Origin of the sequence: Pseudofrankia asymbiotica (assembly GCF_001983105.1) — a bacterium.
GTDB classification, from domain to species: Bacteria; Actinomycetota; Actinomycetes; order Frankiales; family Frankiaceae; genus Pseudofrankia; species Pseudofrankia asymbiotica.
In genome coordinates this window covers 228,058-285,728 of record NZ_MOMC01000008.1, presented here as the reverse complement: position 1 = coordinate 285,728, position 57,671 = coordinate 228,058, and the positions used below count along the sequence as shown (strand labels likewise).

The following is a 57,671-nucleotide window of genomic DNA, read 5'->3' as shown; positions in this document are numbered from 1 at the left end:
AGTCCAGCCTGCTCAACAGGCTGGCCGGCGAGGAGCGCTCGCTGGTGCACGACGTGGCCGGGACCACCCGGGACCCGGTCGACGAGGTCGTGACCGCCGGCGGACAGCCGTGGCTGTTCATCGACACGGCCGGCCTGCGCCGCCGCGTCGGCCAGGCCAGCGGGGCCGAGTACTACTCGTCGCTGCGCACCGCGGCGGCGATCGAGGCGGCCGAGGTCGCGATCGTGCTGCTCGCCGCCGACGAACCGCTCACCGAGCAGGACCAGCGGGTCATCCAGATGGTCGTCGACGCCGGCCGGGCCCTCGTGCTCGCCTTCAACAAGTGGGACCTGCTCGACGAGGACCGCCGGCTCACCCTCGAGAAGGAGATCACCCGCGACCTGGCCCGGATCGCGTGGGCGCCCCGGGTGAACATCTCCGCGCGCACCGGCCGGGCCACCGACAGGCTCGCTCCCGCGCTGCGCACCTCGCTGGAGAGCTGGGGCACCCGCATCCCGACCGGCCGGCTCAACGCCTGGCTCGGAGAGGTCGTCGCCGCGACCCCGCCGCCCCCCCGCGGGGGCAAGATCCCCAAGATCCTGTTCGCCACCCAGGCCGGTGTCCGCCCGCCGCGCTTCGTCGTCTTCTCCACCGCCTTCCTGGAGCCGGCCTACCGCCGCTTCCTGGAGCGCCGCCTGCGGGAGGACTTCGGCTTCGTCGGCACCCCGCTCGAGATCTCGATCCGCGTCCGCGAGCGCGGCGACCGCCACCGCTGAACCAGCCGAGGGCGCGCCGCTGATCGCCCGGTGAAACGACGAAGGGCCGCTGGTCGTCAGACCAGCGGCCCTACCCGTCACCGACTCTCTGGGCCTGGGCGCCACCCCGGCATCGGCGCTCCGGGGGGTCGGCCTCCGCCGATTCCCCCATACCCTTCCCATGAAACAGGAATGGCCCCCTCGCCATGATCGGCGAGAGAGCCGTTTTCCCCAGTCGGGACGACAGGATTTGAACCTGCGACCCCTAGACCCCCAGTCTAGTGCGCTACCAAACTGCGCCACGTCCCGAGTGCGATGTCACCGGTCTGGATGCTGTTCCAGCGACGAGGACACCTTACCTGATCTGCGGACCCTGTGGTTCGTGGGGGTCCGCGGACCCTGGTGGTTTCCCGCGGCGGTGGGCGCCCCGGCGAGAGCCGGGGCGCCCACCGCCGGGGTCACCGCGGGCTCGCGCGGTACCGGTCCGGCCAGGCGGAGTGGGCGTTCGACGGGCCGGGACCGGCGCGCGCGGCGGTCTGCCTCGGGGCGTCCGGTCGTGAAAGGCCGGATCGGCCGGGGCAGCCGACGTCTGCCGCTGAGGCGGCACCCTGCCGGGGCCGCTGAAGGACGGCTGGGTCGGACGGCTGGGTCAGATGGTGCCCTGGCCGCGGCGGCGGTTCGCGACGCCGACGGTCAGCAGGATGGCGCCGAGGCCGGCGCCGGCCAGCGGGAGGAGGGGAGTGGAGTTGGCGGCCATGCCGCCGCCACCCGCGGCGACACCGGGAGCACCGGCTCCGGCCCCGCCGGCCCCGACAACGCCGACCCCGACGCCGACGCCGACGAAGCAGCCGTTCCTGTCCCTGTCCCTGTTCTTGTCCTTGTCGTCGAGGATGCCGTCCTTGAACCAGTCACCGTCCTTGTCCTTGTCGCCAAGGATGTCGCCGTCCTTACCGTCCTTACCGTCCTTACCGTCCTTGCGGTCCTTGTCTCCGACGCAGTCCCTGTCCCGGTTCTTGTCGTCGAAGAGGCCGTTGTCCTTCCTGTCGCMCACACCATCGTCCGCGGCATGAGCGATCCCGAGGCCGGGCCCACCAATGGTGAGGATGAGGCTCGCGGCGCCGGACAATCCCAGCAGGGCTGCACTACGTCCTAGGCCCTTCATCAGGTCCCCTCTCTCGCAGATTGTGACTGTCACATGACTGCGAGCGTCACCATAGCTACTCCGTGGCCGAATCCTTAGCAGCCCGCATGGGCGTGGTGGGTCTCTCGTGACTGGCCCCGAGAATGAACGCGGGATTCGGGTCGCTGGCGGCTGTTGCCTGCGGCGGCAGGGTCCGCCCCGTTCCCGCCGGTTTCCTCCGGCGCATTTCTCGTGGTCCCGGACGGGTTTTTCGGAATTCGGGACCACGGCGTTGGCCTGGATTGTCGTCCGCGCGCGCGCTGTCCCTTTTGCCGGTCCCGTCCGGCGCGCCGTTGATTCACATCCGGATACCTCGCCGGTAGCGGGGAGAACGGGCTTCGGCGCCATAGCATCCTCGCCGTCGGGTTCCGGTGGTGTGGGAGGGAGCGAGCGTCGTGGGCGGTGCGTCAAAGCGCGGCGGTCGATCACCTGGCTCGCGGGCGGCCGCCGGGGCGAGCGGGCCCCGGCGGGCGGATCCGCGGCCGGCCGGCCCGAGCGCGAAGCGCCAGCCGGCGCCGGGCCGCGAACTGCCGCCGAACCGGCGCGGCTCGGGGACGGGCGAGGGGCGTCCCGGGGAGCGCGGCGCGGGCAGTGGTGGGCGCGGGCGCGCGGCTGCGCGGGAGGACGGCCTGGAATCCCTCGCCGGCGCCGCCGAGCCCGCGCCCCTGGGCCCGGCCATGCCCCGGCCCGCCGCGCGCGCCCGTCGCCGCGATGGCTCCCGGCCCGGCGCGCCGCCGGCCGGTCCACTGACTGGTCCGCTGGCCGCTGGCCCGCCGGACGGTGCGCTCCCGAGATCTCCGAGACGGTCCGGGCGCAGGGCCCGGCTGACCTGGCCGCTGGTGCTGGCCGGGCTCGGGCTGGTCGTTCTCAGCGGGTACCGGCTGGCCGTCCCCGAGCTGGCGGCGGTCGAGGCGCCGGCGGCTGGCCGCGTGCTGCCGCCGCCGGCCGTCGTGACCACCTCGGCCCCGCCGCCGACGGCGAGTCCGGCGCCGATGCTCCCGCCGCCGGTGGTGCCCGACCCGGTGCGGCTGCGGATTCCCGCGATCGCGGTGGACGCGCCGGTCATCGGGCTGGGGCTGGCGTCCGACGGGGCCATCGACGTACCGACCCAGTGGGGCGACGTCGGCTGGTACAAGCCGGGGGTCGCCCCGGGCGCGGTGGGCCCGGCGGTACTCGTCGGCCACTACGACTCGAAGAAGGGCCCGGCCGTCTTCTACCGGCTGCGCAGCCTGCTGCCAGGGGACCAGATGACCGTCGCGGGCGCGTCGGGGGCGAGCGTCACGTTCGTGGTCGACCGGTCGGAGACCGTGTCCAAGGCGGCGTTCCCGACGCAGCGGGTCTACGGCCCGGTGACCCGCCCGGAGATCCGGCTCATCACCTGCGACGGCGGGTTCGACGAGCGGACGCACCACTACCTCGACAACCTGGTCGTCTACGGCCATGCCATTCCCACACCGGTAGTCCCGCCGGCGCAGGGCCTCCCGGCGGCGCCCGGCGTCACGCCCGCGGCCGCGCCGACGCCCGCGGGTGTGACGCCACCCGTGTCGCCCGCCGGGGCCCAGCCCACGCCGCCGGCCGGCACCCCGGCGGCGGCCGCCACCGCCCCCGCCGCGGCCACGGCGCCCGCGTCCGCGACCGCGCCATCGGCGTCCGCCGGATCCGCGCCGGCCGGGCTCGCGCCGCCTCCGCCCGCCTCGGCCGCTCCCGCGGTGCCGTCCGCTCCCGCTCCGCGGCCAGCCGGGTGACGGCGCCGCCGCGCCCGCCGCGGTCGTCGCGCCCACGGCGGTCGTCGTGCCCACGGCGGTCGTCGCCCGGTGGCCGTGCCGTCCGCCGGCGGTCCGCGGTCAGGCCACGGCCGTCGGCCTGACCGCGTCTGCTGGTCCACCGCGTCTGCTGGTCTGACAGCGGCTCGGTGCCGTCGGCGGCTCGCGCCCATGTGCCCACAAGATAGTCAACGGTGTTGACGCGTCGGAGCGGCCGTGGCGATCTTGGCGTGCCAGCGGCCCATTGGTGTGGGATGGGGAGGTCGGGCCGCCGAGGCATGCCCCGTCGTGGCGGGTGTGGTGCGTTGCGGTCGCGTGCGCCGGTTTCGGCGCATTCGTGCGGTAGGGCCCTTCGGCCCTAGGGTGCACCGGGACTAAAGTCCCGACCGGATGGAGCCCGGTGGCCCCTGTGGGTGCGCTTTCCCTTGGCTGGCCCAACGCTGGATCAACCGGTTAGGCCGCGCTGGTGCGGGATGGTCGGTAATCCCTGACACCAGCGTCGATTCCCCCTGGTCGGGCGTGTGGGCGGAGCCGGCCGGAACGAGGTGGACATCTCATCGAAACCTACCGGCGGGTGGCCAATTGTTGTGTTTACGGTGGTTGGAGGCGCCGCTAGGGGATGGACTATGGTCGGCGATGCAACTTTCTTCACCTAAGGCACTAAATCGTCAGACCAAACGCCGAGTCCTGCCCCTGGTCTGAACACCCTCCGACAAGCCGGGGCAGGAGCGGGGGACCCAGGTCTCACCGGGCAACGCCGGGACACCGGCCGCGTCCTCGGGGTGAAGCTGCCGCAAGGCGGCCGGGTGGCGTGAACCCTGCCCGAACCCGACAGCTGACCTCGCAGGCGTCAGGGAAGGACGCGCGTTGTCCCGTCGTGGCATGGCCTGGCTCCCAGACGACTGGGACGAGCTCGTGCGCGGCCGGCATCGCACGGACGGCGCCCCGAGCGGGGCCCGCCGGCGGACCGGCAACCAGTCCCGCCGGGCCAGCACGATCGCCGCGTTCACGACCGGCACGCTCGCCGTCTCCACCGCCGCGTTCGCCGCCACAGTCCCCTCCTCGGACTCGCCCACGACGGTCGACACGAACCCCCAGAACAGCAGCACCACCTATGAGGCGAGCGCCCTGGGCGCCGCGTTCGGGGGCGGGGACGACGCGAGCGGCGGCGCCAGCGGCCTGGGCCGCGCCGTGTCCGACGGTTCCGGCTCGGGCGGCCTCGCGGGAGCGGTCGCCGACTCCGGCCCGATCTTCACCAACCTGACGCTCACCGCGGACCACACCACCGTCCAGCCCAACGCTCCGGTCGTGCTGACCGTGAAGGCGACCGAGGCGCTGGACGGCTCGGCGCTGGTCCGTCAGAAAGTGAAGATCGTCGTGGTGGACGGGCCGAAGTGGCGGGCCACCACCACCCTCACCACCGACGACCAGGGCCAGGCGAGCATCACCGCCCGGCTGCTGTCGACCACCACGCTCACCGCCGTCTTCGACGGCGGCAGCACGCTGCGGCCCTCGGTGGCCGGCGCTACCACGATCACGATCCAGCAGCGCAGGAGCAGCGACTACCTCGACACGGGTGTCCCGTCGGTCATCCCGGGCAGCTCCATCGGCGAGAAGGCCGTCTACCTCGCCTCGCTCCAGAAGGGCAAGCCGTACGTCTACGGCTCCGAGGGCCCCTACTCGTTCGACTGCTCCGGCCTCGTCCAGTACGTCTTCAAGCAGCTGGGCCGGAACCTGCCGCGCACCGCCGAGGCCCAGTACTGGGCCACGACGCACGTCGCCCAGTCGGGCAAGCAGCCCGGCGACCTGATCTTCTACGGCAGCCCGGGCAACATCTACCACGTCGGCATCTACGCCGGTAACGGCTACATGTGGGCCGCCCCGCAGACCGGCGGTGTGGTGTCCCTGCGCCCGATCTACAGCTCGACCTACCTGGTCGGCCGGGTCATGTGACGTAAGCGCGGCGGGCCCTGCGGGCCTGGCCKCGCCGCCGTCCGCCGGACGCCTCGACCCCGGTCCGCCTGGACCGGGGTTCTTCACGTTCCGCCCGCGGTCGGGCGCGCTGCCTCGCTCGCCCTCGCCGTGCCCGCGTGCATGGTCATCGACTAGCGTCATGCGTTCAGGAGACGCGCCGATCTGCCGGGCGCGCCATGGTACGCGTGTGCCCGACGCGGGCAGGACATTTCCGCGTCTCCTTTGGCCCGTAATCTTGCCGGCAGGTCGCCGCTGAGGGGAGGAAATGTCGCATGACGAGCGCCGCCGCCCCCAGCGACCGGATCTGGACCATCCCGAACCTGCTGTCCGCGCTGCGCCTGCTCGGTGTACCGGTCTTCCTGTGGCTCGTGCTCGGCCCGCACGCCGACTGGGTGGCGCTGGGCATCCTGGTCTTCGCCGGCATCAGCGACTATCTCGACGGCCGGCTCGCGCGGGCCCTGGGCCAGACCAGCCGCCTGGGAATCCTGCTCGACCCGCTCGCCGACCGGCTCTACATCCTCGCGACCATCGTGGCCCTCGCCATCCGGGGGATCATTCCCTGGTGGTTGTTGGTGGCGATCGTCGGCCGAGACGTGTTCATCACCCTGCTGCTCATCCCGATGCGCCGCCTGGGGCTCGGCACCGCGCTTCCGGTGCACTACCTGGGCAAGGCGGCCACCTTCAACCTGCTCTACGCGTTCCCGCTGCTGCTGCTCGCCGACGGCCACGGGACGGTCTCGACGGTGGTCCGCCCGCTCGGCTGGGCGTTCGCGGTCTGGGGGATCGCGCTGTACTGGTGGGCCGGGCTGCTGTACGCCTTCCAGGTCGCCGGCGTCGCCCGCGCCCGCCGGCAGGCCGCGCGAGGCCGGCCGTCCCCCGCGGGAGGCTCGCCGTGAGAGCGGTGGTGATGGCCGGCGGGGAGGGCACCCGGCTGCGGCCGCTGACCGCGAACGCGCCCAAGCCGCTGCTCCCGGTCGTCAACCGGCCGATCATGGAGCACGTCCTGCGACTGCTCAAGCGGCACGGCTTCGACGAGACGGTGGTGACCGTCCAGTTCCTCGCCGCCATGGTGCGCACCTACTTCGGCGACGGCGACGAGCTCGGCATGCACCTGTCGTACGCCACCGAGTCGACGCCGCTGGGTACCGCCGGCAGCGTGAAGAACGCCGAGGTGGCGTTGCGCGACGAGCAGTTCCTGGTGATCAGTGGCGACGCGCTCACCGACATCGACCTGACCGAGCTCGTCGCCGAGCACCGCAAGAACGGGGCCCTGGTCACCGTCGCCCTCAAGTCGGTGCCGGACCCGCTGGAGTTCGGCATCGTCATCGCCGGCGAGGACGGCCGGATCTCCCGCTTCCTGGAGAAGCCGACCTGGGGCCAGGTCTTCTCCGACACGGTCAACACCGGCATCTACGTCATGGAGCCGGAGGTGTTCGACCATGTCCCGTCCGGCGAGCCGGTCGACTGGTCCGCCGACGTGTTCCCCCGCCTGGTCGCCGCCGGCGCCCCCGTCTTCGGGCACGTCGTGTCCGGCTACTGGGAGGACGTCGGCACGATCGCCAGCTTCCAGCGGGTCCAGGCCGACGTCCTCAACCAGCAGGTCGACGTCGAGATCGGCGGCTTCGAGGTCTCGCCGGGGGTGTGGATCGGCGAGGACGCCGACGTCCACCCGGACGCGGTGCTCAAGGGCCCGCTCGTCGTCGGCGACTACTCCAAGGTCGAGGCCGGCGCGGAGCTGCGCGAGTTCACCGTCGTCGGCAGCAACGTGGTCATCAAGCAGGGTGCCTTCCTGCACCGGGCCGTGGTCGGCGACAACGCGCTCATCGGCGTGCGGACCAACCTGCGCGGCTGCGTCATCGGCAAGGGCACCGACGTGCGCCGCGCCGCCCGGGTCGAGGAGGGCGCCGTCGTCGCCGAGGCCTGCGTCGTCGAGGAGGAGGCGTTCGTCTCCCACGACGTGCGGGTCTACCCGTACAAGACGATCGAGGCCGGCGCGGTCGTCAACACGTCGGTCATCTGGGAGTCGCGCGGGCAGCGGTCGCTGTTCGGCCCGCGCGGCGTCTCCGGCCTGATCAACGCCGAGATCACCCCGGAGCTGGCCGTCCGGCTCGCCGCCGCCTACGCGACCACGCTGCGCAAGGGCGCGACCGTCACCACCGCCCGCGACGGCTCCCGCGCGGCCCGGGCGCTCAAGCGCGCGGTGATCAGCGCGCTCACCACGAGCGCGATCAACGTCCGTGACCTGGAGGTCGCGGCGATGCCGGTCGCCCGCTTCGACGTGCGCACGTCGGACGCCGCCGGCGGGGTGATTCTGCGCACCACCGAGGGCGACCCCGAGCGGATCGACATCGTCTTCCTCGACGCGGACGGGGACGACCTGTCGCCCGCGATGCAGCGCAAGGTGGACCGGGTGTTCTCCCGCCAGGAGTTCCGCCGCGCCTTCGCCGGCGAGATCGGCGACCTACGGCTGCCGGCGCGCACCGCCGGCCGCTACACCCAGGACCTGCTCGACCGGGTCGACACCTCCGGCGTCGCGGAGGCCGACCTGAAGGTCGTCCTCGACCCGTCCGGCGGCGCCGCCTCGCTGGTGCTGCCCACCCTGCTCGGCCGCCTCGGCGTCGACGTGCTCACCGTCAACAACCGCCTCGACGACACCGTCACCACCCACACCGAGGGGCAGCGCCGCCGCGCCGTGGAGCGGCTCGGCGAGCTGGTCGCGAGTTCCCGGGCGGCGTTCGGGGTCCGCTTCGACCAGGTGGGCGAGCGGATCACCATCGTCGACGAGCGGGGCGACCTGATCGACGACGACCGGGCGCTGCTGGTATTCCTCGACCTGGTCGCCGCCGAGAACCGGGGCGGCGAGGTGGCCGTGCCGGTCACGACCACGCTGGTCGCCGACCAGGTCACCCAGTTCCACGGCCTGACGGTGCGCCGCACGTCGCTGTCGGCCGCGGACCTGCCCCGGGTGGCCCGCGACGGGCGGGTGGTGTTCGCCGCCGACGGGCGCGGCGGGTTCGTCGTGCCCGAGTTCGGCGCGGCGCTCGACGGGCTCGCGGCGTTCGTCCGGCTGCTCTCGCTGGTGGCGCGGACCCGGCTGACCCTGTCCGCGATCGACGCGCGGATCCCGCCGGTCGCGGTCGTGCGCCGCGCGGTGCCGACGCCCTGGGCGGCCAAGGGGACGGTGATGCGCCGGGTCGTCGAGTCCGTCGACCTGGCCGCCGGGCACGTCATCGACACGACCGACGGGGTGCGGGTGGTACGCCCGGACGGGGCGTGGGTGCTGGTGCTGCCCGACCCGGCCGAGGCGGTCACCCACCTGTGGGCCGAGGCCGGAGACCGCGACGAGGCCCGCGCCCTGCTGCGCCACTGGGCCGCCGTCGTCGAGGCCGACCACCGCGACCGCGCGTCCGCGTCCCACGGCCAGTACGGCCCTCACAGCCGCCACTGACGCCCGCGCCGGTTCCGGTCTGGCTGGTTCCGAAGGTCTGGCCCATTCGGGACCGGAGCCGGGGGCCGAACCGGCGGGACTCCCACGGCCGGTCTGGCGTGGGGTGGGCGAGGTCTCCGGTTGGTGGTGGCCCCGGTTGTCGGGCTGGTGTGGTGTGGGCGGGGTTCGGGGGCTTGCGGGGCGGGCCGCTGACGGTGAGGGCGCCGACACGGCCGCGTACCCGCGCGGGTGGGCTGCGCGCCAGTGGCATCGGCGTCGGTGAGAATGCCCGGTGTGCACGCGCCCGGATCGGCCCTGACCCCTGGACCGGGCCTCCGGGCTCGCGGGACCACGCCGGCGTCCAGGTCGCGGGCCGCCGGCCCGCTCGCCGCGGTGGCCGCTGGCGCGCTGGATCCGGCCTACCGCGCGGCCCGCGCGCGCCGGGCCCGGCCCGCCGGCCCGGCCGAGGCCACCGGCGGGCCCGCGGCGGCGCGCGCCGCCGCGCCGGTCCGCCACCGACCGATGCGGCTGATCATGGTCGCTCTGGCCGCGGCCGTCGGGCTGCTGCTGGCCGACGCGGCCGGCACCTGGCGGGCCGGCGCGCCCGCCAGGGCACACGCGGACGCGGCGCTGGCCACCGAGCGTGACCGCCGTGCCGCCGACGTCGACACGCTGACCGGCCGGGCACGGACGCTGCGGGCCGACGTCGACGCGGCCAGGGCCGCGCTCGCGCTCGGCGAGGGGGAGCAGCGCTCCGTCACCTCGGCGCTGGGAGCGCTCGAGCCCGCGGCCGCCGCCCGCCCGGCGGGCGGTCCCGGACTGCGCGTCGAGCTCGTCGACGCCACACCGGGCCAACCCGCCAGCGCCTCGCCCGGCCAGTCAGGCCAGTCCGGTGGGGCGGCATCGGGTGAGCGTGGCGCCGGGCAGCTCGCCGATCACGATCTGGCGGATCTCGTCAACGCGCTGTGGAGCGGCGGTGCCCGCGCGATCACCGTGGGTGGTGTCCGGCTCTCGCCGACGAGCGCGATCCGCACCGCGGGAGAGGCGATCCTCGTCGGCTTCCAGCCCGTGGCCTCGCCCTACCGGATCGACGCCATCGGTGACCCGGCAAGGCTGCTCACCGCTCTGTTCGGATCGGGCGCCGGCCGCCGGCTCGCCGATGGCCACCTGGCCGGCGCCCGCCTGCGGGGGACCACCGCCATGGCCGACCTCACCATGCCCGCCGCGCGGGTGACACCGCCCAGACTCGCGAGGAGGCAGAGCCAGTGATGGCGCCGTGACCCGCCCCGACGCACCGGACAGGCCGGACCTGCCGGACAGGCCCGAGGACGCCATGACCGCGGCGCCGCGGCCGGGCACCGGGGATGCCGACGACGCCTACGACGACCCCGCCGCCGCCGCCGACGACGACGGGGTCGGGAGCTCCGCCGGCGGCGGTCGGCCGGAGCGCCGGCGGGCGGTGGTGGGCGCGGCGGCGCCGGCGCTGGCGCTCGCCGTGGGGCTGGTGGCCGGGTTCCTGCTGTTGCCGTCGGCGCCTGGCTGGCTCGCGCCCTACCTGCCGGTCGCGGTGGTGGCCGCGCTGGACGCGCTGGTGGGCGGGCTGCGCGCCGCCCTCGAACGGGTCTTCGACGACCTGGTGTTCGTCGCGTCGCTCCTGACGAACACGGTGGTCGCCGTGCTGCTCGTGCTGATCGGCGAGCGCCTCGGCGTCGGGGGAGCGCTCACGACCGCCGTCGTCATCGTGTTCGGCATTCGGATCTTCACCAACGCCACGGCCCTGCGCCGCCACCTGTTCGGGGTCTGACGGTGCCCGTCGAACCGCCCGCGCCCCGCGCTGAGACGTCCACAGCCGCCGAACCGCCCGCGCCCGCCGAGGCGCCGGAGGCCGGAAACCGGTCAACGCCGGCTGATCTGCGTGAGGCGGCTGATCGGGCTGAGGCGGGCGACGCCGGCGAACGCGCGGAGCCGGCGGCCAGGCCACGCTCGAGGCCGGCGGCCGCGAGGGTGGCCGTGGTGGTGCTGCTGGCCGCGGTCGGGTTCGCGGTCCCGGTGACGGTCGACGCCGCGCGGGAGACGGCGCCCGCCGGCACGGGCACGACGCGCCTCGTCGACCAGGTCGGCGCGCTCGGCGCTGACGGCCGCCGGCTCGCCACCGAGATCGACCGGCTCGAGCAGGAACGGGCCGCGTCCGCGTCCGCCACGCCGGACCGGGTGGCCCTCGCCGCCGCGAGCGCCCGCGCCGACGCCCTGGCGATCCTCGCCGGCACCGTGCCGGTCGCCGGGCCGGGCGTCGAGCTGGCCCTCGCCGACCCGCGCGGCAACGTCGGCGCCGACGTCCTCGTCGACCTTCTCCAGGAACTGCGCGACGCGGGCGCCGAGGCGGTCGAACTGTCCGGCGTCCGCCTGGTCGCCGAGAGCTACATCGTCAACCGCCCGGGCGGCGGGCTGACCGTCGACGGGAAGGCCGTGACGGCGCCCTACACGGTGCGTGCGATCGGCGATCCGCACACATTGGCCGAGGCGATGCGGTTCCCCGGCGGGGTGCTCGATACGGTGGCAACCCGCGAGGGCGCGACGACGCGGGTCACCGAGATCAGCCGGGTCGAGATCCGCGCGGTGAGGTGAGACGACGCGGCGCGGCCGGCCCGCGCCGCCGGACTGGCTGGAGGCGGTAGGGCCATGGGAGGCGAATCGGTGTACCCGGAGGACCTGAAGTACTCGCGTGAGCACGAGTGGGCCCGGGTGGCCGGCGCGACTATGCGCATCGGCATCACCTCGTACGCCCAGGAGGCGCTCGGCGACATCGTGTACGTGTCGCTGCCGGAGGTCGGGGAGCCGGTCCGGGCGGGCGAGCCGTTCGGCGAGGTGGAGTCGACCAAGAGCGTGTCGGACGTGTACGCGCCGGCGTCCGGCGAGGTGGTCGCCCGCAACGAGGCACTCGACGGCTCCCCCGAGCTGCTCAACTCCGATCCGTACGGCGACGGCTGGCTGATCGAGGTCGCGGTCTCCGACCCGTCGACCCTCGACGAGCTCCTCGACGCCGCCGCCTACAAGGAACACGTCAAGGGCAGCTGACCGCTACCCCCGCTACCCCGCCGATTCCGGTTCGGACTGGTTCCGGAGGTTGAGCCGGTTCCGGGGCGGGACGGAACGGGCGGGACTTCGGCGACCGGTCGGGCCGGGTGGGCGGCGCGCTCCGGCCCCTTACTCGCTTCGCTCCCCAGGCGGGATGGTTTGGCGGGTCGGGGTCGGCAGGGTTGGGCCGGAAGGTTGTTTCTGGTTCGCGCCGTGCGGGCACGGCGCTACGGTCCCTTACTCGCTTCGCTCCCAAGGGACCTCCGCGCCGTGTCCTCCTGCGCTCACGTGCCCTTCGGCGACCTCGCTGCGGCCCGGACCACGTCGCTTCGCTTGTGGGCCGGGCCTCCGCGAGGCGCGCCTTCGCGCCCAGCGGGGTCGCCTGCCGCTGTGCCGTCACCAAGGTCAGATCTACGTCCAGGTTGCCGCCGATGGGGCGCTTTGCCGCGCTCGTAGGCGTGTTTCGGGGGAGGTGTGCCTTCGCGCCTGCGCGGGTGGGTCTCACTGGACGACCGTGCGGGACCGGGGCTGGTCCTGGGGTGGGCGGGGCTTGGACGGTGGCCTTGTGCTGGAGCGGGTGTCGGTGGTCCGGGCCGGTGGTCGGGCTGTCGGATGGGCGACAGTCCGACCACACCGGGGCACGGAGAGGCGCCCGAAGGGCCCGCGGGGGGCGGTGGTGGTGGTCTGGCGGTTCGTTGTGGATGGTGCCGTGGTGGTCCGTAGAGGTGTCGGTACGATAGTCTCGCCGCCGAGGCCCTGATCGGGCCATTTTCGGGGCGCCACGCCGAGAGCTGTTGTCGCACCCTTTTCACGAGCCTGCCCCTGATGCACTAGCCTCGGTTGCATCAGTTGGCGGTGGTGGCGCCGTTCGCGGTTGGCGCGGGCGGTGGCCCGGCCCGGGTGACGTGTGTGGGGGTGGGCGGCTTGGTCCGGCGACCCTCCCGGATTCGGAAGATGACGTTCTCGCCACCAGCTCGGTGGCCCGAGCGGCCGGTGGCCCGTGCCCGCGGGCATCGGCAGGAGGCGGACGAGACGGTGTTCTGCACGAGGTGCGGACAGCACAACCCACCCGACGCGCTGTATTGCGCGCGGTGCGGGTCACCCCTGGTACGGCCGGGGGAGCCGGTGGCGCCCGAGCCGCCGGGGGACCAGACCTCCACGCTGAACCTGGCGACCGCCGCCCTGCACCGCGTCGACGGCGACCCGGCCGAGGAGACCAGCGAACGGGAGGCGGTAGCCGCGGTCGACGCGCTGCCGCCCGGCTCGGCGCTCCTCGTCGTCAAGCGAGGCCCGAACGCTGGCAGCCGTTTCCTTCTCGACGCGGACCTGACCACCGCCGGGCGGCACCCGGAGAGCGACATCTTCCTCGACGACGTGACCGTGTCCCGCCGGCACGCGGAGTTCCTGCGCTCCCCGTACACCAAGGGCTTCACGGTCCGCGACGTCGGCAGCCTCAACGGCACCTACCTGAACCGGGAGCGGATCGACTCCGCCGACCTCACCAGCGGGGACGAGGTGCAGATCGGCAAGTTCCGGCTGGTGTTCCTGACCGGGTCCCCCTACTCGGGGGGTGGTCCGTTGTGAGGGCGGGGGAACCGCGGTGAGCGCCCGGCTGTCGGCCGCGGCGGCGGCCGCGGCGCCAGCTCCGTCGAGCCTGGGCTCGGGCCAGTCCCGGGTCGGGCGCCCAGCGCGCCACACCGGCCGCCCGGTGCCCGACGCCCAGGCGGACGCCCGGCACAACGCCAAGGTTCTCAACATCGGCGAGGTGCTCGACCGGCTGCGGGTCGACTATCCGGACATCACCCTGTCCAAGATCCGCTACCTGGAGGCCGAGGGCCTGGTCGAGCCGGCGAGGACCAGCGCGAACTACCGCAAGTACTCGGCCGCGGACGTCGTCCGGCTCGCCTTCGTCCTGCACGCCCAGCGGGAGCGCTACCTGCCGCTGCGTGTGATCAAGGACGAGCTGGCGGCGATGGACCGCGGCGACGTGCCGACCGCGCCGCCCCAGGGCCCGCGCGCGGTGCCCGCGACGCCGCCCGCGACCGGCCTGGACGTGCTGCTCGGCGCCGAGCGGGTCCGGATGTCGCGCCGTGAGCTGCTCGCCGCCAGCGGGCTCGACGAGGAGGCGCTCGCCGAGCTCGAGCGGCACGGCCTGCTGCGGGCCGTCTCTGGCGGCGGCTACTACGACGCCGACGCGCTGGTCGTCGCCCGTACCGTCGGCCTGCTCGCCGCGCACGGCGTGCAGGCCCGTCACCTGCGGGCCGCCCGTGCCGCCGCCGACCGGGAGGCCGGCCTCATCGAGGCCGCCGTCGCCCCGCTGCGCGCCCCGCGTAGCGCCGGTGCCGCCCCCGACGCCGACGACCTGCCCCGCGACTCGGTCGACGAGCTCGCCCTGCTGCTGGTCCGCCTGCACGCCGCGCTCCTGCGCGCCCGCCTCGGCTCCCGGACCTAGTCGGACGCGATCGGCGGGAGCCTGTTCGCGAGCCCTGGCGGGTTCGCCCCCAGGCTCCCGCGCGATGTCGCCCCGGGGCCGAGCCCGGGCCTCCACGTCGGAGGCGCGGTCGGACTGGTCCGTTCGCGGATCTTCGGATTCAGTCCCGGACTTCTCGGGCGATATCGCCCGGAGGCCGAGCGCTGGAGCTCGCGCGGCTGACATCGGGCGCCGGGCCCCGACGTGTGGCGGGGCCCGAACCGGAACGACCCTCGTCCGGGTGGCGCGCGGTCTGCGTGCCGACGGTCCGTGGCCGGGTGGTGGTTTTACGACGTCGTGCGGTGGCCGGGACCTACGGAACTCACCGGCGCGCTGACGGGTGGGTCGCGGCGGAGATACTGTCTCCAGAGTGGGGTTTCCGGGCCCGGTCATTGTGGGTGATGGTCAAGGGCCCGGCGGTGGGGTGGCCGTCCGGGCGAGGCGGGGGTCGACCGGTGTTCTCGGGTCACCCGCACGAGGAGGTAGATCGGTGCATCGGCTGGACATCGTCGGCGTGCGAGTCGAGCTTCYTTCGAAGCAGCCGATCGTCCTGCTCAAGGAGGTCGGTGGCGAGCGGTATCTGCCCATCTGGATCGGTGCCGTCGAGGCCACGGCGATCGCCTTCGCGCAGGAGGGGATCACTACCGCGCGTCCGATGACCCATGACCTGATGCGGGACGTGCTGCGAGCGCTGCAGACGGAGCTCTCCCAGGTGACGATCACCGACCTGCAGGATGGTGTGTTCTTCGCGACGCTGCGGTTCGCCAACGGCGTCGAGGTCTCCGCCCGGCCGTCGGACGCGATCGCGCTGGCCATGCGGATGGGCGCGCCGGTCTACGGCGTGGAGGCGGTGCTCGCCGAGGCCGGGATCACCGTGCCCGAGGAGCAGGAACAGGAGCAGGAGAGCGAGCTCGAGAAGTTCCGCGAGTTCCTCGACACGATCTCCCCCGAGGACTTCAACAGCCCCGGCTCGTAGTCCGGGGGCCCGTCGTCCACCTCGGCCCCGCCCGCGTTCGACGCGGCCGGGGCCGAGTCATGCCCAGGCTCGGTCCGCGCCGCCGCGTGTCCGGCGGTATCCCGCGGCATGTGCGGGGTCGACGGCGTTTGGGCAGTGACGAGCGGATTGCTGGCGTAGTCTGAAAATCTGGTTGCGAGAAGCTTGGGTGACGCTGAAGACGTTGTGGGCTGGTTGTGGTGGTTTGCGCCGCGGATGGTGGGCGTTTGTGGCAGGTCCGTCCGGTAGGTGAGTTCTGTCGGCTGGACGGGAGACACGCCGAACTGGATCGTTGAAGGTACGGCGCGGCGCTCCTACGGTCGGGAGGTCCGCGTCGGGCTCGGGTGCCGCCGTGTCCGGTTGGGGGACCGACCTGGCGGTCGGGACGAGGTGGCCGCGCCGCGGGGGAGGCATGGCCACGCAGGCGGCGCGCCGGCCAGGCGCGCCCGGAGCGGCGGGCGCGCGCCGAGGGCTCGCGGTCAGAGGAGGCGCGGACATGAATCCGACCCGCCCCCTTGGTGACCTCAGGGACGACCGGGCCTCCCAGATCGCTTCGCGATCCGGCAGGAACCCCGGCCGGGCGCGCGAAGAAAGATCGCTTTCGAGCGCCCGCTGGCTCCCTGGACGCGACGGCGGTGACACCCGTCGGTGGCCGGGCTGGCCGGTCCCCGCTGCAGGCACGAGTGAGAGGTCGGGGGCGTGGCGACCGGGAACGGGACGGCAATGATCGAGCAGGGGGAGCTCTTCCCCGACGAGCTACCCGGCCCGCCCGGCGACGACGTCGGCTACCGGGGCCCGACCGCGTGCGCCGCCGCCGGCATCACCTACCGGCAGCTGGACTACTGGGCCAGGACCGGGCTGGTGGTGCCGAGCGTGCGCGGCGCGACCGGGTCCGGCAGCCAGCGCCTCTACTCCTTCCGCGACATCCTCGTGCTCCGGGTGGTGCGCAAACTGCTCGAGGCCGGCGTGTCGCTGCAGAACATCCGCTCCGCCGCCGAGCACGTCCGCAGCCGGGGTGTCGACGACCTCGCCGAGCTCACCCTCATCAGCGACGGCTCCACCGTCTACGAGTGCACCTCCGACGACCAGGTCGTCGACCTGGTCCGGGGCGGGCAGGGCGTGTTCGCGATCGCCGTCGGCCGGGCGGTGCAGGACATGCGCGGCCAGCTCGCCTCACTGCCCTGCGAGCGCCTCGGCCAGCCGGCGGCCGCCCACCCGGGCGACGAGCTCGCCGGCCGCCGCGCGCGCCGCAGCTCCGCGTAAGCGGCCCTACGCCGGCTGGCGACCGGCGCGGAGCGCCCGCTGCGCGCACCCGCCTGGTCCTACGTGCGGCCCTCGATCTCCTGGGCGTTCTTCAGGGTGTCCTCGTAGGGGAGCCAGTCAGCGTGCACGACGGGCCAGCCGTCGTCCTGCAGGAGGGTGACCACGGCGGGGTCGTCGTCGACGACCACGGCGACCTGGCGGGTCCGGCCGAGGCGGCGCAGCTCGGCGCGCTTGAAGACGCGGGCCGAGCGGTGGTCGTCGTCGGGCCGCATCCGCAGCATCCCGATGGGCAGCCCGTGGGCCGTGAGCCAGCGCTCGGTGTCGGCGCGCGACCGCTCCGGCCGGCCGGTCAGCCAGATCACGTCGTGGTCGGCGGCGAGGCCCAGGACCAGGTCGACACCCTGAGGCAGCGGCGGGTCGGCGGTCGCGGCGGCGAAGAACGCGTTCCAGTCGCCCGGGCGCTGGCGCAGGAACCCGAGCCGGTGCCGGACGTCCGCGACCACACCGTCCACGTCGATCACCGCGACCGGCCGCTGTGCGCCCGCCTCGCCGGCCCCGCCCGCCTCGTCCACGCTGGTCCTCCCTCGCAGGCCCGGCCTCTGGCCGGTGGCCCCGCCGGCACCCGGGTGCCACCCCCGCACGCCCGCCTTGTCCGTCCCATACTGGCCGGTTCCGCCGCCGTCCCTCGGCCCCGGGGGGTATGCCGCCGGCCGGCCGGCCGTGGCGAGGGCACCCGGCCCGACCCGGGCGCGGAGGTCCCGGGGTGGCGGGAAGGCCGTCGGGCGCGGCGGCCAGCGGCGGAAGACGGGTGGACACGGGCCGGGGGGCGGCCGGGCGGTCACATCACGGCGCTCTCCGGTACGGTCCAGACGGCGTGGGTCATGCTGCCCGACAACGGAGTCACGACCGGAGTCCGGCAAAGGGTCGCGGACGCCCGGCCTTTGTGGGCTAGCGTGAGTGTTGACGTTGGTAGCCACTATGGCGGCTGCCGTCCGAGTCGGCACCGGCGCCGCGTCATCGTCACGCCATCGGCGCGGAGCGGGGAGGTTTGCGGTGTCGGGCAGCCGGCGGGCACGCACGCTCGCGGCGGCCGTCCAGTCCTCGCTGGCCGGGGCGCTCGCCGTCGCCGACCGGCTGGACCGGCGGGCCGACGGGCTCACGGGCGCGGCCGCGGGTGCCGACGCGCCCGAGGGTCCCGGTAGCCGGGCCGCGCTCGGGACCGCGTTCGCGGAGGCGACCGAGCTGGTGTACGCGCAGGCCCGGGGCCTTGCGAGCGCGGGCTGGGGGGCGTCGGCATGGTCCGCGTTCAGCACCCCCGGCTCCGTCGGTACCCAGGGCGTGGCGGCCGGTGCCGCCGGGCGGTTCCGGCCGGGGCTGTGGCGGGTCGGCCGGGTGCTGGCGCCGGCGGGCGGCAGGGCCGTGCCGCTGGCGGTACCGCTGCTGGACGCCGGCAACCTGCGACTCACCGCCCCCCGCGCCCGGCGCGCCGAGGCGGTCGAGCTGGTGCGCGGGCTGCTCACCCGGGTGCTGGCGGCGGTGCCGCCGGGCCGGGTGGAGCTCACCGTCTACGACCCGTTCGAGCTGGGCGCCGGGATCGCCGGGTTCGCGCCGCTGCGGGCCGCGGGCGTCGTCGGCCCGACGCTGACCACCCGCGCCGCGCTGGAGACGGCGCTCGCGGAGCTGTCCGGCCACGTCGGGCGGGTGACCGTCGACCGGCTCGGCGGCTCGTTCGCGACGCTGCGCGAGCGGGAGGACGCCGGGCTGCCGCGGTCCGAGCCGTGGCGGGTGCTGGTTCTGCTCGCCTGGCCGTCGCTGCCCGACGAGGCGTCCCGGTCCCTGCTGGGCCTGGCCGCCCAGGGGCCGGCCTGCGGCGTCCACATCGTCGCGGTGACGGAGCCGGACGACCCCGACGCCGCCCCGACCGGCCGCCCGGCCTCCGGGCCGCTGCCGAACGAGGTGTCGCTGCTCGCGGCCGGCCCCGCGCGGTGGCGCTGCTCGCTCGCGCCCGGCCTGGACTGCGCGCTCGACGTCCCGCCGCCGGCCGACCTGGTCGCCGCCGTCGCGGGCTCGGTGGCCCGCGCGGCCACCGACGCGGCCTCCCGGGCGCCGGGGCTCGGCGCGCTGCTGCCCGACGGGCTGTGGGAGTTCGACAGCGCGGCGGGGATCTCGGTGCCGGTCGGCTTCGGCGCCGACGGCCCCTGCCTGCTCGGCTTCGACGACGACACCGTGCACGGCCTGGTCGGCGGGCAGGCCGGCGCGGGCAAGTCCACCCTGCTGCTCACGATCATCTACGGGCTGGCCGCCCGCTACGGCCCGGACCAGCTGCGCATGCACCTGCTGGACTTCAAGGAGGGCCTGGAGTTCGCCCAGTTCGGGCCGCGCGAGCGGGACCCGTTCTTCCTCCCGCACGCCGACACGGTCGGGATGGACAGCGACCGGGAGTTCGGCGTCGCGGTGCTGCGCCACGTCCGCGGCGAGATGTCCCGGCGGGCGGTGGCGATGCGCGCCGCCGGTGCCCGCGACCTGCGCGGACTGCGCGCGAACGACCGCACCAGCGCCTGGCCGCGGATCCTCGTCGTCGTCGACGAGTTCCAGGTGATGCTCACCCCGCTCGACCCGGTCGCCCGGGAGGCGGTCGCCCACCTGGAGACGCTCGCCCGCCAGGGCCGCGCCTACGGCATCCACCTGCTGCTGGCCAGCCAGACGCTCTCGGGCATCGACGCGCTCGACGCGACCGCCGGCAAGCGCGGGTCGATCTTCGGCCAGTTCGCGCTGCGGGTGGCGCTGCGCACGTCGATCAGCGAGTCGCGGGTGCTGCTCTCGACGAACAACGAGGCCGCGGGCGCGCTGTCGGGCGTCGGGCAGGCGGTCGTCAACCGGCGCAACGGCCACCCGGCGGGCAACGAGCTGGTCCGGGTCGCCCGGGCCGACACCGACACGCTCGCCGTGCTGCGCCCCAGCCTGGCGAAGGCGCTCGCCGCCACCGTCGACGCCCCGCGCCCGCCGCGGGTGTTCGTCGGCCACGCCCCCGCCGTCCTGGACACGAACCCGGCGTTCGCCGCGCTGCGCGCACCCGCGGCGGCGCTGGGCCCGGCGGCGCCGGTCGACCCGGTGGCGCTCGTCGGCGCGCCGCTGGACCTCACGCCGCCGGCCGTCGGGGTGCGGCTGTCGGCCCAGCCGGGCCGGAACCTCGCCGTTCTCGGCCCACTGCGCCGGGAGGCGGTCGGAGTGCTGCAGGCCGCGGTGCGCAGCGTCGCCGCCCAGGCGGGCCCAGGGGGGCTGCGCGTCGACCTGGTCGCGGCGAGCCTGGAGGCCCTCGGCGCGGTCGACGACCTGGCCGCGACGCTGCGCGCGGCCGGGACGGCGGTGACCGTCACCGGGATCACGGGGCTCGCCGGCGTCGTCACCGAGACCGCCGCGGAGGTGGCCCGGCGCGAGGACGTGGGGCACACCGGCGAGGGCCGCGGCGGCTTCCCGCTGCGGCTGCTGGTGCTGTTCGCCGCGGACGCCGGCCGGGCGGCGCTGGAGGCTCCCAGCGGCTCCGGGCGGCGTACCGGGCTCGACGACCTTCGGCTCGTGACCCGGCGCGGCCCGGCGGTGCGGGTCCACGTGCTCGGCTGGTGGCGCGGGCCGTCGCGGCTGCTCGACGACCTGGGCCCCGGCCACCGCGACGACGTCGCCGCCTGGGTGTCGGTCGGTGTGCCCGGCGGCGACCTGTTCGCCCTGGCCGGGCACCGGTCGGTCGCCGCGGGCACGGCACCCAACCGGGGGGTGCTGTTCGACCGACATGTCCGGCCGGAGCCGCACACCGTCGTCCCGTTTGCGCCGCTGGATGCGGGGGATGGCGACGACGCCGCCCGCGCGTTCGGCGCGGCGAAGGACCCGGCGGGCGCGTTCGGCGCGGCGGGCGAGCTAGGAGGGAGCGGGGCCAGTGGCTGACCATGACCGGATCGTCCCGTGGTTCCCCGACGTCGACCAGGACGTCCCGGCGGCTCCCACGGCTGCCGCGGCCCGCGCGCCCCGCCCGGCGGCCCGGCCGCTGGGCGCCCGCCGCCGGCCCGCCTCGACCGGCCACGAGCCGCCCGCGCGGACCATGCCCGGCCGCGCCCAGGAGCGGCCCGCCGCTAGCCTGGGTGAGGCCGGCGGTCATCGCCCGGCCGGTCCGGCCTCCGGCGCCGGCCCCGACGACCATTCCCACGCTGGCGGCCACGACCCGGCGGTCGGCCACGCGTACGCGCTGGACGCCGGCCCTGGCGACGCCGACGAGGCCGGCCTCGACTACAGCCTCGCGGGCCACGGCCTGGCCGATGCCGCCGGCCCCGACTACGCCGGGCCTGGCCCTGGCGGCGGTCCCGAGGGCCTCGGCACGGGGGCCGTGCCCGCCGGCGCGGGTGGCCAGCCGGCCGGCGGGTCGGGGGCGCTGCTGCCGGCGCTGCCCGCGCTCCCGCGGCCGGTGCCGGCCGCCACCGGCCCGGCGCCGTCTCACCCGGGCCAGCCCACCGGTCCCGCGGGCGTGCCCGGCTGGGCCGGTGACCCCGCCGAGCTGGAGCTGCTCGACCCGCGGGTCGCGGCCCGCCGGTTCGCGGACCTGCTCGCCGACGAGGACCGGGCCCGCGGGGAGCGGGAGGCGCGGCTGCGGGCGGGTCACGAGGAGGCACTCGCGCTCGCCGAGAGCTACCGCGACGCCGCGGCCGAGATCCGCGGCCAGGTGCGCAGGGTGTGGGGGCAGGTCTCCGAGCCCCTCGGCTCGTTCGGCGTCGACGACCTGGAGCAGGTGCGCGGCAGCGTGCCGGCCATCGAGGCGCTCCCCGGCATCGGTCTCGAGGACGAGGGGACCGGCCGGCGGTCGTTGCCCTCGCGGCGCGGCGGCGGCGACCGCCGTGCCCGCCCGCCCGCGGCCCGGGCGGGCCGGCATACCACGCCCACCGAGCCGCGGCCGGCCGGGGCGCCGGCCGCCGCGGGCGGTCCGGCCGAGGACGGGCGGCTGAACGTCGCCGCGGAGATCGAGCAGGCCCGCCGGCTGTGGATGCGGGCGCTGGCCACGGCCGCGGAGCTGCGCGGTGTGCAGCGCGCCTCCTCCAGCCTGTCGATCGGCCTGGTGACCGCCGGGACGTGCGTCCTGGCGGGCCTGCTCAGCGCCGCGGCACGGCTGTTCCTCGACACGGACGGGCTGCCGTGCCTGGCGGCGGGGCTCATCGCCGGCGCCGCGCTGGTGAGTGTCGCCACCGACGGCGGGCCGAAGGCGGCGGTGCGCTCGGCGCTGCTGTCCGCCGGGACCGCCGGCGCGGTGGTGCTGGCGACGGCCCGGGTCGCGCCGACGGCGCCCGCGGCGATCATCCTGTCGCTCGCGTCGCTGGCCGGCGCGGTCCGGTTCGGTCTGGGTTTCGGAGCGTCGAAGCCAGAGCAGCCCGCCGCCGGCGGGGGCGCGGGGCGGCGCCGCTAGCCGCGTCGGGGTCGGCTGACGGCGCTGCGGGGGAGCGCCGGCGGCCGGCACGCCCGACGGCTGGATGGGGTAGGCAGGCGGGGGCCGGAAGGAACGGGGCATGGGGTGTCAGGCTCGATCGCTGAGGTCAAGGCGCAGCTGGACGAGGCGTTCCGGCGGGCCGAGGAGGTCGCCGGCCAGCTCGAGGGCGCGCTGACCCTGCTGGAGGAGGCGCAGGCGATGGTGATCGCCGCGACGGACGGCAGCGAGCACCACGCGGTCGAGCTGCTCACCAGCGCCCTCGTCGACACCCGGGACACGCTGGCGAACTCACTCGCGTCGCTCGGCTCCGCGGTCCAGGAAGTGCGCGACTACCGCGACAGCCTCTAGGCTGCCCGCCGGTCCGACCTGGCCGGGCCCCGGCCCGCACGACACGCCCGTCCGCCTGGTGCACCCCAATGTCGCCTGTGCCACAGGGGATCGTGGTGTGGGCGTGCGGCGGTGGTAGTAACCGCGTGAAGGGTTGGGTAACAACCGGCTGGTGGGGTCGCAACCCGGTGCGCCCGACCTCGGCGGCTGGCTACAGTCCGAATTGACACCCGTGCGGTCGAGTGTTCGTCGCACGGACATGCCCGGGCCGTCCGCCGGTCCCGGGTGGTGTGGACCTGACATCCCGAGGCGCCGCGCCGAGGAGCCGCTCGCGCGGCGCCGGGCGAGGCAAGACGCCAGGGGCGTGAGCGGAGACGAGGCCGCTCACCGGAAGGAGGCAGTGCGGGCATCTGACAAGACACGGCCTTTCCCGGCCGGGGCTCCCGGGGAGGCGTCCGGGGCGCGACCACCTAGATCGCGCCTCTTTCGGCATACCCGGGACCTCTCGAGGCTCAGGGCGGGCGGGACCGCCGCCCGAGGGCCGCCGGAGCATGGTCAGGAACCACCGTGCTCCCTCATGCCGAAGAAGCGGAACTGAACAGAGACCACCAGGAGGGCCTCCCCACGTGGCGCACACTGATGTGCTTGACCTGCCGCTGGTGCTGTTGTCGAACCGAGGCCCGGTCAGCTTCGACCGGGACGCCTCGGGCCGTACCGTCAACCGGGGCGCTGGCGGCCTTGTCTCCGCGCTGTCCGGCCTCGCCGAGCATCTCGACGACGCTGTCTGGGTCTGCGGGGCGGCGACCGAGGAGGACGCCGCCGTCGCCCGCGAGGCCACCGGCCAGGCGTTGCTCGTGCAGACCCATCCCACCCCGCACCTGGTCGACCCCCGCTTCGGGGACGCCGTGCCCGACGGGCCGGCGATCAAGGTCCGGATGGTCGTCACCGACCCGGCCGCCTACGCGGACTTCTACTCGATCTGGTCGAACCCGATCCTGTGGTTCGTCCAGCACGGCCTCTACGGCCGCTCCCTGTCTCCGGTGCTGACGCAGGCGGAGCACGACGCCTTCGAGAACGGCTACGCCGCCGTCAACCGGGCCTACGCCGACGCGGTGGCCGACGAGGTGCGCGCCCGCGGCGGCAAGGCGCTCGTCCTGCTGCAGGACTACCACTTCTACCTGGTCGCCGAGCACGTCCGCCAGCAGTGCCCCGACGTCGTGCTCACCCATTTCGTCCACATCCCGTGGCCGGGGCCGGACGAGTGGCGGGTGCTGCCCGCCGACATCCGGGAGCGGCTGCTCACCGGGCTGCTCGGCAGCGACGTCGTCGGCTTCCACACCCGGCGCTACGCGCGCAACTTCGTGCTGTGCGCCGGCGAGCTGCTCGGCCTGCCGATCGACCTCGACGCCCTGACGATCACCGTTGGTGATCGGACGGTGCGGGCTCGCTACTAGCCGATCTCCGTGGACCCGGCGGCGCTGGACACGACGCTGGCCAGCGAGCAGGTCAACGCCCACGTGGCGATGCTGCGCTACATCTTCCTCGACGAGGACCGGCAGCTGATGCTGCGGGTCGACCGGACCGACCCGAGCAAGAACGTGGTGCGCGGGTTCCTAGCGTTCGGCACGCTTCTCGAGCAGCATCCCGAGCTGGTCGGGAAGGTCAGCTTCCTGGCCCTGCTGCAGCCGAGCCGTACCGACGTGCCCGAGTACGCCGACTACATCGCGCTGATCGGCGGCGTCGTCGCCGAGATCAACGCGAAGTACACGAAGGAAGGCCGCCAGCCGATCGACCTGCGGATGGTGGAGGACTTCCCCCTCGCGGTCGCGGCGTACTCGATCTGCGACGTGCTGGTCGTCAACGCGATCGCGGACGGGATGAACCTGGTCGCCAAGGAGGTCGCGGTCGTCAACCGGCGCGGCGGGGTGCTGGCGCTGTCGGAGACGGCGGGCGCGCACGAGGAGCTCGGCGAGTTCGCCGTCACCCTGCACCCGTTCGACATCCAGCAGATGTCCGACGCCTTCTACACGGCGCTGACCATGCCGCTGGAGGAGCGCCACCGCCGGCTGGCGGCGGCCGCCGAACAGGTCCGCACCCACGACGTGGCTCGCTGGCTGGGGGACCAGCTCACCGATCTGCGCCGCATCGCCGGCTTCATCGCCTGATCCCCCCTCCCGGCCCCGCGTGCCCTCGACCCGCCCGGGCCGGGGGCACGCACCCGGGCCCGGTGCGGGGACCCGGCGGCCGCCCGCGCCCGTTCCTCCGACGCCTGGCGGGACGTGTCCGCTGGATCGTCGCGCCCATGTCCGGGCGGTGGCAGGTGCCGTTGGCTGTGGGCGGGGAACGATGACGCGGAGCGCGCGTCCGCAGGAGAACTAGAGGGCGTGGCGCAGGCCGCGCGGGGTGACGAAGGAGCCGAACCGGGTGCTGGCGGGGCCGAGCTCGGCCCAGCGCCGCGTTCCCAGGTCCAGCACGGCGAGCGCCGCGGTCGGGAAGGTGGAGATCTTCACCCGGTCCGGCGGCGGGAGCAGACCGACGGCCAGTGCGTGGATGCCCGGGTTGTGCCCGAGGAGCAGGATGTTCGGGACGCCGTCGTCGACCTCGCGCAGCCGGGCGAGCAGCTCGTCCGGCCCGGCCAGGTAGAGCCGGTCCTCGGTGAGGACGGGAACCTCGGGCGGCAGCGCGGCGGCGATCCGCTGCAGCGTCTGGCGGGTGCGCAGCGCCGACGAGCACAGGATCAGGTCGGGGGCGAGGCGCTCGACGCCGATGTGCTCGGCCACGAGCTTGCAGGCCTCGCGGCCGTCACGGGACAGCGGCCGCTCGGCGTCGGGTGTCTCCGCGTCGGCCCAGTCGGACTTGGCGTGGCGCAGCAGCATCAGCCGCCGGCTGGCGCTCACCACCGGGCCGCCGGGCCGCCGGCGCGGCCGGCCGGGCGCGGAACCTGGCGAGGGGAGCGGCTGGGGACGCCCGGGGCGTCACCGGACACTGGTCCTCCTCGCGTGTGGTGACGGGCTGTAGCCGTGACCGTCGTCGCCGTCGGGCCGCCAACCCGGTGGGCGACGTGTACGGCTCAGACAAGGCTATTCCGAACGCGCAGGACACGGAAGCGGGGTACCCACGCCGATGAGCGTGGGTACCCCGCCTGGTGACGACGCGAGGTGGAGAGACGCCGGTTGGCCCGCGATGTCGCGGCTTGGCCGGACCCGCCTCCCGGGGCATCGCCTCCGGGGGTCTGGGGGTGCCGGCTGGTCACAGCCGGCGGGCCAGGTGGCGGTGGTGCTGGTCGTGCCCTGGTGCGGCTGGAGCCGGCGGTCCTGACCGGTCAGCCGGCCACGGTCACGACGGGCAGCAGCCGGTCGGCGATCACGAGGGCCTCCTCGGCGTCGATCCGGCCACGGGGGATCAGGTTCGCGCGCTGATCCGAGGTCAGGCCGCCCCACACGCCGTGCTCCTCCTGGCGGAAGATGGCGGTGGCCAGGCACGGCCGCCGTACGGCGCAGGTCGAACAGATCTTGCGGGCGCGGGTCTCGGCGGCGGCGCGGGCCTTCGTGTTGCGGCCGTCGGGCGGGAAGAACGCGTCCGGGTCGCCGTCGCGACAGGCGGCGTCCTGACGCCAGTAGGCGGGCCAGCCCGGGCCAAACGGCTGGGGCGGCAGGTCACGACCGGGAAGGACGGGGACTCCGGCGCTCATCGGGCTCCTTCCGGGCGGACGCACTCCGTGCGGGGCAGGACAACCGGGTTACTGGTGAGTAGCACGGTGGGCTGACTGGGCATACCGTCTCCTGCGAGTGCAATGCGGACAGGCGTGCGGAGGACCGTCGAAGCGGCCCGAAAAGGGCGCGCCAAAGGACGGTCCGACCAGGTTGAGCCGAGTAGCCCCCGGGTGATCCGTGCGGATGCGGGGTGTTTCACCCGGTCGGTGACCGGTGCCCCGCTGCGTGGAAACGAACCCGTCTCGTCTCGTTAACGGGGAAACGTAGACGTCTCTCGACCGGATAGCAAGGGTTCCGGAACGCGGACGTCCGAATACCCCCGAGGCGTCGTGATACCCCCTCTTCACGCCGTCCCGGCCTCAGCCGCACCCCGTCGGACGGGCGCGCCGCGACCCGCCGGGCGGGCCGCCGCCGGTATCGCCGAGCCGCCGGGCCGGTGCGGTCGGGACTCCCGGAACCCCTGCTATGCAGGCACTTCCGCCGCGCGACTCGCCAAGGCCGCCGCCAGGGCGAGGCCGGCGGCCCCGCGGGCGCGAGGCGGYTCGGCGCCGCTTCCGTCCTGCGGCCGTCGCCGCGTTTCGCGCTCGGAGCACGAGGCCCGCGACCCGGTTGAGGCCCCGCCGCGCGGCGAAGTGTGCGTAGTACCACAGCGGTCGCCGGCCCCTTGAAATCGGGGCCTGTTCCGGATAATGGCATCCGGTGCCGTATGCCTGTCCGGGCCGTGGCGCCAGCGGGTTTCGGCGCCGTGTCCAAGGCCGCCGGCCGCCGGGGCGAGGGGTCGGCGGGGCGCGGGCACGGGCGTGTCCCAGGCGGGTGCCCAGGGTGGCGCCGGACGGGTGAGGCGGGCGCCGCGCGCGGCGCCGAGCCGGTGCGCCAGCCGGCGGTCAGAGGCGGTCAGGCGGTCACGCGTTCGGCCGGCGCGGCGGTGGGCAGGCCGGCGGCGGCCCAGGCGTGGTAGCCGCCGATGACGTCGGTGGCCCGGCACAGGCCCAGCTCCTGCAGCGCGGCCGCCGCCAGGCTCGAGGTGTAGCCCTCCGAGCAGATCACGATCACGTGCAGGTCGTCTCCGGTGGCGACGGGCAGGCGGGCGTCGCTCGTCGGGTCGAGCCGCCATTCGAGGACGTTGCGCTCGATGACGAGGGCGGCCGGGATCTCGCCCTCGGCGGCGCGCTGCGCGGCGGGGCGGATGTCGACGAGCAGCGCGCCGGCGGCCACGGCCGAGGCGGCGTCGGGCGGGTCCAGCCGGCGCAGGCGGGCGCGGGCGCGGGCCAGCATGGCGTCGACCCGGCTGCCCGAGGCCTCGCCGGCCGCCGGGGCGGTCACGGCGGTCACAGCGCCGCCGCCCCGGCGGTGGCGGCCGTCACGGCCGGCGGGACGGGGGCGGCGGCCGGGATCCGGGCGGCGCCGGACGGCTCGTAGCGCAAGGGGAGCTCCGGTGGGGAGTAGACGTGCACGGTGGTCGCCGCGAGGCCGTCGCGGTTGATGATCCGGTGGACGTGGTCGGCGGCGAACCCGACGACGTGGCCGCGGGTGTGCCGGCGGGTCTCGATCCCCTGCCACGATCCTCGGCTGAGGTCGTGGATGTCCTCCTCGACGGCGCCGTCGGCGACCGCGAGCGCGCCCAGCGCCCCGCCGTGGTCGTGCACGGCGGTGTGCTGACCGGGCGTCCAGCCGATCAGCCACACCTCGACGACGCCGGTCAGCAGCAGCCGGGTGTACCAGCGCCGCCCCTGGTCGTGGCGCACGATCGGCCGCCACAGCCAGCTCGCGGCGGCGAACCGCCCGGCGAGGTCGCCCAGCGTCGCCAGGTCGAGCGCCCCGTCGTCGTCGCGCAGCACCGCGTCGGCGAGCCCCGCCGGCAGCAGGTCCCTGGGCAGCCCGCCGGTCGGTGGGCCGCCCAGCCGCGGGCGGGCCGGGACAGGTGTGGGCGCGGCTGGCGGGGGATCCTCGGCCTCACGGGTCGCGGACGCGGCCGTCAGGCCGAGGATCGCGGGATGGACGAGTGGCACGTGAGGCTCCAGGGGGTGCTGCGCGCGGCGTGCGCGAGGGTCAGGAGAGCGATGCGAGTCGGGCGAGCGGCGGGAACGGCTGGCGGCGACCCGCCGGGCGGGAACCCGGCCGGGCGTGCCGCCGGCCCTGGCACGTCCGGAGCTGATCGGCGCCGCCGATCGAAAACCTTTCCCGATCGGGAAGATAGGAAATTGGGATCGGTCCGCCACCGTGGCCTCGGTGGGCCGTCAGTCCAGAGCTGTGCGGGCGAGGCCTCCGTGGCCGAGCTGTCAGCGCTCAACCGGGGCTGGCGGTCGGAGACCACAGCGCGGCCTCGGGCCGACCGGCGCGAGCGCGGGAGGCGCTCAAGCCGTGCCGTCGGCGGACGGCTGTGCCCTGGGGCGCGGTCGCGCGGAGCCTGTCCCGTTCGGCGGGCGCTGCCTTCGGCTGTCCAAAAGCCGGCCGAAGGTCAGCGGACGGGGGCGGCCGCCTCGGTACACATGCCGCTGGCCAGCCGACCCAGGTCGGTGACGCGGTCACTGTGTAGCAGGAGGACGACTGCCATGCGGCGATGGTATCGCCCCATGGCCACCACCGTCGCCCGACCAGCCGCGCGGCACGCGGGAGGGTCGGCGCCGCCGTGGCCGCCCGCCTCGGCACGCGTTCCGGCGAACCGGGTGGATCACTGTTGTGTGGCCTGGTCGTCACATGTCCGCCACGCTTTGACCCTTTCGGGTAGGTCGGAAGTGGCGTCGCGGCCCTCGGGAGCGCATTGGTAGCGTTCTGTCGTGGTGGGCGGGACTTTCTACCCGGCCGGGCGTCGTATTGTGCAGCTCGGGGCGGCTGATCGTCGCCAGGGTGAAACAGGTTCGCCAGCATGGCGCGGGCCGGCGAGGCGCGTGGGAGGTGCTGGAAGGTGACCAGCGAGGCCGGCCATGCGCGCGTTCCACCGTCGGTGCCGTTCGCCGCGCCCGTCCAGGCCGAGCCGGGCGCCCCGCTCGAGGACCGGATCGAGCGGATGCTGACCCGGCTGGGGGACCGGGTCGACGACGCGCTGGCCGGGCAGGGCCGCATGCGGGGCCTGGTCGACGTGGTCGTCGGCGCCGCTCAGGAGCCGAGCCTGCCGGCGACGCTGCGCCGCACGGTCGAGGCCGCCTGCCGGCTCGCCGACGCCGAGTACGGCGCGATCGGCGTGCTCGGGGCCGACGGGCGGATCGCCGACCTCATCCAGGTGGGCGCCGAGACGGAGGACACGGCCCGCCTCGGCGGGCTGCCGGCCGGCCAGGGGCTGCTCGCCAAGGTGCTGCGCGAGACGGGGACGCTGCGGGCCGACGACGTCGCCCGTCACCCGGAGGCGATGGGGATCCCGGCGGGCCACCCGACGTTCGAGACGTTCCTGGGCGCGCAGATCGCCGTGCGCGGGGTCGCCTGCGGCGGCCTGTTCCTCGGCGGCAAGCGCGGTGGCTCGTTCACCGGGGCGGACGAGGAGCTGGTGACGGCGCTGGCGGCCGCCGCCGGGCTCGCGGTCGAGAACGCCCGGCTGCGCGACGAGGCGGGCCGCCAGCAGGCCTGGCACACGGCCAGCGGGGAGATCTCCGCGGCCCTGGTGTCGGTCAGCGAGCCGTGGGCCGCGCTCGACCTGGTCGCCCGCCGCGCCCGGCAGGTGACGTCGGCGTGCCTGGCGGCGATCGTGCTGCCGGACACCAGGACCGGGTTCGTCGTGACGAACGCCGACGGGCCCGGGACGCAGTCACTGCGCGGTCGGTCGCTGCCGGTGGACCGCAGCCAGCTGGTCGAGGTGATGCGCGCCGGACACGCCCAGGTGGTCGGCGCCGGCGACCTGCCCGACCTGCTCGGGGACGCGGCCGACGGGCTGGCGCTGGCGTGCGTGATGGTGGTGCCGATGGCCGTCGCGGGCCGGCCGGTCGGCGGGCTGCTGCTCGGCGTCCAGGCAGTGGCGGGTGCCGCGCCGGGAGTGCCGGCCGCGGTGGGGGCGGCGGCGCAGGGCTGGTCGGGCGGTGTGGCGCCGTTCAGCGCGCTGGACCTGGACATGGCGACCGCCTTCGCCGGGCAGGCGGCGCTCACCCTGGAGCTGACCCGGCTGCAGCGCGACCGGGAGCGCCTGGCCGTCTTCGAGGACCGCGACCGCATCGCCCGCGACCTGCACGACGTCGTCATCCAGCGGCTGTTCGCCACCGGGCTGTCGCTGCAGGGCCTCGCGCGGTCGGTGCCGCCGCCGGTGGCGGCCCGGGTCGCCGGGGCGGTCGCCGAGCTGGACCAGACGATCTCGGAGCTTCGGCACACGATCTTCTCGCTGGCCTCGCCGACGCCGGACGGTGCCCAGCTGCGGGCCGAGATCGACCGGATCGTCGGGCAGGCCGAGCACTCGCTCGGGCTGCGCCCGACGGTGCGGGTCGAGGGGCCGGCCGAGCGGGTGCCCGTCGTGATCCATCCGCACCTGCTCGCGGCGCTGCGCGAGGCGCTGTCGAACATCGCCCGGCACTCGCGGGCGACCCGGGTGCGGGTGCTGGTCCGGGCCGGCGACGACAGCGTGCTGGTCGAGGTCCAGGACGACGGCGTCGGTCCCGGTGGCGCGACCGTCACCAGCGGGCTGGCGAACCTGCGCCGCCGTGCCATGGACCTGGGCGGCCACATGGACTTCGGCCCGGGCCTCGGCGGCGTCGGCACCCGCGTGCGCTGGCAGGTCCCTCTCCTGGGCCGCGAGCCCGCCCCCGACTGGGCCGCCGCCCCCACCCCGCCCGGCCTGCCCCGCCCCTAGCGAGACCCGGCGGCGCGGCTCAGGTGCCGAGCTTGGTGGCGAAGACGGCGGCCTGGGTGCGGCTTTCGAGGCCGAGCTTGGAGAGCATGCTGGAGACGTAGTTCTTGACGGTCTTCTCCGCGAGGTACATGCGGTTGGCGATCTGCCGGTTGGTCAGGCCCTCGGCGATGAGGGCCAGGATGCGCCGTTCCTGGTCGGTGAGGCCGGCGAGGCGCTCGTCCTCGGCGGGGCCCTGCCGCAGCCGGTAGAGGACGCGGGGGGTCACCTCGGGGTCGAGCAGCGACTGGCCGGCGGCGACGCGGCGGACGGCGTCGACGAGCGCCGCGCCGCGGATCTGCTTGAGCACGTAGCCCGCGGCCCCGGCCATGATCGCGGTGAACAGGGCGTCCTCGTCGTCGAACGACGTCAGGATCAGGCAGGCGATGGTCGAGTCGTTGGAGCGGACCTGGCGGCAGACCTCGATGCCGCTGCCGTCCTGCAGCCGGGCGTCGAGGACGGCGACGTCCGGCCGCAGCGCCATGATCTGCTCGAGGGCCTCGTCGGCGCGGCCGGCCTCGCCGACGATCTCGATGTCCGGCTCCTCGGACAGCAGGTCGCGCAGGCCGCGGCGGACGACCTCGTGGTCGTCGAGCAGGAAAACGCGGATCGTGCGGCCAGGGGGTGGCGCCGGCTCGCCGGTGGCCACCGCCGGTGCTCCGGTTAGGCCCGCCGGAAAGCCCGTCGCTTTGCTCTGGGCACTCGCCGATGCGGGAATGTCCGCTGATACCTCTGACACCGTTGACCCCGCCAGACCCGCTGTCGTTGAAGACCCTCTGTGTGTCACGTGATGCAACGAGAGTATAACGCGGGAGTTCACTGACCTGGACCGACCGGGCCGGCCGCACGGTCCTCACTGGCACACAAGGGCCCGTTGGGACAGGAAATTCGTCCCGCGTGATTAATCGACGGCGCTGTGCGACATCCCCGTCGATTCGCTGGCTCTTGGCCTCGTCCCGCATACCGGCCGTGGGAACCGCCGCTCCCGCACCGCGATGCCGGAGTTGGTGCGTGTCCTATGCGTATCTTCTGGACGGCCACGCGGCGGCCGGGCGTGCCACGCCGGCGCGCCGCAACGGTCGTAACAGCCGTTACGGGCGGTCCGCCGCAGCCTCGGTGGCGGACCGCCCGGCCGGCGTCCCGACCCCCGCCGGCCCGACCGGGACGGTCGGCCCGCCCGCGGCCGGCTCCATGGTGGCTGGCCGCCCGGCTGGCTCGGCGGCGCGCAGGGCGCGGCGGGCGCTCAGGGCCGCGAGGCCGACCAGCACCCCGGCGCCGGCGACGACGGTGAACCCGGCCCTCGGGCCGTACCGGTCGATCAGGGCGCCCGCCAGCGGTGCCCCGGCCGAGATGCCGGTCACCAGCGCGACCTGCAGCCACGCGAAGCCCTCGGTCCGTGCCTCCGGGGGTATGAGCCGCTCCATCAGCGCGTTGGCGCTGATCAGCGTCGGCGAGGCGCCGGCGCCGGCGATCACCATGAATGGCAGCAGCACGGCCGTGTTCGGCGCCGCCAGCGGCAGCCAGGCCGCCACCGCCAGCAGGGGGGCCGCGGTCAGGAACCTGCGGGTGGGCCCGCCCGCGCTCGCCCGCGCCCCGTACAGCAGCGAGCTCATACCCGAGCCGAACGCGAACAGCCCGAGCACGAGGCCGGACAGGGCGCCCAGCCCGCGCTCGCGGCCGTAGGCGACCGCGGACAGGTCGACCCCGCCGAAGCACACACCGACCGAGAAGATCACGACAAGCAGTGCCCGCACGGCGGGGTCGCGCAACACCCGCGGCCGGGTCCCGCTGGCCGCCCTGGGCCGCGGCCCAGGGTCGCTGCCGCGCTGCGCGGCCAGCGCCAGCGTCCCCGCGGCGGCCAGCACGCCGGCGACGGCCAGCCCGGAGGCGGGCGTCACCCCGGTCACCAGCCAGGTGACGAGCACCGGCCCGCAGATGAAGATCACCTCGTCGAGCGTGGCCTCCAGCGCGAACGCGGTGCTCAGCAGCGGCAGGCCTCCCAGCAGGCGGCTCCAGCGGGCTCGCACGCAGGCGCCCACCGGCGGGAGCAGCCCGCCGGCCAGCGCCCCCGCGACGTACCAGAGCGGGCGCGGCGCGTCGACGCCGACACCGACGAGCAGGCCGAGCAGGCCGACCAGATGCCCGGCGAGGCACCACAGCAGCACCCGGGCCTGGCCGAACCGGTCGAGCGCGCGCCCGAGCTGGGCGGCGAGCGCCGCCTCGCTGATCGTGCCGGCGGCGACGACGGTGCCGCCGACGCCGTAGGAGCCGGTCGTGTGCTGGATGTAGAGCACGATCCCGATGGCGACCATGGAGATGGGCAGCCGCCCGACGAACGCGGCGGGTACGAAGCGGCTGGCGCCCGGGGTCGCGAACGCCTGCCGGTAGACACTGGCCAACAAGGGACTCCTGAGCCGCCAACCCAGCCCCACTGTCGATCGGCCGCCCGCGGCTGACCCGCGGTCCGCGCCCCGCTGGGCGGGCGTGGACAGGCGGGCGTTCGGTGCCCGTCCCCTGGCCGGTCCCACCCTGCCTGACAGTCGGCCCGGAGGCCACCGGATTTCCGGCGAGTCCCCTCACATCGCGCCGGACCGGACAGTCCGCTCGGCTGGGGCACCGGCCCCTTCCCGGCCCGCCATCGTGACCGGGTCGCGATCGTCGCCAGGCCGTCGACGGCCGCGCGTGCCCGACCGGGCCCCGCCCTACCAGCCTGTGTCGCGGACCCAGCGGGCGCGCGGCGCGTGGCGGCGCGGGTGCGGGCCGCCGGCGCGCAGCCTGCGGACGAACGGGAGCGCGGCCAGGGCGCCGAACACGAAGCCGACGACGTGCGCGCCATAGGCCACGCCGCCGCCGGAGGACACGCCGATCCCGGTGAAGTACAGGTACTGGAGTACAAACCAGAACCCGAGCACGATCCAGGCCGGCAGCCAGAACGGGATGAAGAACAGGATCGGTATCAGGCCGATCACCCGGGCCTGCGGGAACACCACGAGGTAGGCGCCGAGCACGCCGGCGATCGCGCCGGAAGCGCCGATTAGCGTGTTCTGCGAGTCCGGTTGGGCGAGGGAGAAGCCGTAGGCGGCGACAAATCCGCAGGCCAGGTAGAAGAGCAGGTAGGTAAGCCTGCCCATCCGGTCCTCGACGTTGTTGCCGAACACCCCGAGGAACAGCATGTTCCCGAGTAGATGCAGCCAGCTTCCRTGCAGGAACATCGAGGTCAGCACGGACAGCACCGGGTTCTTGTGGAACGGCGGCGGGCTGACGATCTCGCAGCCGGTGGTCCCGTCGGGCCGCAGCCGCAGCTCACCGGTGTCGCCCGCCGGCAGCTGCCTGCCGCTGAGCAGCTCCTTCGGGACGGCTCCCCACTCCTCGAAGAACCGGCGCTGCTCGCAGACGCTGGCGGCCTGCCCGTCCCGGTGCAGCCCCATCACCGCCGTGGCGACCGGAGTGAACAGCACGAAGACGAGGATGTTGACCGCGATGAGCAGCCAGGTCACGACCGGCCGGCGGCGCAGCGGGTTGATGTCGTGGATGGGGATGACCACGCCCGACATCCTGCCGGGCCCCGTTCACGCCGGCGTCACGGGGGCGGCGCCGGGCGCCGGCGCAACGCCCCCGCCACAACGTCGTGACACCGCGCCCGGGCACCGGAGGACCGGTGCCCGGGCCGGTGCGCCCGGGCGCACCGGCTTCGACGGTGGTGGCTGTCACGCCCCGGGCGGGGAACGCGGGGCCGGGGGCTGGCATTGTCGGTGAGGTGGGAGCCGTCAGCTCTGTGCCGTCCGACAGCTCCGTGCCGTCCGAGCCTGTGATGACCGGCGTGCCCGCGTCGTCCGCGCCGCCGCCCGCCGACGCGCGCCGGCGGCGGGTCGTGCTGGGCCGGGCGGCGGGGCTCGCGGCGGCGGCCTACGCGTTCGTGGTGACGATGGCGGGCACGACGCTGCCGACGCCGCTGTATCCCGCCTACCGGGCCGAGTTCGGCTTCTCGCAGCTGATGGTGACGGTCGTCTTCGCCACCTATGCCGTCGGGGTGATCGCGGCGCTGCTGCTGTTCGGCCGGCTGTCCGACCGGGTCGGGCGGCGGTGGGCGCTGCTGCCGGGGCTGGCGGCCTCGGCGGTGAGCGCGGTGGTGTTCCTGCTCGCGGGCGGGCTGGCGGCGCTGCTCGTCGGCCGGCTGCTGTCCGGCCTGTCCGCCGGGATCCTGACCGGCACCGCCACCGCCACCATCGTCGACCTCGCCGCGCCGGGGAAGGCCAGCCGGGCCGCTCTGGTCGCCACGGTCGCGAACATGGGCGGTCTCGGCTGCGGGCCGGTGGTGGCGGGCCTGGTGGCCCGGTTCGGCGAGCACCCGCTGCGGCTGACGTTCGTCGTCGACCTCGCGCTGCTCATCCCCGCGGCGCTCGGTGTGCTGCTCATGCCGGAGACCGTGACGCCGGCCGCGCGCGCCGCGGCGCGGGCAGGCGGGCGGCTGGTCGCCCTGCCGCGGGTCCCCGCGGAGGTGCGGGCGGCGTTCGCGCGGGCCGCGTTGGCCGGGTTCGCCGGATTCGCGGTGCTCGGCATGTTCACCGCCGTCTGCCCGGCGTTCCTCGGCGAGGAGCTGGGCGTGCACAACCCGCTGGTCACCGGCCTGGTGGTCGCCGCGGTGTTCGGGTCCTCGGCGGCCGGCCAGCTCGTCGCCCGCCGGACCGGGCCCGCCGCCGGCCTGCCGCTCGGCTGCGTCGTGCTGATCGTCGGGGTGGGGGTGGTCGCGCTGGCGCTCGTGTTCGCCTCGCTCACGCTGCTGACCGCCGGCGGGGTGGTCGCGGGCGTGGGGCAGGGGCTGAGCTTCTCCTCCGGCCTCGGCGCGCTGCTGGCCGCCGCCCCGGCGCGGGCCAGGGCGCGGACCTCGTCGGCGTTCTTCGTCGTCGCCTACGTCGCGCTCTCGGTGCCGGTCGTCGGCATCGGCGTGCTCGCCACGCTGACCACGCTGCGGACCGCGGGCCTGGTGTTCGTCGCTGTCGTCGGCCTGCTGGCCCTGGCCGTCCTGGCCCTGTTGCGGCGGGCGCCGCGGCGTCCCGCCGCGCCGTGAGCCGCCCGCCGCGCGCCCCAGGACCTCCTGGCGGACCCGCCAGACCGCCTCGCGACCAGGCCCGGGGCCCCGCCTCGCGTTCCGGCGAGGGCCCCGGCCGGGCCCCCGGGTGGGGAGGGTCGGGCAGAGTGGGGGGCGTGGAGCTGCTGAGCGAGCCGCTGGCGGGCGGTCAGGACGAGGTGGCCGGCGCGGCGGCCCTGGACGGCGTGGCGCGACGGCTGGTCGAGCGGGACCGGGCCGTCGTGTGGCACCCCTACGCGGCGGTCGGGCCGGGCGCGCGCGGGCCGCTGTACCCGGTCGCCTCCGCCTCGGGCGTGCGCCTCACGCTCACCGACGGCCGCGAGCTCGTCGACGGGATGTCGTCGTGGTGGGCGGCGATCCACGGCTACCGCCACCCCGTGCTCGACGCCGCCGCGCACGCCCAGATCGACACGATGTCGCACGTCATGTTCGGCGGGCTCACCCACGAGCCGGCCGTGGCCCTCTGCGAGACCCTGATGGCGATCACCCCGGAGCCGCTGCGCCGGGTGTTCCTGTGCGACTCGGGGTCGGTCGCCGTCGAGGTAGCGATCAAGATGGCGCTGCAGTACCAGACGGGGCGCGGCCGGCCGGAGCGCGGCAGGCTGCTGACGATCCGGCGCGGCTACCACGGCGACACCTCCGGCGCGATGGCGGTCTGCGACCCGGACACCGGCATGCACCACCTGTTCACCGGCCTGCTGTCGCGCCACCTGTTCGCCCCGGCGCCGGCGCGCGCGTTCGCCGATCCGTTCGAGGACGCCGACGCCGAGCCGTTCGCGGCGCTGCTCGCCGCCCATGCCCACGAGGTGGCCGCCGTCATCCTCGAGCCGGTGCTGCAGGGCACGGGCGCGATGCGCGGCTACGCCCCCGGCTGGCTCGCCCGGGTCCGCGAGCTGTGCGACGAGCACGGTGTGCTGCTCGTCGCCGACGAGATCGCCACCGGGTTCGGCCGGACGGGGGAGCTGTTCGGCTGCGACCACGCCGGGATCAGCCCGGACATCATGTGCGTCGGCAAGGCGCTGACCGGCGGCTACCTGACGATGGCGGCGACGCTGTGCACCGAGGAGGTCGCCGAGGGGGTGTGCTCGCCGCCGGCGGGCGCGTTCATGCACGGCCCGACGTTCATGGCCAACCCGCTGGCGGCCGCGGTCGCGAACGCCAACCTCGGCCTGCTGCTGTCCTCGCCGTGGCGCGAGACGGTGCGCCGCCTCGAGGCCGAGCTCGCCGCCGGGCTCGCCCCCGCCGCCGACCTGCCGGGTGTCGCGGACGTCCGCACCCTGGGCGCCGTCGGCGTCATCGAGACCCGCGAGCCGGTCGACATGGCCGTCATCCAGCCCCTGCTGGTCGACCTGGGCGTCTGGATCCGCCCCTTCGGCCGGCTCGTCTACGCCATGCCGCCCTTCGTCACCTCCACCGCGGATGTCGCCACCCTGACCTCCGCGATGGTGGAGGCCGTCGCCCGCACCACGGGATGACCCCGCTCGCGGCCCTCGGCGGCCCGGGGGACCGGCTGCCACAAGATAGTCAACGACGTTGACGGCGGGCGGCTGTGGAATTCCGGTCGCCGTCCCGCCGGTCCGGGACCTGCGCCGTCTCGCCCGGAGGTGCCATGGCGGGGCGCGCCGCGGCCGGCCGGAGGGGGCTGGTGTGGACGCGATGTGACCTCTGCGGCGGCGGTCACAGTGCTCCCTGGGGCCGGGTTGGCGAGGTGGGACCGCGGCGCGCGGCGGGGAGAGCCGGTGTTCGTGCAGGTCAGGGCCGCGCGGGGGTGGTCGCTATGTTGCTGTGTGTATCTAGATCAGCAACGGTGGTCACCTAAGGCGACAGATGACCGACATCGGCGAAGTAGTTGCCGATGCCCGCCAGACCTTCGTACTCTTTGTTCTCAGCAGAGCACAGGGAGTAGCTATACCCCAGGGGGGCCTCAGACCGGCAATTCCCGCCTGGACCTTGGACGAGGAAGGCCGATGCCCCATGGCCACAGTGACCGAAGCCGCCGCGTCCCATCGCGAGCGCCGTGGAYGGGGCGACGCCGGCGGGAACGGAGGCCCGGGCCGGCGGCGCACCCGGACGGGCGCGGCGCTGCGCGCATGGTCGTGGTCCATGGCGTCCGCGCTCTTACGGCTTGGCGTGGTCACCAACGCGGGTATCGCCATGATGGCACGGCCGCGGCGAACGCCGCGTGGCCGGCGGCCGGCCGACCAGGCCGTCCCGGCCCCCAGCGTCCTGGGAGACGGCGGCTGGGTCGTCGACACGCCGCCGACCGGGCTGCCGACGATCCCCGCGCCTGCCGCCGGCGAGGACGCGCCGCCCGCGACGGGGGACTGCGCGCCACCGCCGTCCCGCCCGCCGGGCAAGCGCCCGCGCCCGCCGGCCGCGGCCGTCGTCGGCGCGTCGGCGCGCTGGCGGCCCGCCGGTGCCCACGGCCAGCGGGAGCCGCGAGCCACCACCGTCGCCCCGGCCGACCGCCGCCCGTCGCCGGCACGACTCGCGCCCGGCCAGCTCCCGGTGGCGCCCGGACCGCGGCCCACGCGGCCAGGGCGCACCCCGAGAGCGACGAACTGGCGGGCGGCGGCGGTGGGAGCCGTCTGGGCGGGACTCGCCGCGAGCTGGCTGGTCGACCCCCTGTTCCGGCTGGCGGACGTCGTCACCTTCGCGACGCTGCTCGCGCTCGGGGCGCTGGCGCTGACGGCCTCGCGCTGCCTGGGCGCGCACTCCCGCGACGACCTGCTGGAGATCTGGACGCTGCCCGTCGTCCTCCTGCTCCCGCCGGTCTACGCCCTGGTCACCCACCTGCCCTTCTGCCTGCTGGCGACCGGCCGGCCCGGCGCCGCCGGTACCCACGGCGCCGCGAACCGGCCGGCGGTGGCGGCGCGGGGAGCGGCGCGTTGCGGTGGCCGGCACATCCACGGGGCCGCGGCGCTCGGGGTGGCCGGGGCCGCGGCGTCCTGGCTGCACGGGCTGCTGGCGCCCGCCGACGAGCCCTACACCGCGCACAGCCTCGTCGGCTCGCCGGGGCGGCTCGCGGCGGTCGCCGCCACCGTGCTCGGCTACGCCCTGCTGCGCCGCCTCCTGCGGGCCTCGCCCCGGCCCGCGGCCCGGCGGGCCGCCCACCCCGGGCACCGCGCGTACACCGACGCCGAGGCGATCACCGGTGCCGGCGCTGGTGCCGGTCCGGAGCCGGGCGACGGCCCTGTCGCCGGCCGGGGCGGGATGGCGACGCCGGTCGGGAACGGGGCCCCGGGGGAGGCCTGGACCGCGGACGCGACCTGGCCGGGCTGGTGGCGCACAACGGTCCCCGGGGCCCGCGCGCGTGTGCCCGGGCGCTGGCGGGGCCTGCGCGGGCCCACGGCGGGTGTGGAGATCGCCGAGCTGTGCTCCGGCGTCGCGGTCGCGGCGCTGTGGGCGGCGAACCCGCTGCTCATGGCGGCCGCGGTCCCGCCCGTGCTGCTGCTCGCCGGCAGCCTCCCGCCCGACGAGCTGCTCGCCGCCGCCCGCACCGACCCGAAGACCCGGCTCGCCAACGTGACCTGGTGGCGTGAGGTCGCCGAGGCCGAGCTAGCCAGGACCCGGCGCGCGGGCCGGCCGCTGTCGGTGCTGCTCGTCGACATCGACCACTTCAAGCAGGTCAACGACCGCCACGGCCATCTGTTCGGCGACACGGTGCTCGTCGCCGTCGCCGACGCGCTGCGGGCGGCGACCCGGCCGTGGGACCTGGTCGGCCGGTTCGGCGGCGAGGAGTTCGTCGTGCTGCTCACCGACGTCGACCTGACCACCGCTGCCGAGGTCGCCGAGCGGATCCGCCATCAGGTCGCCGCCACCCGCTGCCCGCTCGACGGCCCGCCGCCCGCCGGTCCCGTGGGTCCCGACGGCGGCGATGTCGGTGACCGAGGGACGGTGAGTGTCACCGTCTCGGTCGGCGCGGCGGCCTGCGAGCCGCCGGCCAGCCTCGCCTCCGCCCTCGCGGCCGCCGACGCCGCCCTGTACCGCGCCAAGGCCGCGGGCCGAGACCGCGTCCATCTCGCCGCCCCCGCCGCCGAGCAGCCCCCCGCCGTCACGCCGGCGGGGGAGGGCACGCCACCGGTCCAGGGCGCGGCGCCCCCCGTACCTCCGCAGGCGCCCCGGGCGGACTAGGAGACTGCTGAATAACTCGAGACCGCGCCGGGATCGTCCCGGTTTGCCCAGATCGACATATGAGCCTAAAACCGGATGAGTCGGGCCGTCGGCGCCACTTGTTCAGCAGTCTCCTAGGGCGTTCTGCCCGCAGGCGACCGTGCCACCGTGAGGCGAACGTGGCCGTGCCTGACCATGCCGGCCCGGCGGCCAGAGCGCGTCGACTCGCCCGCGCCGCCGCGGGACGTCACCCCACCCAGAACGCGTCCCACGGCGTTGTCCACGGTGTTGACGATCCCGGGCGCCCGATTACGATCTTGGGATTACGATCTTGGGTGAGACCGTAGAGCGACGCCAGGCGAGAGAGCGACGCCAGGCGAGGGGGAGTGGGCGGGGTCAACCCGTGGGGCGGCTGGCGTGCGAGGCGGCCTGGACGGTGTGGCGCAGGAGGATCATCGTCGTGACCGGGCCGACGCCGCCGGGGACGGGAGTGAGGACGCCGGCGACGCCGACGATCGCGTCCGCGTCGACGTCGCCGCGCAGGCCCGCGTCCGTGACGGACGTGCCGACGTCGATGACGGCGGCGCCCGGGCGGACGAAGCCCGCGCCGACCAGCCCCGGCCGACCCGCCGCGGCGACGACGATGTCCGCCTCGTGCGCCACCGTGGCCAGCCCGCTCGTCCGGGTGTGGCAGACGGTCACGGTGGCGTTCTCGGCGAGCAGCAGCAGCGCGGCGGGCTTGCCGACGACCGCGCCGCGCCCGATCACGCAGGCCCGCGCGCCGGACATCGCGACCTCGCCGCGGCGCAGCACCTCGACCACGGCCTCGGCCGTCGCCGGGGCGAACGCCGGCAGGCCGAGCGCGAGGCGGCCGAGGCTGACCGGGTTCATCCCGTCGACGTCCTTGCCCGGCGGGATGAGGTCACCCACCTCGCCCGCGGTCATCCCGGCCGGCAGCGGCGTCTGCGCGATCACGCCGTGCACGGCCGGGTCCGCGGCGAGCCGGCCGAGCGCCGCGGTCAGCTCCCGCGGGTCGGAGGTCAGCTGGTGGAGCTGGAAGCCGACGCCCACCCGGCCGGCGGTGCGCTCGAGGACCCGGACGTAGGACAGCGCCGCCGGGTCGGTGCCAGGCACCACCACCGCCAGCGTCGGCGTCACCCCTGTCTCGGCGAGGTGCGCGACCTCGTCGACGACGCCCCGGCCGATCTCGGCCGCCATCGCCCGCCCGTCCAGAAGCCTCATGCCCGCACCGTAACAAGCACCCACGCTCACACCGGTCGAAGCCTGATCCGGACGCGCGCGGCCCGACGGCATGGTCAACGAAGCTGAACGAAGCTGGGCGATCCCGCCGCCGCCGCCCGCCGGCCGGAGCGGGCGATCAGGATGATCCGGCCCGCGGGTCATCCTGACGATGCGGGCGACGGGACGGATCCGCGCCAGGCCGTCGTCGTCGCCTACGAGACGGGTCTCGTGGCTTCTCGTCGCGCCGAACACCCACCAAGCGCCGCCGGCCGCCGCCGGCCCAGGAACCCACAAGATAGTCAACGCTGTTGACGTGCCGATGGCGACGATGTTGATCTACGCGATGACGATGTTGATCTACGTCGAGTGTCAGGAGGCATCGGACTCGCGGGGCGTCGTGAGCCGGACGGTAGGCGATCTGACCATGGGCCGTGGGGGCGAAGGGTGTCGTCCTGGGCACCACACCCCATGGACGGATGAGGGCCGGCCCCGGAGACCGTGAACCGGGTCGATCCGGGGGGCTTTGGGGTCTCGCGTCGCGACATGGCCCTGGAAGACCGCTCCGCGCCCGGCCACAGGCCGCCCGGACTCCGCACTTGTTCGCCTAGGAGACTGCTGAACAAGTGGCGCCGACGGCCCGACTCATCCGGTTTTAGGCTCATATGTCGATCTGGGCAAACCGGGACGATCCCGGCGCGGTCTCGAGTTATTCAGCAGTCTCCTAGGCGCCGTCGGGCTGGTCGACCAGGTCTGGCCGGGGTACGCGCTCGGCGAGCTGGGCCGGGGCCTGGAGGCAGTAGGAGTCGGTGAGGAACTCGCCCAGCTCCTCCCAGTCGGTGCGGTCATCCAGGAGCAGACCGACGACGTTCTCGCCCCACGACGCCCGGAAGTACGGCGGGCCGAGGCGCTCGAACGCCATCACCTCGCCGAGCTCGGCCCGGAAGGTGACCCTGAAGAGCTGGTCCTCGCCGCCGAACACGTGCGCGACGGTCGCCTGGCCGACGCGCCAGCGCACGCCCGTCCAGGCGTCCTCCTCGACACAGTCCGGGAACCTGGTCAGCACCGCGCCCAGGCGGCTGGCCAGCTCGGGGGGCACGGGCGGGCGTTCTGCCATGCCTGGCAATCTGCCACAAAGCACCGACAGTTCATGGCCTGGAACCGGCCGCGCCCGACGCCGTGCCGCCGGTCCCGGCCTCGGTCCCGGTCCCGGTCCCGGCCAGGCTGCCCGGCGTCGTCGTCTGGGCATCTGGGACGGCGTGTACCGGGCCGCTCCGCGGCGAGCCGGCTCTCGGCTCCCGGCTCTCGGCTTCCGACGCGCGCCCGCCGGGCAGGTCGCGTCGCCGTCACCCGCATTGACCGCGTCGCGAGCGTCGTTCACGCGACAACAGCCGTCCGTGTTGAAACCATCGGCCTTCTCCGAAGCCGGATTCGAATCTGAAAAGGCTCACTGATTGTAGTCGGAGACTGTCCGCGATCCGACTGAATAGCTCCGGCTCCGCTTCCCAGTCCATTACTCCCACCCCGGATAACGTGCGCTTCGCGATCACCTGGACGTCGTCGTTTCTCGCAAACCGAAAACCAAGGAGTGGATGACACGCGCCCTGCGGCGCGGCCACCCCTGGACGGAAACCGAACGGCGGTCACGGCGGTCGCGCGGAAAGCGGGCGAACCGCCCGCGGATGCTATGAGGGGAAGGGTATGAAGGAAATACGCAAAAGGAGCTCGTGGTCGCGTGTCGGCGCCATGACCGTGGCCGCGGCCTGTGCGGCGGTGTCGTGGACCGTGGTCACTCTGCCGGCGCAGGCCGCGCCGGACAGCACGCCGTCGCCGTCGGCCCCGGCCCGTCCAGGAGACCGAGGAACCGCCGGGCCGACGACCGAGGTGGTCGCCGCGCTTCAGCGGGACCTGGGGCTGACCGAACAGCAGGCCAAGGACCGGCTGGCCCAGCAGGCGAATGCCATCGAACTCGACGGCCAGGTACGCGGCAAACTCGGATCCAGCTTCGGCGGGTCCTGGTTCGACCCGCAGACGGGCCGGCTGGTCGTGGGGGTCACGTCCGAGGCCGGCGCGGGGGAGGCGACCCGACTGGGCGCGCAACCCAAGGTCGTCGCGCGAAGCTACGGCGCCCTGGAGTCCATCGTCGCGGATCTCGACACGCTGGCCGGCAGGGCACCGGCGAAAGCCGGGAGCAGAGCGGCCACAGGGAAGCCGCAGGCCGCCGTCAAGGGCGTGTCAGGCTGGCACATCGACCCGGTGACCAACACCGTCGTGGTCTCCGTCGTCAAGGACAGGTTCAGCCCGGAGGCTCAGGACAACCTGACGAAGTACGGCGACGCCGTGCGCGTCGAGTACCTGCCGGCTGAACCGACCACCACGGCGAACTTCATCGACGGCGGCGACCAGATCGACGGGGCGTCCTGCTCCGCCGGGTTCAACCTGCGCAACCCGTCGACCGGTAAGGGCTATCTCCTGACCGCCGGCCACTGCGTGAGCCAGAACCAGACGGTGACCGGGCAGGGTGGTTTCACGTTCGGAACCGTCAGGTCCCGCTGGTTCCCGTCGTTTGACGACTCCCTCACCGAGGCCACGAACCCGGGGTACTGGATCCAGGGCCCGTGGATCGACACCAACCCGTCCAACGGCGGATTCATCAACGTCAGCGGCTACACCGACGCCCCCGTCGGTACCTACATCTGCAAGTCCGGTATCACCACACGGCTGACGTGTGGAAACATTACGGGCAAGGACGAGACAGTCCTGTTCGACGGTGTCAACACGGTCTACGGCCTGACCCGGCACTCGGCCTGTGTCGAGCCGGGGGACTCGGGCGGCGCCAACTACGTGCCTGGTGGCGTGAACAGGGCTGAAGGCGTCACCAGTGGTGCCGTGCTTTACGGGGCGACCAGACGTTGTGGATCGGCGGTAGGCCAGCCGACCATCTCGTGGTACTTCCCCATCGCTGACAGCCTCGCCTACTACGGTCCCGCCTTCGGCGTCAGCCTTTGGTAGCGGCCCTGAGCGGCGGAATAGCGTGATAGCAGGTTCCCCGGCCACGCCTGTTCGTGGCCGGGGAACCTGCTATCACATGCCGTCGCGGTCCCGGCCGCGAAAACGACCGTGTACGCAGGACCCGTCGTCGAAAGAGGTGCCGGTGTGATCAGTCGACAGCTGGTGTTGATCTCCGTGGCGGCCGTGCTGGCGCTGGCCGCCACGGCCTGTGCCCAACCGCCGCCGGTCGGGGCCGGCGCCTCGGGGCACCCCGCGCGCCGCGGTCCCGCCGCCGGTGATCCGTCGACCGGCGGCTCGACCGTCGAGGCGGCCGCCCGCGTCGAGGCGGTCGGCTCGCGTCACCCCGAGCAGTACGCGGGAATCGCGGTGTCCGGCGCGACCCTGGTGGTCTACCGGCGCCCGGGAGGCGACCTGGACGCGGCTGTTCGAGCCGTGGTGGGCGGCGTCCCCGTCGTGTTCCGCGACGCGCCGCACACCCACCAGGAGCTCGTCGCCCTGGCGGCGCGGATCCAGGCCGACGCCGCGTACTGGAGAGACCACGGTGCGCCGATCTGGTCGGTGCTTCCCCGGCATGACGGCACCGGCGTCGAGGTGGGTACGCCGGCTGGCGACCGGCTGAAGGCCGCGGTACGAGGTCGATACGGCGACGCGCCGATCATCATCGTCCCGATGAACGAATCACCGGTAACCGTGCCCAGGACGACCGCGTAGAAGAACGACGGCCGCTGGTGATCCTGCCGTCCTGCCGTCAGGTGTCACAGCCACACCAACAAGATAGTCAACGCTGTTGACGAGCGGATCCCCTCGAATTTGATCTTGAAGATCGAGAACGGACATCACCGGGGAGGGGGTGAGTACCTCCTCGGCTCCTCGCCGCCTTGGGTGATGGCCGGGACAAGATCCATAATCATGCCGGCTGTCGTGACGTGCGCGCCGGTCCAACCGTCGACATGGCCGGTTATGGATCGGGCGCCGAGGCTCGGGAGGCCCTCAGGCGGGTCGGCCGGTAGATCGCGGTGGGTTGGCTCCACTCCCCTCTACTTGACATAATGTTCCTTATCGGCGCTTGGGGGAGGACGGTGGAACCGCCTGTGCCGGTGGGCTTTTCACCGTTCCGGTGTCCGTGGCGCGATGAGGTTCGCGGCGGGGCGCGGGCTGGAGGTGGCGGTGGCGCTCTGCTTGCGCGTGTGCGGATCGGGCCCGGATGGCCACCTGCTGTGAATGATCATCGGGGGGTCCGTGGCGTCGGCGGCAGACCGAGCCCCAGCCCGATCCTCGTCGGCCGCGGCCTACTCGTCGCGAGCGTCGCCGCTGCGTTGGTGCTGCTTTTCGTGATCTGGTGGATTTTTGGGAGCTGGGGCTCCGAGGATTCCACCGGATCATGAAAGTCTCGAGCCCTCGGGTCGAGGCGCGTTCCGCGGCGCGCCGCGGAGATCCGGGCGCCGGCTGTCCGAGGCAGGTGGAATGGGCGCGGGCACTGGTCGATGCGGATCAACAGCCGACACCGTAGGCCCAGAACAGACGCGGTCCCTCCTTCGGTCCGAAGACTGCTTACATTTCGTGCTCCCACCAGCCGCGCGTGTCGACGTCTGCGGCATCCGCCAGCGCCTCCAGCTCCGCGATCTCCTCGTCGGCGAGCTCTATGCCGCGAGCTCGGGCCAACCCGTGGATGTAACCCGCCTTCGTGACCCCGATGATCGGGGTGGTCCCCTTGGTGATGGCCCAGGCGGTGGCGACATCGGCGGCGGACGCGTCTCGGTCCTCCCCGATCGCCCCCATCCGGTCCGTCAACGCCTGCAGCTGGGGTTGGTGGGGTGTTCGGTGTGCATACGCGGCCGGTGATCCTTGGCGTGTTCGCGGCGCGGAGGCTGCGCTGATCGTGAGGTGGACCCGGACTGGGCCCGGTTCGGGTCGTGTGGGGTCGGCGGCTGCCGCCGGGGATTTAGGAACCGAACGTTCCGGTACCGCTTCTATGGTGTTCCCAGTGGAGCGGAACGTCCCGTTCCCGCGCTGACGGGAGATTCTCATGTCGATCACGCTGGTCGGTCCGTTCCCGGTTCTGGCGGAGGCGTTCGACCTGTTGGTGGCGGCCGCGGCGGCGGTGCCTGCCGGGGCGTTGGACGGGCCGACGCCGTGCGCGGACTGGACTGTCGCGCAGGTTCTTCTCCATGCGGCCGCGGACCAGGAGGTCTGGGCGGCGAGCGTCGGGCGGGCGGCGATGCCGGCGTTCAACCCGTTCGCCCCGCCGGCGCGTCCGGCGGCCGGTTCCGTGGACGACGCGGTCCGGGGGGCGGTCGCGGCCGCGTCGGGGGCCTGGGCGGATGTCGCGCCGGTGGGGCGGGTCGCGACGCCGTTGCCGCCGTTCCCGGAGCTGGATGTGGAGGTGGCGGCGGGGGTGTGCGCGTTGGACGCGGCGGTGCACGCGTGGGACGTCGCGGTCGCCACGGGTCAGGTTCCTGGTCTGACGGACGGGCTCGCGGAGCGGCTGCTGGCGGCTGCCCGCGTGACGGCGGAGCCGCTGCGGGGGTTCGCCTACGGGGCGGCTCTGCCCGCCGTGCCTGGTGAGACGGCGGTGGGCGCGCTGTTGCGTTTCCTCGGTCGCGATCCTGCCTGGTCTGTCTGACCGGTGGTGGCTCCGGTCCGGGCGGTGCTCAGGTGGGGTGGGGCACCGCCCGGTGGTGTGTGCCGCCCTGTGTGGTGCGGGCTGGTCAGCTGCGGGCTGGTCGGCGGAGGGCGGGGTCGGTCCTTGGGGGTGTCGGTGTGGTGGCTGTCGGGGTGGCGGTGGCGCGCAGGTACCGGTTGCCGGGGGGTGTGGGGCCGCCGGTGATGTGGGGTCCGGGCCGAGCATGCCGATGTGGATGGTGATCGTGCGGGGTGGTGGCGACGGGTCCGGCTTGCCGGGTGTGGTCCGTACAGTGACGGCCAGGTCGCGGACCGGGCTGGCGGGTCCGGCGGAAGTGGTGGGGGTCGTCGGGTGTCCGGTGTCGAGGTTCTGCGGTATGCGGCGTTCACGTCGTCGCCGGCGGGTGGGAATCCTGCTGGCGTGGTGTTGGACGCGGCGGGGCTGTCTGAGGGTGACATGTTGCGGATCGCGGCCGAGGTGGGCTATTCGGAGACGGCGTTCCTGGTCGGGCGGGGCGGTGGCCGGTTCGACGTGCGGTATTTCAGCCCGCTGGTGGAGGTGCCGTTCTGTGGGCACGCGACGATCGCGTCGGCGGTCGCCTACGCGGATCGGTATGGGACGGGTGTGTTGGTGTTCGACACGGCGGCGGGGCCGGTGGAGGTCGGTACGGCCGTGACGGACGCGGGGGTGGTGGCGACGTTGACGAGCGTGCCGCCGCGGGTGGCCGCGGTGTCCGACGGGGCGTTGTCGGAGCTGCTGGCGGCGCTGGGCTGGTCCCGGGAGGATCTTGATCCCGGGCTGCCGGTCCGTGTGGGCTATGCGGGGGCGTTTCATCCGATCGTCGCGGCGGGTTCGCGGGCGCGGCTGGCGGCGTTGGACTACGACTTCGACCGGCTGGCGGTGCTGATGGCGTCGGAGGGCTGGACGACGGTGCAGCTGGTGTGGCGGGCGGACGCGTCGACGTTCCATGCTCGTGACCCGTTCCCGCCGGGTGGGGTGGTCGAGGATCCGGCGACGGGTGCCGCCGCGGCGGCTTTGGGTGGCTATCTGCGTGAGCTGGGGCTGGTGGTGCCGCCGGCGCGGGTGACGGTCTATCAGGGCGAGGACCTGGGCCGCCCGGGTGTCCTGGTGGTGGATATCCCTGCGAGCGGGGGTGTGTCGGTCTCAGGGCCGGCTGTGGCGTTGGCCTGGTAGTGCTTGGTCGGGTCCGTCCGGCTGGGCGACCGCGGCCGGGGATCACCGTGGTCGGTATGTGACCGTCGTCGAGGCCGTCGAGGCCGTCGAGGCCGTCGGAATCGGGGTCGCGGCCGCGCCTTCCGGCCCGATGTCATCTGCTTCGACGTCATCTGCTTCGACGCGCCTACCGCCGGTGGCGAGCTCCTCCCCCGTCCGTCTTCGTGATCTTCGTGTGTCGTGGGTTCGGTGGGGTCAGTCGATGTTGGCGATGATGGCGCSCAGGGCGGCGACGTGTTCGCTGAGGGCGGCGCGGCCCGTGCGGGTGGTGGAGATCCAGGTGGTGCGTCGGCCGAGGTGGGTGCCCTTGCGGCTGTGGGCGTAGTCGGCGTGGACGAGTGCGGCGATGTGTTTGGAGAGCACGGAGTCGCTGACGTCGAGTTCGTCGCGGAGGGTGGAGAACTCCATTTCGGATACGGCGGCGAGCATGCTCATGAGTTTGAGGCGCGCGGGTGCCTGTAGGTGGGGGTCGAGGCCGGGCATCAGCTTCCYAGGATGAGCAGCAGCAGCCCGGTGATCGCCAGGGCGGTCGCGGCGGCGRCCCATCGCAGTGATTCGGCCTGGGCGTTGGTCTGTGGGTCTGTTCTGTAGGCGCGTAGCCAGCGGGTGCCGCTGGCGGCGTAGCCGGTGCCTCCGGCGGCGGCGCATATGGCGCTCAGCCACCAGTGGTGGGTGTAGCCGGCCCAGAGCGAGCCGGCGAGGGCGGCTGTGTAGATCAGTGATGTGGTGGTGGCGCTGCCGAGGACGACGCGGCTGACGAGGCCGTGTATCCAGACGCCGTTGGCGCGGCGGAACCGTGCGATCTGGGTCGCGGCGACGAGTCCGAAGAGCAGGAGGCCCGCGGCGAGTGCGGCTCGTGCCTGGGCGGAGTCGCTGGCGAGGCCGATCGTGGTGGTGAGGATCTGGCCGGCGATGGCCAGGCCGATGGATGTGAAGAACCAGCTGGGGAGTCGGAGGTTGGCGGCGAGCCTGGTCTGGGAGCGCAGTGCCTCGTCGAGTGCCGCTGAGGCGTCGCCGGGGTCGGGCCCGGGTGTGCTTGCCATGTTGGAAAGTATGCGCCGCTACTTTCCAACATGGCAAGTAGCCGGTGTGGGTCGGGACCTGGGCGCGGGGGCGCGGGGGCGCGGGGCCGGGGTCCTGGAGTCCCTGCTCCCCTGGGCCGGACCGGAGGGCCAGAAGGTCAGCGGACTGTCAGGGGCGGGGGGCGGCGCGTAGTGCGGTGGCCCGGGCGAGGAGGCGGTTCTTCTCGTCGTCGGTGAGGGGGATGGCGGGGTGGTGGAGCAGGTCGCGTAGTTCGGCGGTGTCGATGTCGCGGTGTTCGGTGGGCTGGCCGGGGCGGCGGATGGTGACGGTGCTGYGGGTGATGGCGATGTGCTGGCCGTCGCCGTGGCGGGTGAGCATGAGGCCGTGGCGGAAGTGGCTGGTGGGGTGGGTGCTGGTGTAGTGGTGTCCGGTCCGCAGGTCGGCGGGGTGGGTGGGGAGCTCGTCGTGGGTGTGCATGAGTTCCCAGTGGCCGTCGCGCCAGCGGTGCAGCGCCCAGCCGCGGCCGTTGCCGATGGGTACCTCGCGCAGCTGGTAGGTGAAGCCGGCGTGCTCGTCGGTGGCGCCGTCGGTGAGTGGGAGCGGGCGCAGCAGGCTCAGTCCGAAGCCCGGGTCGGCGAGCAGCGGTGTGTCGGCGAGGTCGTGGATGACGAGGACGCAGTGGGTGCGGGGGGCGGTGGGGTCGCCGACGCGGCCGAGGCGGCGCTCGACGTGGTAGCCGAGGCGGTCCAGGGCGGCGGCGAGCAGGGTGGCGTGTTCGAAGCAGTAGCCGCCGCGGCCTCGGCGGACGAACTTGTCCTGGACGGCGTCGAGGTCGACGCCGGGGTGCTGGTCGAGGAGCACGTCGATGTTGTCGAACGTGAAGGCGCGGACGTGGGCCTCGTGGAGCTCGTCGAGGGCGGCGTGTGACGGTGCCCGGTCCGGGACGCCGACGCGGGTGAGGTAGGCGTCGAGGTCGAGCCGTTCGGTGTGCCAGGGGTCGTCGGTCACTGTGTCCCCTTCGGCGCGGTGGCGTGGTGCGCGGGTCTGTGGCGTTTTGATACTCCCCCGGTGGGTCTGATACTCCCCCGGGGATGTGCCGGACGCCTCGGGTGCGGCACCGGGCCGCCGGGTGGTCACGGTGGGCTGGTGGGCCGCCGGGTCAGTGGATGCCGGTGATGGCGGTGGCCGAGGTGGGTGGGGGGATGCCGGGGCGCAGGTCGGGGGCGTCGAGGGCGGTGAGGGGCGGGGCGCCGAAGCGGACGTGGCCGGCCCAGGCGGGTCCGGCCACGTCGTCGGCGGGGTCGTGGGGCCAGTCGTCGAGGACGCGCATCGACCACTGCCGGATCGGCATGGCGAGCAGCAGGGTGGCGGCGAGTTCCCTGGTGGTGGGGCGGCGTAGTTCGGCGACGCGGCCGGGGGTGATCCGGTCGGTGAGGACGTCGAGGGCGGTCTCCTTGTCGGGGCCGGTGATCGGGGTGAAGGCACCGAACAGGACGGCGCTGCGGTAGAGGAGCGCCGACTCGAAGGCGGAGCGGGCGACGAGGACACCGTCGATGGCGGCGACGGAGACCGACACGGGGCGGCCGGTGGCGATGGCGCGCAGCCAGCGGGATCCGGTGGAGCCGTGGATGACGAGCTGGTCGTCCCAGCGGATGACGGCGGTGGGCAGGACGACGGGGTGGCCGTCGTCGACGAAGCCGACGTGGCCGAGGACGGTGGAGGCGAGCAGCCGGTCGAGGTCGGCTCGGTCGTGGGACATGAGCTCGGGCAGGCGGGTCGGCTCGGTCCGTGGCATGGCGGCCACTGTATGGACCGGTTCCCCGGTGGGATGGCTGTCCTGTCCGGGGAACCGGTGGCCTGGGGTGGGCGGTGGTCAGCCGGCGGTGGTGTGGCGGCGGGGGGTGTCGTCCTCGCCGTCGTCGTGGCCGGGGTGTTCGCGGCCGGGTGCGGTGGGGTGGGCGTGGTCGGGTTCGTCCTCGTCGTCGAGGGCGGCGAAGGGGTCGAGGGGGTAGTAGAGGATCGGCTGGGTGTCGTGGGGCAGGGCCCAGCCGGGTTCCCAGGGGAAGTGGCCGGCGGGGTCGCACCAGACGATCTGCAGGGCGTCGACGGGTGGGCCGTCGGGGGTCTGGTAGCGGCGGTTGGCGAAGGTCAGGAGGTCGGCGGAGGTTCCGGGGTCGACGTCGAGGAGGGCGAGGCGCGGCCAGCCGGGGAAGTCGGTGCACTGGTGGCGGCTGGTGAGCCGGGTGCCGGCGCGGACCTGCTCGCCGAGGGTGTTGAGGAGGTGGGCGGCGGGCTGGGTGCGCAGGCCCACGACGACGAGCTCGGGATGGTCGTAGGCGGTCAGGCCGATGGTGTAGACGTGGCGTGGCAGGCAGGGGTCGGCGCCGACGCCCTGCAGTGCCCAGCCCTGTTCGGTGATGGTGGTGTTCAGCAGGGCGGTGTAGCGCTGTTCGAACTGGTCGCAGAGGCGGTCCAGTTCGTGTTCGGTGTCGATGAGCCGGTCGGGCCCGCCGGGCGGGGTGGCGCCGGGTGTCCTGGTGGTGTGGGCGTGGCCTGTGGTGGTTCCGGCGATGGTGAGGATGCGGCGCGGCCGGGTCCGGGGACCGCGGTGCTTGCTCATTGGCGTCTCCGCTGTGCGCTGGAACGCCCCCTTGCCTTGCCGGCCGGCGGCGGCGGGGTGGCCGGGCCGGTGTGTGCCGCGGCTCCTGGGGAGCCGGGGTGGTGGGTTGGTCGGTGCGCCTGGTGTGGTCCTCCGGTGGGTCACGCTACGGCTGGCGCCGGGGGTGCGGCGGCGCTGGCGTGTGTGGCTGTGGATGCCGGGCCGCCTTTCCACAGGTCCCAGGACGCCGGTGGCGAAGCGGCCGGTGCCGTGCCCGGCGCGGCCCCGGCCTCAGTCCCGGTGAGGCCGGGGCCGGGCTGACGGATCGTGGGCGGCACGACCGCAAGGTCGCCTCGGTCTCGTGCTGCTCGCCGAAGGCCACGACACGAGCCATGTGGCCAATGCCCGTGGATGGGCGAACCGCAGCCACTTCATCGCGGCCTTCACCACCATCATCGGCATCACCCCTGGCCGCTACCGATCCGGGCACGAGCGCGGGGCGGGGCGTGCGGATGTCACAGCCGTGCGCCCGGCGGTGTCCACATGTCGCACAGGCCCGCAAGGCCACTGAAGAGGCCGCAGAGAAGGCCGCTGGACAGGGAGAACACCATGGCACCGCGTATTCCGAAGGCCGAGGTCCCCGCCGAGATGAAGGAGACACTGATCGAGCAGCTCGGCGCCGTTCCCGAGCCCGTCGAGGTGATCTTCAACAACCCCGCGGTCGCCACCTCCAATCTGCAGTTCTCGGCCATGATCGCCGCGTGGGACACGGTCGACGAGGGTCTGAAGACCTTCGCGCACATGGCCGTCGCGGCCCAGGTCGGGTGCAGCTGGTGCCTGGATATCAACTACTTCGCCGCGCTGAACCAGCGCCTCGACCTGGAGAAGGCGAGCCAGGTGCCGAACTGGCGGGCCTCCGACGCGTTCACCCCAGGGGAGCGCGCGGTGATGGAGTACGCCGAGGCCATGACGAACACGCCGTCGACCGTCACCGATGAACTGTCCGCGAGTCTGCTCGGCCAGCTCGGCCCGGCGGGGCTGGTCGAGCTCACCGTGTTCATCGGCTTCGCCAACCTGTCCACCCGGGTCAACACGGCGCACGGGATCACCTCACAGGGCTACTCCGAGGCCTGCGCGGTCCCGCTGGCCGAGCGTCCGCGGACGTCCGCTGTTGCCTGACGTCGTGACCGATGACCMGTTCGTCGTCCACCGCGGCCTGCTGTTCACCATCGCCTACGAGATGCTCGGCTCCGCCGCCGACGCGGAAGACGTGGTCCAGGAGACCTGGCTGCGCTGGGCCGACGTCGACCGGCTACAGGTGCGTGCGCCCAGGGCCTATCTCGTCCAGGCCGTCACCCGCCAGGCCCTCAACCGGCTGCGCGGCCTGTCGCGCAGCCGTGAGGACTACGTGGGCGAATGGCTGCCGGAGCCGCTGCTGACCAGCCCCGACGTCGCCGAGGACGTCGAACTCGCGGAGAGCGTCTCGATCGCGATGCTCACCGTGCTGGAGACACTCGGGCCAACCGAGCGGGCGGTGTTCGTCCTGCGCGAGGTGTTCGACGTGCCGTACGAGGAAATCGCCGAGGCCACAGGGAAGTCCCAGGCCGCCGTGCGACAGATCGCCCGCCGGGCACGCGAGCACGTGGCCGCCCGGCGGCCGAGGGTGCCGGTCAGCGGGTCGGAGCAGCAGGCGGTGGTGGAGCGGTTCCTCGCGGCGCTGCGCACCGGCGAACTCCAGGAACTGCTGGAGCTCATGGCCCCGGACGTCGTCCTGGTCACCGACGGGGGCGGGGTGATCACCGCCGCGCTGGAACCCATCCACGGGGCGCACGGGGTGGCGCCGATCCTCGCCCGAGCCCACCAGATCGTGGACACGCTCGAGACCGCGGCCATATGGCTCAACGGCGCCCCCGCGGGCCGCATCGAGTTCGACGGGGTTCCGGCCGCGGTGAGCCTCGAAACGCGGGACGGGCGGGTCACCCGGATCTACGTGGTGCGCAATCCGCACAAGCTGCTGCGCCTCGACAGACCGGCCGAACTCGCCAGGTAGGCCGGTCGTGCGGCAGCTGTCAGGACTGGTCCGGGCGGTCGCCGACCGCCCGGGCAGATCGGTGCCCCGCAGGCCCACCGTGAACTGCGGGGCACCGCCCGCGGATGCGGGCCGCCGGTCACGAGCCGCCGCATAACGCCTACTTCGGCTCGCCGAGCAGTTCGTCGAAGAAGGCGTCGGTTACCGCGAGTTTGGACACTTCGGACCGGAAGTAACTCGCCCACCTGCGCAGGATGTGGTTGTGGAAGCCGAGGAAGTCGAAGCCCTCGTCGATGTGGACCACGCGGGTCTTCTCCGGCGACAGGCGCAGCCCCAGCGGGGCGAGCATGCCAGCCACTTCCTCGCGCGGGCTCTCGGCGTGGTGGCGTTCTCCGGAGTCCATCAGGACGAATCGGATCAGGTCAGAGGAGTCCTTCGAGGTGGGCGGCGACCTGGCGGTAGCGGCTGACGGGGACGAGGTGGACGCCGGTGAACGCGGCGCTGTCGCGTAGGCGGAGGGTCTGTTCGCAGGCGGCGTCGACTCCAGCGGCCTGGTCGCGCTCGACGCGTTCGACGAGGTCGGTGGGGATGTCGATGTCGGGGATCGTCGCGGCGAGGCGCCGGGCCATCCCGGCGCTGGCGAGGACCATCACGCCCGCGTAGACAGGCCGATCGATCGGGTGGGTATCGCGCCAGCGCAGAAGGGCGTCCACCGAGTAGCTGACCTGGTCGAGGTTCCTCGGCTCGCCCCACCGATCTCGTTCCGGGCCACTGCCTGCTCAGTCAATGCCGCCTCCACGTTCCCAGTGCGAGTCCGCCCCGCCGCGCCCCAGTATCGCTGCGGAATAGTGCGGGGCCTTGCGGCAGCCCTTGGGCCGTCGAAGAGGACGAAGAAGTCTCACAGTGGGGCAATGGGGTCGAGCGTGGCCGTAGCCCCTGGTCAGGGCGCGGCCGGCTCGCCGGCGAACTGAGGAACCCGGCGACTGTTGCGCTCCCGACACGGAGGTCCCGGTGTGCCGGGTCGGGCGGTCTGGCGGCCCCGGGACGGGGCCGCCGAGGTGGGCTGTCGTTCAGCTGCCGCTGCCGGTGGTGGGGTTGAGGTCGAGCGCGAGGCTGTTCATGCAGTAGCGCTGGCCGGTGGGGGCGGGTCCGTCGTCGAAGACGTGGCCGAGGTGGGAGCCGCAGCGGCCGCAGCGGACCTCGGTGCGGACCATGCCGTGGGTGCGGTCCTCGATGTACTCGACGGCGCCGTCGGTGATCGGCTGGTAGAAGCTGGGCCAGCCGCAGCCGGAGTCGTACTTGGTCTTGGAGGTGAACAGCGGGTTGCCGCAGCCGCCGCACTGGTAGGTGCCGGTCTCCTTGGAGTAGGTGTAGGCGCCGGTGAAGGGCCGCTCGGTGGCCGCCTGGCGCAGGATGGCGTAACGGGCCGGGTCGAGGAGGGCACGCCACTCGGTGTCGTCGCGCACGACCTTCTCGTCGGCGGCGCGGGGGGTGCTGCTCTGGCTGTCGGTCATGGTGCTCCTGTCGGTGGTCGGCGGCGCGTCGCCGGATGGTCTGCCGGGGGTCTGTCCGCCTGGCCGGCCGCGGGCGCCCGCGGCGGGTGGTGCGTGTCGGCGCTGTGCGCCGTTGCCGGGGCCTGCTGCGTCGGTGGCTGGCGGCGGGGGCCGGTGACGGTCGCGGGTGTCCTGGTGGGACGGGTCCAGTGGGTGCCTGGCCGGGTCGTCGACCGTCACCTGATGCAGCGGTCCGGCTGGTATCGACATTCCCCGTGCGGACCGGGCTGCTCGCCACGGCCACCTGGCCGCCGGTGTGGCCGGTTGGGATGGCCGCGATCCCGGTGCCTTGACCCGGTGYGGGCCGGGTGGTGGCGGTCAGTGGTAACACTCTGGACGGCCTGTGGCCGGTTTCCTACGATCGGCGCACGTGCGGTCGTCTGGGGGCGGTTCGCCACGATGGGGCCGGTTGGTGGCCTCGGGGGGTTGAGGTTCGCCGGTCGTGTCGGCTTTGCCGTTGGATGAGGATGACCCGAGGTCGGTCGGTCCGTATGACCTGTTGGGCCGGCTGGGTGACGGGTCGACACCGCCTCCACCGGTCTCGTCGTACGCGGCCCGCTCGGGCCCGCCGGGCGCGACGGCACCGGCGGAGCCGGTCCGGCCCCCGCGGACCGAGGCCGCGGACGCCGGGAACGGCGCCTATCCCGCCGAGACCGCCTATCCCGCCGAGACCGCCTATCCCGCCGAGACCGCCTATCCCGCCGAGACCGCCGAGACCGCCGGGCCTGACAGGTCGGCGCCGTCCGCGACGGGCGCCGAGCCCGGCGTGAACCCGCCCACGGGCGTCACCGTTCGTGTGCCTGGACGGGAGACACCGCCGCCGGGCGGGCTGCCTGGTCCGGTGGTGCCTTCGAGGGATGCTTCACCGAGACGGGGCCGGCGTCGGCGCGCGTTTCTCGCCGCCCTTGTCGCGGTCGTTCTCGCGGGTGCCGTCACCGCCGTGGTCCTCACCGCACGAGGCGGTGGGGATGGGGATAACGAGGCGTCGGGGTCGGCCGACAACGTCGTCTGCGAGGCGCCGGCCGGCGGGCGGGCGCTGGAACGGGCCGGGGTGATGTCCCCGCCGGGTGGTTCGGGCAACGTGCACGCGGTGGCGTTCTCCCCCGACGGGCGGACGGTGGCGGTCGGCGGTGACGACCGGGCTGTCCGGCTGTGGGACGTGACCGACCCGGCGCGGCCGTCGCAGGTCGGCGTGCCGTTCGCGACGACCGGCATCATCGAGGCGTTGGCGTTCTCCCCGGACGGCGCGGTCCTGGCGACCAGTGGTTTCGACGCGGCGATCCGGCTGTGGGACGTGACCGACCGGGCGGATCCGCGGGAGACCGGTGAGCCGCTGGTCGGGCAGACCGGGCCGGTCGGGTCGGTGGTGTTCTCCGCGGACGGAAAGCTGCTGGCCAGCAGCGGGTTCTTTGACGCGGCCCGGCTGTGGGACGTGTCCGACCCGGCGCATGGCCGGTTGTTGGGCCAGTTGCCGGTCGGTGAGACGAATCTGGTGGCGCTGGTGGGTGACCGGCTGGCGACGGCGGGCGAGGGCGCGGGGCTGTGGGACGTGTCGGACCCGGCTCGCCCGCGCTCGGTCGCGACGGTGGGCGGCGGGGCCAGGATGGCGGCGGTGGCCTGCTCGCGACCAGCGCCGACAACCTTGGTGGCCGTGACCGTACCCGGCTGTGGGATGTCTCCGACCCGGCGCGTCCGACGGGAGTGCCGGTCGCGGACGGGGCGTACCGGATGGTGTTCGCCCCTGACGGGGGGATGTTCGCCGCCGCGGGCTGTTGGGGGGTCGGGGTGTGGGATGTGACGGATCCCGCGCGGCCGGTGCTGACCGCGAGCCACGCGGCGGGTCCCGAGGGCGGGGCGGCGAGCCTGGCGCTGTCGGCGGACGGGCGGCTGCTGGCCACGGGGAACGGTGACGGCGCGGCGCGGCGCGGCTGTGGCACGTTCCGTGACGGTGGGCCGGCTGTGGGCTTCAG

At 74.3% G+C, this 57,671-nt stretch carries 48 protein-coding genes, 1 tRNA gene, 2 pseudogenes and 1 riboswitch (2 of these 52 only partly in view); of the genes and pseudogenes, 29 read left to right on the top strand and 22 right to left on the bottom strand.

The window, feature by feature from the left end:
- On the top strand, positions 1–755 hold the 3' portion of the coding sequence (gene der, locus BL253_RS04240) for a ribosome biogenesis GTPase Der (protein WP_076813659.1). The gene continues 628 nt to the left of window position 1, outside the view; 755 of the gene's 1,383 nt are visible here — the last part of the coding sequence; its start codon lies beyond the left edge, outside the window; it ends in the stop codon at positions 753–755.
- Positions 756–969: 214 nt separating this feature from the next.
- Here the strand turns inward: der and BL253_RS04235 are convergent.
- Positions 970–1,043: transfer RNA gene (locus tag BL253_RS04235), tRNA-Pro, on the bottom strand.
- A gap of 340 nt (positions 1,044–1,383) precedes the next feature.
- Entirely contained in the window at positions 1,384–1,785 is a 402-nt protein-coding gene (locus BL253_RS04230; RefSeq protein ID WP_338013685.1) for a hypothetical protein, read from the bottom strand.
- A gap of 524 nt (positions 1,786–2,309) precedes the next feature.
- Here BL253_RS04230 and BL253_RS04225 point away from each other — a divergent pair.
- From BL253_RS04225 to BL253_RS04170, 12 genes are all read left to right on the top strand, one after another.
- Positions 2,310–3,659: a class F sortase gene (locus BL253_RS04225; RefSeq protein ID WP_241834504.1), complete on the top strand. Its 1,350-nt coding sequence runs from the start codon at positions 2,310–2,312 to the stop codon at positions 3,657–3,659.
- 686 nt (positions 3,660–4,345) lie between these two features.
- A riboswitch (cyclic di-AMP (ydaO/yuaA leader) is annotated at positions 4,346–4,541 on the top strand.
- 3 nt (positions 4,542–4,544) lie between these two features.
- Positions 4,545–5,630: a C40 family peptidase gene (locus BL253_RS04220; protein ID WP_076813656.1), complete on the top strand. Its 1,086-nt coding sequence runs from the start codon at positions 4,545–4,547 to the stop codon at positions 5,628–5,630.
- Between the two features lie 293 nt (positions 5,631–5,923).
- Entirely contained in the window at positions 5,924–6,547 is a 624-nt protein-coding gene (gene clsA / locus BL253_RS04215) for a cardiolipin synthase ClsA (protein WP_076813654.1), read from the top strand.
- A gap of 11 nt (positions 6,548–6,558) precedes the next feature.
- The gene (locus BL253_RS04210) at positions 6,559–9,099 is read left to right on the top strand and encodes a mannose-1-phosphate guanyltransferase (protein WP_076813805.1); all 2,541 of its coding nucleotides are present in this window, start codon (positions 6,559–6,561) and stop codon (positions 9,097–9,099) included.
- Positions 9,100–9,372: 273 nt separating this feature from the next.
- Positions 9,373–10,347 (top strand): DUF881 domain-containing protein, encoded by a 975-nt coding sequence (locus tag BL253_RS04205; protein WP_241834503.1) that lies wholly within the window; start codon positions 9,373–9,375, stop codon positions 10,345–10,347.
- 7 nt (positions 10,348–10,354) lie between these two features.
- Positions 10,355–10,882, top strand: coding sequence for a small basic family protein (locus BL253_RS45770; RefSeq protein WP_476644102.1), 528 nt, complete (start codon positions 10,355–10,357; stop codon positions 10,880–10,882).
- Positions 10,883–11,091: 209 nt separating this feature from the next.
- Positions 11,092–11,703 (top strand): DUF881 domain-containing protein, encoded by a 612-nt coding sequence (locus BL253_RS04195; protein WP_241834502.1) that lies wholly within the window; start codon positions 11,092–11,094, stop codon positions 11,701–11,703.
- A 54-nt stretch (positions 11,704–11,757) separates the two neighbouring features.
- On the top strand, positions 11,758–12,153 hold the full coding sequence (gene gcvH, locus BL253_RS04190) for a glycine cleavage system protein GcvH (protein ID WP_198946148.1): 396 nt from the start codon (positions 11,758–11,760) through the stop codon (positions 12,151–12,153).
- 1,035 nt (positions 12,154–13,188) lie between these two features.
- A complete protein-coding gene (locus BL253_RS04185) occupies positions 13,189–13,737 on the top strand; it encodes an FHA domain-containing protein (protein ID WP_076813796.1) in 549 nt (182 codons plus the stop codon).
- A 16-nt stretch (positions 13,738–13,753) separates the two neighbouring features.
- Positions 13,754–14,605 (top strand): transcriptional regulator FtsR, encoded by an 852-nt coding sequence (ftsR, locus tag BL253_RS04180; protein WP_076813653.1) that lies wholly within the window; start codon positions 13,754–13,756, stop codon positions 14,603–14,605.
- 508 nt (positions 14,606–15,113) lie between these two features.
- Entirely contained in the window at positions 15,114–15,599 is a 486-nt protein-coding gene (locus tag BL253_RS04175) for a bifunctional nuclease family protein (protein WP_076813651.1), read from the top strand.
- Positions 15,600–16,340: 741 nt separating this feature from the next.
- Positions 16,341–16,880, top strand: a complete 540-nt coding sequence (locus tag BL253_RS04170; protein WP_071052541.1) for a MerR family transcriptional regulator — start codon at positions 16,341–16,343, stop codon at positions 16,878–16,880.
- Between the two features lie 59 nt (positions 16,881–16,939).
- On the opposite strand, the gene BL253_RS04165 is transcribed toward BL253_RS04170, so the two are convergent.
- Positions 16,940–17,452 (bottom strand): phosphatase domain-containing protein, encoded by a 513-nt coding sequence (locus tag BL253_RS04165; RefSeq protein WP_076813649.1) that lies wholly within the window; start codon positions 17,450–17,452, stop codon positions 16,940–16,942.
- Between the two features lie 481 nt (positions 17,453–17,933).
- Here BL253_RS04165 and BL253_RS04160 point away from each other — a divergent pair, with 481 nt between their 5' ends.
- The 4 genes and pseudogenes from BL253_RS04160 to BL253_RS04145 all read left to right on the top strand — a co-directional run bounded on the left by BL253_RS04160 (position 17,934) and on the right by BL253_RS04145 (position 24,836).
- The gene (locus BL253_RS04160) at positions 17,934–20,819 is read left to right on the top strand and encodes an FtsK/SpoIIIE domain-containing protein (RefSeq protein ID WP_081437975.1); all 2,886 of its coding nucleotides are present in this window, start codon (positions 17,934–17,936) and stop codon (positions 20,817–20,819) included.
- Positions 20,812–22,323, top strand: coding sequence for a hypothetical protein (locus BL253_RS04155; RefSeq protein WP_076813648.1), 1,512 nt, complete (start codon positions 20,812–20,814; stop codon positions 22,321–22,323). Before BL253_RS04160 ends, BL253_RS04155 begins: the two co-directional genes overlap by 8 nt.
- Before the next feature lie 105 nt (positions 22,324–22,428).
- A complete protein-coding gene (locus BL253_RS04150; RefSeq protein ID WP_076813646.1) occupies positions 22,429–22,692 on the top strand; it encodes a hypothetical protein in 264 nt (87 codons plus the stop codon).
- 605 nt (positions 22,693–23,297) lie between these two features.
- Positions 23,298–24,836: pseudogene (locus BL253_RS04145) on the top strand (alpha,alpha-trehalose-phosphate synthase (UDP-forming)).
- Positions 24,837–25,046: 210 nt separating this feature from the next.
- On the opposite strand, the gene BL253_RS04140 reads toward BL253_RS04145, so the two are convergent.
- From BL253_RS04140 to BL253_RS04125, 4 genes are all read right to left on the bottom strand, one after another.
- Positions 25,047–25,568, bottom strand: a complete 522-nt coding sequence (locus BL253_RS04140; RefSeq protein WP_096335904.1) for a SixA phosphatase family protein — start codon at positions 25,566–25,568, stop codon at positions 25,047–25,049.
- 425 nt (positions 25,569–25,993) lie between these two features.
- Complete coding sequence (locus BL253_RS04135; protein ID WP_076813644.1) at positions 25,994–26,362, bottom strand: WhiB family transcriptional regulator; 369 nt, start codon at positions 26,360–26,362, stop codon at positions 25,994–25,996.
- A gap of 916 nt (positions 26,363–27,278) precedes the next feature.
- Entirely contained in the window at positions 27,279–27,659 is a 381-nt protein-coding gene (locus BL253_RS04130) for a rhodanese-like domain-containing protein (RefSeq protein ID WP_076813792.1), read from the bottom strand.
- Positions 27,660–27,712: 53 nt separating this feature from the next.
- Positions 27,713–28,393 carry a cysteine dioxygenase gene (locus BL253_RS04125; protein ID WP_076813642.1) on the bottom strand — a complete coding sequence of 227 codons (681 nt, stop codon included), beginning with the start codon at positions 28,391–28,393 and terminating at the stop codon, positions 27,713–27,715.
- A gap of 896 nt (positions 28,394–29,289) precedes the next feature.
- Between BL253_RS04125 and BL253_RS04120 the strand changes: the two genes are divergently transcribed.
- On the top strand, positions 29,290–31,152 hold the full coding sequence (locus BL253_RS04120) for a GAF domain-containing sensor histidine kinase (protein ID WP_241834501.1): 1,863 nt from the start codon (positions 29,290–29,292) through the stop codon (positions 31,150–31,152).
- A 19-nt stretch (positions 31,153–31,171) separates the two neighbouring features.
- Here BL253_RS04120 and BL253_RS04115 read toward each other — a convergent pair whose 3' ends face one another.
- The 3 genes from BL253_RS04115 to BL253_RS04105 all read right to left on the bottom strand — a co-directional run bounded on the left by BL253_RS04115 (position 31,172) and on the right by BL253_RS04105 (position 34,733).
- Entirely contained in the window at positions 31,172–31,837 is a 666-nt protein-coding gene (locus BL253_RS04115) for a response regulator (protein WP_076813641.1), read from the bottom strand.
- A gap of 442 nt (positions 31,838–32,279) precedes the next feature.
- Positions 32,280–33,587 (bottom strand): MFS transporter, encoded by a 1,308-nt coding sequence (locus BL253_RS04110; RefSeq protein ID WP_076813639.1) that lies wholly within the window; start codon positions 33,585–33,587, stop codon positions 32,280–32,282.
- Positions 33,588–33,890: 303 nt separating this feature from the next.
- On the bottom strand, positions 33,891–34,733 hold the full coding sequence (locus BL253_RS04105; RefSeq protein ID WP_076813638.1) for a rhomboid family intramembrane serine protease: 843 nt from the start codon (positions 34,731–34,733) through the stop codon (positions 33,891–33,893).
- A gap of 266 nt (positions 34,734–34,999) precedes the next feature.
- Here BL253_RS04105 and BL253_RS04100 point away from each other — a divergent pair, with 266 nt between their 5' ends.
- The 3 genes from BL253_RS04100 (at position 35,000) to BL253_RS43450 (ending at position 40,411) form a co-directional block, all read left to right on the top strand.
- Complete coding sequence (locus tag BL253_RS04100) at positions 35,000–36,256, top strand: MFS transporter (RefSeq protein WP_076813788.1); 1,257 nt, start codon at positions 35,000–35,002, stop codon at positions 36,254–36,256.
- 197 nt (positions 36,257–36,453) lie between these two features.
- The gene (bioA, locus tag BL253_RS04095; RefSeq protein WP_076813786.1) at positions 36,454–37,752 is read left to right on the top strand and encodes an adenosylmethionine--8-amino-7-oxononanoate transaminase; all 1,299 of its coding nucleotides are present in this window, start codon (positions 36,454–36,456) and stop codon (positions 37,750–37,752) included.
- A gap of 628 nt (positions 37,753–38,380) precedes the next feature.
- A complete protein-coding gene (locus tag BL253_RS43450) occupies positions 38,381–40,411 on the top strand; it encodes a GGDEF domain-containing protein (RefSeq protein ID WP_241834500.1) in 2,031 nt (676 codons plus the stop codon).
- A 375-nt stretch (positions 40,412–40,786) separates the two neighbouring features.
- Here the strand turns inward: BL253_RS43450 and BL253_RS04085 are convergent, their stop codons facing one another.
- Together BL253_RS04085 and BL253_RS04075 are read right to left on the bottom strand one after the other, a co-directional pair.
- A complete protein-coding gene (locus tag BL253_RS04085; protein WP_076813635.1) occupies positions 40,787–41,632 on the bottom strand; it encodes a bifunctional 5,10-methylenetetrahydrofolate dehydrogenase/5,10-methenyltetrahydrofolate cyclohydrolase in 846 nt (281 codons plus the stop codon).
- Positions 41,633–42,353: 721 nt separating this feature from the next.
- Complete coding sequence (locus tag BL253_RS04075; RefSeq protein WP_076813632.1) at positions 42,354–42,746, bottom strand: MmcQ/YjbR family DNA-binding protein; 393 nt, start codon at positions 42,744–42,746, stop codon at positions 42,354–42,356.
- A 668-nt stretch (positions 42,747–43,414) separates the two neighbouring features.
- Here BL253_RS04075 and BL253_RS04070 point away from each other — a divergent pair.
- Together BL253_RS04070 and BL253_RS04065 are read left to right on the top strand one after the other, a co-directional pair.
- Entirely contained in the window at positions 43,415–44,641 is a 1,227-nt protein-coding gene (locus BL253_RS04070) for a S1 family peptidase (protein WP_158230326.1), read from the top strand.
- A gap of 144 nt (positions 44,642–44,785) precedes the next feature.
- On the top strand, positions 44,786–45,352 hold the full coding sequence (locus tag BL253_RS04065) for a hypothetical protein (RefSeq protein ID WP_076813628.1): 567 nt from the start codon (positions 44,786–44,788) through the stop codon (positions 45,350–45,352).
- Between the two features lie 840 nt (positions 45,353–46,192).
- Here BL253_RS04065 and BL253_RS44665 read toward each other — a convergent pair.
- Entirely contained in the window at positions 46,193–46,669 is a 477-nt protein-coding gene (locus tag BL253_RS44665) for an aldo/keto reductase (protein ID WP_198946157.1), read from the bottom strand.
- Here BL253_RS44665 and BL253_RS04055 point away from each other — a divergent pair.
- The gene (locus BL253_RS04055; protein WP_076813626.1) at positions 46,668–47,264 is read left to right on the top strand and encodes a maleylpyruvate isomerase family mycothiol-dependent enzyme; all 597 of its coding nucleotides are present in this window, start codon (positions 46,668–46,670) and stop codon (positions 47,262–47,264) included. The genes BL253_RS44665 and BL253_RS04055 overlap by 2 nt on opposite strands.
- 351 nt (positions 47,265–47,615) lie before the next feature.
- On the top strand, positions 47,616–48,458 hold the full coding sequence (locus BL253_RS04050; RefSeq protein ID WP_076813625.1) for a PhzF family phenazine biosynthesis protein: 843 nt from the start codon (positions 47,616–47,618) through the stop codon (positions 48,456–48,458).
- A 234-nt stretch (positions 48,459–48,692) separates the two neighbouring features.
- Here the strand turns inward: BL253_RS04050 and BL253_RS04045 are convergent, their stop codons facing one another.
- The 5 genes from BL253_RS04045 to BL253_RS04025 all read right to left on the bottom strand — a co-directional run bounded on the left by BL253_RS04045 (position 48,693) and on the right by BL253_RS04025 (position 52,140).
- Positions 48,693–48,980, bottom strand: coding sequence for a transcriptional regulator (locus tag BL253_RS04045; RefSeq protein WP_076813623.1), 288 nt, complete (start codon positions 48,978–48,980; stop codon positions 48,693–48,695).
- Positions 48,980–49,540 carry a hypothetical protein gene (locus tag BL253_RS04040; RefSeq protein ID WP_076813622.1) on the bottom strand — a complete coding sequence of 187 codons (561 nt, stop codon included), beginning with the start codon at positions 49,538–49,540 and terminating at the stop codon, positions 48,980–48,982. The genes BL253_RS04045 and BL253_RS04040 overlap by 1 nt, the downstream gene beginning before the upstream one ends.
- 148 nt (positions 49,541–49,688) lie before the next feature.
- On the bottom strand, positions 49,689–50,528 hold the full coding sequence (locus tag BL253_RS04035; RefSeq protein ID WP_076813620.1) for an arylamine N-acetyltransferase family protein: 840 nt from the start codon (positions 50,526–50,528) through the stop codon (positions 49,689–49,691).
- Positions 50,529–50,679: 151 nt separating this feature from the next.
- Positions 50,680–51,315: a pyridoxamine 5'-phosphate oxidase family protein gene (locus BL253_RS04030; RefSeq protein WP_076813785.1), complete on the bottom strand. Its 636-nt coding sequence runs from the start codon at positions 51,313–51,315 to the stop codon at positions 50,680–50,682.
- 78 nt (positions 51,316–51,393) lie between these two features.
- The gene (locus BL253_RS04025) at positions 51,394–52,140 is read right to left on the bottom strand and encodes a DUF4262 domain-containing protein (RefSeq protein ID WP_081437972.1); all 747 of its coding nucleotides are present in this window, start codon (positions 52,138–52,140) and stop codon (positions 51,394–51,396) included.
- Positions 52,141–52,480: 340 nt separating this feature from the next.
- Here BL253_RS04025 and BL253_RS42790 point away from each other — a divergent pair, with 340 nt between their 5' ends.
- From BL253_RS42790 to BL253_RS04010, 3 genes are read left to right on the top strand one after another with little or no spacing between them, the layout of a single operon-like run.
- Positions 52,481–52,690, top strand: coding sequence for a helix-turn-helix transcriptional regulator (locus BL253_RS42790; RefSeq protein ID WP_198946147.1), 210 nt, complete (start codon positions 52,481–52,483; stop codon positions 52,688–52,690).
- A gap of 38 nt (positions 52,691–52,728) precedes the next feature.
- Positions 52,729–53,298, top strand: coding sequence for a carboxymuconolactone decarboxylase family protein (locus BL253_RS43440; RefSeq protein ID WP_076813619.1), 570 nt, complete (start codon positions 52,729–52,731; stop codon positions 53,296–53,298).
- 4 nt (positions 53,299–53,302) lie between these two features.
- Positions 53,303–54,169 (top strand): RNA polymerase sigma-70 factor, encoded by an 867-nt coding sequence (locus BL253_RS04010; RefSeq protein WP_076813782.1) that lies wholly within the window; start codon positions 53,303–53,305, stop codon positions 54,167–54,169.
- A gap of 139 nt (positions 54,170–54,308) precedes the next feature.
- On the opposite strand, the gene BL253_RS04005 is transcribed toward BL253_RS04010, so the two are convergent.
- The 3 genes and pseudogenes from BL253_RS04005 to msrB all read right to left on the bottom strand — a co-directional run bounded on the left by BL253_RS04005 (position 54,309) and on the right by msrB (position 55,662).
- Positions 54,309–54,551: a hypothetical protein gene (locus tag BL253_RS04005; protein WP_076813617.1), complete on the bottom strand. Its 243-nt coding sequence runs from the start codon at positions 54,549–54,551 to the stop codon at positions 54,309–54,311.
- 19 nt (positions 54,552–54,570) lie between these two features.
- Positions 54,571–54,876 (bottom strand): annotated as a pseudogene (locus BL253_RS04000) (methylenetetrahydrofolate reductase); the annotation flags it as partial.
- A gap of 342 nt (positions 54,877–55,218) precedes the next feature.
- Positions 55,219–55,662, bottom strand: coding sequence for a peptide-methionine (R)-S-oxide reductase MsrB (msrB, locus tag BL253_RS03995; RefSeq protein WP_076813615.1), 444 nt, complete (start codon positions 55,660–55,662; stop codon positions 55,219–55,221).
- A 496-nt stretch (positions 55,663–56,158) separates the two neighbouring features.
- Here msrB and BL253_RS42170 point away from each other — a divergent pair, with 496 nt between their 5' ends.
- Positions 56,159–57,499, top strand: coding sequence for a WD40 repeat domain-containing protein (locus BL253_RS42170; RefSeq protein WP_158230325.1), 1,341 nt, complete (start codon positions 56,159–56,161; stop codon positions 57,497–57,499).
- A gap of 168 nt (positions 57,500–57,667) precedes the next feature.
- Here BL253_RS42170 and BL253_RS03980 read toward each other — a convergent pair whose 3' ends face one another.
- A protein-coding gene (locus BL253_RS03980) for a hypothetical protein (protein WP_076813608.1) crosses the window boundary here: on the bottom strand, positions 57,668–57,671 show its 3' portion. Its footprint extends 473 nt past the window's final position; the window shows 4 of its 477 coding nt (coding positions 474–477); the start codon falls outside the window, past its right edge; the stop codon is at positions 57,668–57,670.

What these genes read in the sequence shown, in the direction of transcription:
- BL253_RS04085 (WP_076813635.1), bottom strand. Translation starts at nt 41,632, where the DNA reads ATGAGGCTTCTGGACGGGCGGGCGATGGCGGCCGAGATCGGCCGGGGC.
- BL253_RS04130 (WP_076813792.1), bottom strand. Translation starts at nt 27,659, where the DNA reads ATGCTGGCCCGCGCCCGCGCCCGCCTGCGCCGGCTGGACCCGCCCGAC.
- BL253_RS04100 (WP_076813788.1), top strand. Translation starts at nt 35,000, where the DNA reads ATGACCGGCGTGCCCGCGTCGTCCGCGCCGCCGCCCGCCGACGCGCGC.
- gcvH (WP_198946148.1), top strand. Translation starts at nt 11,758, where the DNA reads ATGGGAGGCGAATCGGTGTACCCGGAGGACCTGAAGTACTCGCGTGAG.
- BL253_RS04055 (WP_076813626.1), top strand. Translation starts at nt 46,668, where the DNA reads ATGTCGATCACGCTGGTCGGTCCGTTCCCGGTTCTGGCGGAGGCGTTC.
- BL253_RS04075 (WP_076813632.1), bottom strand. Translation starts at nt 42,746, where the DNA reads ATGGCAGAACGCCCGCCCGTGCCCCCCGAGCTGGCCAGCCGCCTGGGC.
- BL253_RS44665 (WP_198946157.1), bottom strand. Translation starts at nt 46,669, where the DNA reads ATGAGAATCTCCCGTCAGCGCGGGAACGGGACGTTCCGCTCCACTGGG.
- BL253_RS04135 (WP_076813644.1), bottom strand. Translation starts at nt 26,362, where the DNA reads ATGAGCGCCGGAGTCCCCGTCCTTCCCGGTCGTGACCTGCCGCCCCAG.
- BL253_RS43450 (WP_241834500.1), top strand. Translation starts at nt 38,381, where the DNA reads ATGGCGTCCGCGCTCTTACGGCTTGGCGTGGTCACCAACGCGGGTATC.
- clsA (WP_076813654.1), top strand. Translation starts at nt 5,924, where the DNA reads ATGACGAGCGCCGCCGCCCCCAGCGACCGGATCTGGACCATCCCGAAC.
- BL253_RS04025 (WP_081437972.1), bottom strand. Translation starts at nt 52,140, where the DNA reads ATGAGCAAGCACCGCGGTCCCCGGACCCGGCCGCGCCGCATCCTCACC.
- BL253_RS04170 (WP_071052541.1), top strand. Translation starts at nt 16,341, where the DNA reads ATGATCGAGCAGGGGGAGCTCTTCCCCGACGAGCTACCCGGCCCGCCC.
- BL253_RS04030 (WP_076813785.1), bottom strand. Translation starts at nt 51,315, where the DNA reads ATGCCACGGACCGAGCCGACCCGCCTGCCCGAGCTCATGTCCCACGAC.
- BL253_RS04005 (WP_076813617.1), bottom strand. Translation starts at nt 54,551, where the DNA reads ATGGACTCCGGAGAACGCCACCACGCCGAGAGCCCGCGCGAGGAAGTG.
- BL253_RS04210 (WP_076813805.1), top strand. Translation starts at nt 6,559, where the DNA reads ATGGCCGGCGGGGAGGGCACCCGGCTGCGGCCGCTGACCGCGAACGCG.
- BL253_RS43440 (WP_076813619.1), top strand. Translation starts at nt 52,729, where the DNA reads ATGGCACCGCGTATTCCGAAGGCCGAGGTCCCCGCCGAGATGAAGGAG.
- msrB (WP_076813615.1), bottom strand. Translation starts at nt 55,662, where the DNA reads ATGACCGACAGCCAGAGCAGCACCCCCCGCGCCGCCGACGAGAAGGTC.